The 57,671-nt window shown below is 59.3% G+C and carries 50 protein-coding genes and 1 tRNA gene (1 of these 51 only partly in view); 18 read left to right on the forward strand and 33 right to left on the reverse strand.

Features of this window, described 5'->3' with window-relative positions; all coding sequences use genetic code 11:
* Positions 1-666: 666 nt before the first annotated feature.
* The 7 genes from TSA66_RS15505 to TSA66_RS15535 form a co-directional block, all read right to left on the reverse strand.
* Positions 667-1,788, reverse strand: coding sequence for a ribonucleotide-diphosphate reductase subunit beta (locus TSA66_RS15505; protein ID WP_040040638.1), 1,122 nt, complete (start codon positions 1,786-1,788; stop codon positions 667-669).
* 104 nt (positions 1,789-1,892) lie between these two features.
* Positions 1,893-4,811, reverse strand: coding sequence for a ribonucleoside-diphosphate reductase subunit alpha (locus TSA66_RS15510; RefSeq protein ID WP_040040639.1), 2,919 nt, complete (start codon positions 4,809-4,811; stop codon positions 1,893-1,895).
* Between the two features lie 354 nt (positions 4,812-5,165).
* Entirely contained in the window at positions 5,166-5,768 is a 603-nt protein-coding gene (gene ampD / locus TSA66_RS15515; RefSeq protein ID WP_040040640.1) for a 1,6-anhydro-N-acetylmuramyl-L-alanine amidase AmpD, read from the reverse strand.
* Complete coding sequence (locus tag TSA66_RS15520; protein WP_040040641.1) at positions 5,765-7,222, reverse strand: sigma-54-dependent transcriptional regulator; 1,458 nt, start codon at positions 7,220-7,222, stop codon at positions 5,765-5,767. The genes ampD and TSA66_RS15520 overlap by 4 nt, the downstream gene beginning before the upstream one ends.
* A 30-nt stretch (positions 7,223-7,252) precedes the next feature.
* Positions 7,253-8,962, reverse strand: coding sequence for a two-component system sensor histidine kinase NtrB (locus tag TSA66_RS15525; RefSeq protein ID WP_040040642.1), 1,710 nt, complete (start codon positions 8,960-8,962; stop codon positions 7,253-7,255).
* A 39-nt stretch (positions 8,963-9,001) separates the two neighbouring features.
* Positions 9,002-9,229: a PP0621 family protein gene (locus TSA66_RS15530; protein WP_040040643.1), complete on the reverse strand. Its 228-nt coding sequence runs from the start codon at positions 9,227-9,229 to the stop codon at positions 9,002-9,004.
* A complete protein-coding gene (locus TSA66_RS15535; RefSeq protein ID WP_040040644.1) occupies positions 9,226-10,035 on the reverse strand; it encodes a cytochrome C assembly family protein in 810 nt (269 codons plus the stop codon). Before TSA66_RS15535 ends, TSA66_RS15530 begins: the two co-directional genes overlap by 4 nt.
* A gap of 294 nt (positions 10,036-10,329) precedes the next feature.
* Here TSA66_RS15535 and ffh point away from each other — a divergent pair, with 294 nt between their 5' ends.
* Positions 10,330-11,697 carry a signal recognition particle protein gene (gene ffh / locus TSA66_RS15540; RefSeq protein WP_040040645.1) on the forward strand — a complete coding sequence of 456 codons (1,368 nt, stop codon included), beginning with the start codon at positions 10,330-10,332 and terminating at the stop codon, positions 11,695-11,697.
* A 357-nt stretch (positions 11,698-12,054) separates the two neighbouring features.
* A complete protein-coding gene (locus TSA66_RS15545; RefSeq protein WP_040040646.1) occupies positions 12,055-12,552 on the forward strand; it encodes an SWIB/MDM2 domain-containing protein in 498 nt (165 codons plus the stop codon).
* A gap of 70 nt (positions 12,553-12,622) precedes the next feature.
* On the opposite strand, the gene TSA66_RS15550 is transcribed toward TSA66_RS15545, so the two are convergent.
* Together TSA66_RS15550 and TSA66_RS15555 are read right to left on the reverse strand one after the other, a co-directional pair.
* Positions 12,623-13,288 (reverse strand): lytic transglycosylase domain-containing protein, encoded by a 666-nt coding sequence (locus TSA66_RS15550; protein WP_408639486.1) that lies wholly within the window; start codon positions 13,286-13,288, stop codon positions 12,623-12,625.
* Between the two features lie 10 nt (positions 13,289-13,298).
* Positions 13,299-15,023, reverse strand: a complete 1,725-nt coding sequence (locus TSA66_RS15555; protein ID WP_040040648.1) for a proline--tRNA ligase — start codon at positions 15,021-15,023, stop codon at positions 13,299-13,301.
* Between the two features lie 199 nt (positions 15,024-15,222).
* Between TSA66_RS15555 and TSA66_RS15560 the strand changes: the two genes are divergently transcribed.
* Complete coding sequence (locus tag TSA66_RS15560; protein WP_040040649.1) at positions 15,223-15,810, forward strand: RNA pyrophosphohydrolase; 588 nt, start codon at positions 15,223-15,225, stop codon at positions 15,808-15,810.
* 8 nt (positions 15,811-15,818) lie between these two features.
* Positions 15,819-16,364 (forward strand): CNP1-like family protein, encoded by a 546-nt coding sequence (locus TSA66_RS15565; protein WP_040040650.1) that lies wholly within the window; start codon positions 15,819-15,821, stop codon positions 16,362-16,364.
* Positions 16,365-16,391: 27 nt separating this feature from the next.
* Here TSA66_RS15565 and proB read toward each other — a convergent pair whose 3' ends face one another.
* The 4 genes from proB to rplU all read right to left on the reverse strand — a co-directional run bounded on the left by proB (position 16,392) and on the right by rplU (position 19,397).
* Positions 16,392-17,510 carry a glutamate 5-kinase gene (gene proB, locus TSA66_RS15570; protein WP_040040651.1) on the reverse strand — a complete coding sequence of 373 codons (1,119 nt, stop codon included), beginning with the start codon at positions 17,508-17,510 and terminating at the stop codon, positions 16,392-16,394.
* A 78-nt stretch (positions 17,511-17,588) separates the two neighbouring features.
* Positions 17,589-18,698, reverse strand: a complete 1,110-nt coding sequence (cgtA, locus tag TSA66_RS15575; RefSeq protein ID WP_040040652.1) for an Obg family GTPase CgtA — start codon at positions 18,696-18,698, stop codon at positions 17,589-17,591.
* A gap of 92 nt (positions 18,699-18,790) precedes the next feature.
* On the reverse strand, positions 18,791-19,048 hold the full coding sequence (gene rpmA, locus TSA66_RS15580) for a 50S ribosomal protein L27 (protein ID WP_040040653.1): 258 nt from the start codon (positions 19,046-19,048) through the stop codon (positions 18,791-18,793).
* A 37-nt stretch (positions 19,049-19,085) separates the two neighbouring features.
* The gene (gene rplU, locus TSA66_RS15585; protein ID WP_040040654.1) at positions 19,086-19,397 is read right to left on the reverse strand and encodes a 50S ribosomal protein L21; all 312 of its coding nucleotides are present in this window, start codon (positions 19,395-19,397) and stop codon (positions 19,086-19,088) included.
* 233 nt (positions 19,398-19,630) lie between these two features.
* On the opposite strand from rplU, the gene ispB reads away from it, so the two are divergent.
* The 9 genes from ispB to yacG all read left to right on the forward strand — a co-directional run bounded on the left by ispB (position 19,631) and on the right by yacG (position 27,969).
* Complete coding sequence (gene ispB / locus TSA66_RS15590) at positions 19,631-20,620, forward strand: octaprenyl diphosphate synthase (protein ID WP_040040655.1); 990 nt, start codon at positions 19,631-19,633, stop codon at positions 20,618-20,620.
* Between the two features lie 18 nt (positions 20,621-20,638).
* Positions 20,639-20,715 (forward strand) — tRNA-Pro (locus tag TSA66_RS15595).
* A gap of 109 nt (positions 20,716-20,824) precedes the next feature.
* Entirely contained in the window at positions 20,825-22,126 is a 1,302-nt protein-coding gene (locus TSA66_RS15600) for an HlyC/CorC family transporter (RefSeq protein WP_040040656.1), read from the forward strand.
* A gap of 322 nt (positions 22,127-22,448) precedes the next feature.
* Positions 22,449-24,137, forward strand: a complete 1,689-nt coding sequence (gene pilB, locus TSA66_RS15605; RefSeq protein ID WP_269748389.1) for a type IV-A pilus assembly ATPase PilB — start codon at positions 22,449-22,451, stop codon at positions 24,135-24,137.
* Positions 24,138-24,150: 13 nt separating this feature from the next.
* A complete protein-coding gene (locus TSA66_RS15610) occupies positions 24,151-25,383 on the forward strand; it encodes a type II secretion system F family protein (RefSeq protein ID WP_040040658.1) in 1,233 nt (410 codons plus the stop codon).
* Complete coding sequence (locus tag TSA66_RS15615; RefSeq protein WP_040040659.1) at positions 25,383-26,249, forward strand: prepilin peptidase; 867 nt, start codon at positions 25,383-25,385, stop codon at positions 26,247-26,249. Before TSA66_RS15610 ends, TSA66_RS15615 begins: the two co-directional genes overlap by 1 nt.
* 1 nt (position 26,250) lies before the next feature.
* On the forward strand, positions 26,251-26,898 hold the full coding sequence (coaE, locus tag TSA66_RS15620; RefSeq protein WP_040040660.1) for a dephospho-CoA kinase: 648 nt from the start codon (positions 26,251-26,253) through the stop codon (positions 26,896-26,898).
* Between the two features lie 120 nt (positions 26,899-27,018).
* Positions 27,019-27,774: a cell division protein ZapD gene (gene zapD, locus TSA66_RS15625; protein WP_040040661.1), complete on the forward strand. Its 756-nt coding sequence runs from the start codon at positions 27,019-27,021 to the stop codon at positions 27,772-27,774.
* A 12-nt stretch (positions 27,775-27,786) separates the two neighbouring features.
* Positions 27,787-27,969 (forward strand): DNA gyrase inhibitor YacG, encoded by a 183-nt coding sequence (gene yacG / locus TSA66_RS26300; protein ID WP_084199650.1) that lies wholly within the window; start codon positions 27,787-27,789, stop codon positions 27,967-27,969.
* A 5-nt stretch (positions 27,970-27,974) separates the two neighbouring features.
* Here yacG and TSA66_RS15630 read toward each other — a convergent pair whose 3' ends face one another.
* The 7 genes from TSA66_RS15630 to TSA66_RS15660 all read right to left on the reverse strand — a co-directional run bounded on the left by TSA66_RS15630 (position 27,975) and on the right by TSA66_RS15660 (position 37,892).
* The gene (locus TSA66_RS15630) at positions 27,975-29,528 is read right to left on the reverse strand and encodes a sigma-54-dependent transcriptional regulator (protein WP_040040662.1); all 1,554 of its coding nucleotides are present in this window, start codon (positions 29,526-29,528) and stop codon (positions 27,975-27,977) included.
* Positions 29,529-29,668: 140 nt separating this feature from the next.
* A complete protein-coding gene (locus TSA66_RS15635; RefSeq protein WP_040042656.1) occupies positions 29,669-30,964 on the reverse strand; it encodes a D-amino acid dehydrogenase in 1,296 nt (431 codons plus the stop codon).
* A 247-nt stretch (positions 30,965-31,211) separates the two neighbouring features.
* The gene (locus TSA66_RS15640) at positions 31,212-31,622 is read right to left on the reverse strand and encodes an NUDIX domain-containing protein (RefSeq protein ID WP_040040663.1); all 411 of its coding nucleotides are present in this window, start codon (positions 31,620-31,622) and stop codon (positions 31,212-31,214) included.
* A 20-nt stretch (positions 31,623-31,642) separates the two neighbouring features.
* Positions 31,643-32,518 carry an ATP-binding protein gene (locus TSA66_RS15645; protein WP_040040664.1) on the reverse strand — a complete coding sequence of 292 codons (876 nt, stop codon included), beginning with the start codon at positions 32,516-32,518 and terminating at the stop codon, positions 31,643-31,645.
* A 1-nt stretch (position 32,519) separates the two neighbouring features.
* Positions 32,520-33,758, reverse strand: coding sequence for a bifunctional glutamate N-acetyltransferase/amino-acid acetyltransferase ArgJ (argJ, locus tag TSA66_RS15650; protein ID WP_040040665.1), 1,239 nt, complete (start codon positions 33,756-33,758; stop codon positions 32,520-32,522).
* Positions 33,759-33,891: 133 nt separating this feature from the next.
* A complete protein-coding gene (gene secA, locus TSA66_RS15655; protein WP_040040666.1) occupies positions 33,892-36,654 on the reverse strand; it encodes a preprotein translocase subunit SecA in 2,763 nt (920 codons plus the stop codon).
* A gap of 281 nt (positions 36,655-36,935) precedes the next feature.
* Positions 36,936-37,892, reverse strand: a complete 957-nt coding sequence (locus TSA66_RS15660; protein ID WP_040040667.1) for a M23 family metallopeptidase — start codon at positions 37,890-37,892, stop codon at positions 36,936-36,938.
* A 54-nt stretch (positions 37,893-37,946) separates the two neighbouring features.
* Here TSA66_RS15660 and TSA66_RS15665 point away from each other — a divergent pair, with 54 nt between their 5' ends.
* Complete coding sequence (locus tag TSA66_RS15665) at positions 37,947-38,453, forward strand: DciA family protein (protein ID WP_040040668.1); 507 nt, start codon at positions 37,947-37,949, stop codon at positions 38,451-38,453.
* Positions 38,454-38,495: 42 nt separating this feature from the next.
* Here the strand turns inward: TSA66_RS15665 and lpxC are convergent, their stop codons facing one another.
* The 3 genes from lpxC to glpD all read right to left on the reverse strand — a co-directional run bounded on the left by lpxC (position 38,496) and on the right by glpD (position 42,829).
* The gene (gene lpxC / locus TSA66_RS15670; RefSeq protein WP_040040669.1) at positions 38,496-39,431 is read right to left on the reverse strand and encodes a UDP-3-O-acyl-N-acetylglucosamine deacetylase; all 936 of its coding nucleotides are present in this window, start codon (positions 39,429-39,431) and stop codon (positions 38,496-38,498) included.
* Positions 39,432-39,540: 109 nt separating this feature from the next.
* On the reverse strand, positions 39,541-41,037 hold the full coding sequence (glpK, locus tag TSA66_RS15675) for a glycerol kinase GlpK (RefSeq protein ID WP_040042657.1): 1,497 nt from the start codon (positions 41,035-41,037) through the stop codon (positions 39,541-39,543).
* Positions 41,038-41,251: 214 nt separating this feature from the next.
* Positions 41,252-42,829, reverse strand: a complete 1,578-nt coding sequence (glpD, locus tag TSA66_RS15680; RefSeq protein WP_052452369.1) for a glycerol-3-phosphate dehydrogenase — start codon at positions 42,827-42,829, stop codon at positions 41,252-41,254.
* Between the two features lie 156 nt (positions 42,830-42,985).
* Between glpD and TSA66_RS15685 the strand changes: the two genes are divergently transcribed.
* Positions 42,986-43,747, forward strand: coding sequence for a DeoR/GlpR family DNA-binding transcription regulator (locus tag TSA66_RS15685; RefSeq protein WP_040040670.1), 762 nt, complete (start codon positions 42,986-42,988; stop codon positions 43,745-43,747).
* A gap of 69 nt (positions 43,748-43,816) precedes the next feature.
* On the opposite strand, the gene TSA66_RS15690 is transcribed toward TSA66_RS15685, so the two are convergent.
* Positions 43,817-44,323 (reverse strand): peroxiredoxin, encoded by a 507-nt coding sequence (locus TSA66_RS15690; protein WP_040042659.1) that lies wholly within the window; start codon positions 44,321-44,323, stop codon positions 43,817-43,819.
* Between the two features lie 542 nt (positions 44,324-44,865).
* Between TSA66_RS15690 and nirK the strand changes: the two genes are divergently transcribed.
* The 3 genes from nirK to TSA66_RS15705 are packed head-to-tail and all read left to right on the forward strand — an operon-like array spanning position 44,866 to position 47,782.
* A complete protein-coding gene (nirK, locus tag TSA66_RS15695) occupies positions 44,866-46,320 on the forward strand; it encodes a copper-containing nitrite reductase (protein ID WP_094299067.1) in 1,455 nt (484 codons plus the stop codon).
* 32 nt (positions 46,321-46,352) lie between these two features.
* Positions 46,353-47,156, forward strand: coding sequence for a formylglycine-generating enzyme family protein (locus TSA66_RS15700; protein WP_052452370.1), 804 nt, complete (start codon positions 46,353-46,355; stop codon positions 47,154-47,156).
* Positions 47,153-47,782, forward strand: a complete 630-nt coding sequence (locus tag TSA66_RS15705; RefSeq protein WP_040040672.1) for an SCO family protein — start codon at positions 47,153-47,155, stop codon at positions 47,780-47,782. The genes TSA66_RS15700 and TSA66_RS15705 overlap by 4 nt, the downstream gene beginning before the upstream one ends.
* 167 nt (positions 47,783-47,949) lie before the next feature.
* On the opposite strand, the gene ftsZ is transcribed toward TSA66_RS15705, so the two are convergent.
* From ftsZ to mraY, 9 genes are all read right to left on the reverse strand, one after another.
* The gene (ftsZ, locus tag TSA66_RS15710; protein ID WP_040040673.1) at positions 47,950-49,134 is read right to left on the reverse strand and encodes a cell division protein FtsZ; all 1,185 of its coding nucleotides are present in this window, start codon (positions 49,132-49,134) and stop codon (positions 47,950-47,952) included.
* A 98-nt stretch (positions 49,135-49,232) separates the two neighbouring features.
* A complete protein-coding gene (ftsA, locus tag TSA66_RS15715; RefSeq protein WP_040040674.1) occupies positions 49,233-50,465 on the reverse strand; it encodes a cell division protein FtsA in 1,233 nt (410 codons plus the stop codon).
* A gap of 3 nt (positions 50,466-50,468) precedes the next feature.
* Positions 50,469-51,242, reverse strand: a complete 774-nt coding sequence (locus TSA66_RS15720; protein WP_040040675.1) for a cell division protein FtsQ/DivIB — start codon at positions 51,240-51,242, stop codon at positions 50,469-50,471.
* 7 nt (positions 51,243-51,249) lie between these two features.
* Positions 51,250-52,236: a D-alanine--D-alanine ligase gene (locus tag TSA66_RS15725; protein WP_040040676.1), complete on the reverse strand. Its 987-nt coding sequence runs from the start codon at positions 52,234-52,236 to the stop codon at positions 51,250-51,252.
* Positions 52,237-52,239: 3 nt separating this feature from the next.
* A complete protein-coding gene (gene murC, locus TSA66_RS15730) occupies positions 52,240-53,646 on the reverse strand; it encodes a UDP-N-acetylmuramate--L-alanine ligase (RefSeq protein WP_040040677.1) in 1,407 nt (468 codons plus the stop codon).
* Positions 53,643-54,719, reverse strand: coding sequence for an undecaprenyldiphospho-muramoylpentapeptide beta-N-acetylglucosaminyltransferase (gene murG, locus TSA66_RS15735; protein WP_040040678.1), 1,077 nt, complete (start codon positions 54,717-54,719; stop codon positions 53,643-53,645). Before murG ends, murC begins: the two co-directional genes overlap by 4 nt.
* A complete protein-coding gene (ftsW, locus tag TSA66_RS15740; protein WP_094299068.1) occupies positions 54,716-55,849 on the reverse strand; it encodes a putative lipid II flippase FtsW in 1,134 nt (377 codons plus the stop codon). The genes murG and ftsW overlap by 4 nt, the downstream gene beginning before the upstream one ends.
* 71 nt (positions 55,850-55,920) lie before the next feature.
* Positions 55,921-57,414 (reverse strand): UDP-N-acetylmuramoyl-L-alanine--D-glutamate ligase, encoded by a 1,494-nt coding sequence (murD, locus tag TSA66_RS15745; RefSeq protein WP_040040680.1) that lies wholly within the window; start codon positions 57,412-57,414, stop codon positions 55,921-55,923.
* Positions 57,414-57,671, reverse strand: the 3' end of a protein-coding gene (mraY, locus tag TSA66_RS15750; protein WP_040040681.1) for a phospho-N-acetylmuramoyl-pentapeptide-transferase. Its footprint extends 912 nt past the window's final position; only the last 258 of its 1,170 coding nucleotides appear in the window; the start codon falls outside the window, past its right edge; the stop codon is at positions 57,414-57,416. The genes murD and mraY overlap by 1 nt, the downstream gene beginning before the upstream one ends.

A 57,671-nucleotide genomic window follows, 5' to 3' on the forward strand; every position in this document is an offset into this window, starting at 1 on the left:
TGCCTTCTTCGGAGCGGCTTCCTTCTTGGCTGCTGCCGGCTTCTTCGCCGGGGCTGCTTTCTTAGCAGCCGGTTTCTTTGCTGTTGCCATTTGTTTCTCCTTCACGTGATGGAAAAATTCAAACTACGAGGTTGGAAATCCTCCCGAACCATCGCGATGATCCAGGCGGATTATTCATCGGCGCAAGCAAGCTTCTGTTTGCGCTAATGAATTCGGCACCAGCTGAACTGCTGCATCACCTCACCCATGCAGCACTTCAGCCTCATCTGACTACGCCTCTCTTCTTGCAGGGATCACCGCCGCGCGTCGGCAGTGATGGAGGTCCAAGCCGCGCGCTCAGGAGGCGCTGCGACAGCCGTAGCCAAAAAAAACGCCGGCAGCAATGCCGGCGTGGGAATACTCTTTCTCAAAGACCAACAGGTTTTTCAGAAAAAAAGCCGCCTTGCCCGACTGGTTCGGGGTCAGCGGCGATAACAGAGAAGATCGCAGATTGATTCGGTACGTTCGTCTACTGTCCATTAAATCGGTTGTAGCCCTTCAGGTTTGGCAGTCTCTTTTCGATTCGCCGATCATCCATACTGACCGGCCGCTTTGTCGACTACTGTCTCTCCAATCACCTCGCGCCATCCGGCACGAGAGCCTGGAACACCTGGCTGTCACTTCTTCTTAATCCCAGCTCAGTGCGCCACCGGTTTGGTATTCGATCACACGAGTCTCAAAGAAGTTGCGTTCTTTTTTCAGATCGATCATCTCGCTCATCCACGGGAAGGGATTCTCTTCCTGGGGGAACATCGGATCGAGACCGATCTGCTGCGCGCGACGATTTGCGATGAATCGCAAGTACCCTTTGAACATCGGCGCATTCAAACCAAGCACTCCACGCGGCATTGTATCCTCAGCGTAGCGATATTCCAACTCCACCGCGCGCAAAAACAACGATTTGATCTCCTCGCGAAATTCAGCAGTCCACAGATGCGGGTTCTCCAGCTTGATCGTGTTGATCAGATCGATCCCGAAATTGCAGTGCATCGATTCGTCGCGCAGGATGTACTGATACTGCTCTGCTGCGCCCATCATCTTGTTCTGCCGGCCCAACGCAAGGATCTGTGTGAAGCCAACGTAGAAGAACAATCCTTCCATCAGGCATGCGAACACGATCAGCGAACGCAGCAGCGTCTGGTCCGCTTCGAGCGTGCCGGTCTTGAACTCGGGGTTGGTCAGCACGTCGATGAACGGGATCAGGAATTCGTCCTTGTCGCGGATCGATGCGATCTCGTGATAGGCGTTGAAGATCTCCGACTCGTCCAGGCCGAGCGACTCGACGATGTACTGGTAGGCATGCGTGTGGATCGCTTCCTCGAACGCCTGGCGCAGCAGGTACTGGCGGCACTCCGGCGCCGTGATGTGGCGGTAGGTGCCGAGCACGATATTGTTGGCGGCCAGCGAGTCGGCGGTGACGAAGAAGCCGAGGTTGCGCTTGATGATGCGGCGCTCGTCTTCGGTCAGGCCGCTCGGATTTTTCCACAGCTCGATGTCGCGCTGCATGTTGATTTCCTGCGGCATCCAGTGGTTGGCGCAGCCGGCCAGGTACTTGTCCCAGGCCCACTTGTATTTGAAGGGGACGAGCTGATTGACGTCGGTCTGGCCGTTGATGATGCGCTTGTCGGCGGCGTTGACGCGCCGCGCCTCGCCGCCGGCGATGACTTCTTCCCGCGCGGCGGCGAGCGCCGGCTGCGGGGCAGGTGTGGATTTGGCTGCAGGGTTGATTTCGTCGTCCCAACTGAGCATGGTCTTCTTCCTTACTGGGTATTGTAGTTGCAGTTGCGCGATGCGCAAGGCATTGGGCAAGGTCCGACGCGGCATCCTGCGCCGCGTCGGTTCATCGCGTCAGATCACTGGCAGGCTTCGCACTCTTCGAAGCCGGGATCGCCCGGTCGCAGCATGCAGGCCGGACCGGCGACGTCGTCGGCAGAGGCGGCGACTGCAACCGGTGCGGCGGCAGCGACGTCGACGCCCATGCCACCGGCGGACACGGCGTTGAGCGCGCCAGCCTTGGTGGTCGACTTCTCCGCATGGGTCGCGCCGATGGTGCGCAGGTAGTAGGTCGTCTTCAAGCCGCGCACCCATGCCAGCTTGTAGGTTTCGTCGAGCTTCTTGCCGGAGGCACCGGCCATGTAGATGTTCAACGATTGCGCCTGATCAATCCATTTCTGGCGACGCGAAGCCGCTTCCACCAGCCACTTCGGATCGACCTCGAACGCCGTGGCGTAGATGTCGCGCAGGTCTTGCGGGATGCGATCGATCTTCGCCAGGCTGCCGTCAAAATACTTCAGGTCGGCGACCATCACTTCATCCCACAGGCCGCGCGCCTTCAGGTCGCGCACCAGGTGTTCGTTGATCTCGGTAAATTCGCCGGACAGGTTCGACTTCACATATAGGTTCTGGTACGTCGGCTCGATGCAGGCGGACACGTCGATGATGTTGGAAATCGTCGCCGTCGGCGCGATCGCCACGCAGTTCGAGTTGCGCATGCCGTATTCCTTGATGCGGGCGCGCAGCGCGGTCCAGTCCATGCTCTCGGAGGTGTCGACTTCCAGGTAGCCGCCGCGTTCTTCGGCCAGCAACCTGAGGGAATCCTGCGGCAGGATGCCGCGATCCCACAGCGAACCGCGATAAGAGCTGTAGCGGCCGCGCTCTTGTGCCAGTTCGGTCGATGCCCAGTAGGCGTAGTAGCAGACCGCTTCCATCGAGCGGTCGGCGAACTCGACCGCATCCATCGATGCGTACGGAATGCGCATCATGTGCAGGCAATCCTGAAAGCCCATGATGCCCATGCCGACCGGACGGTGGCGCAGGTTGGAGTCGCGCGCCTTCTTCACCGCGTAGTAGTTGATGTCGATCACGTTATCCAGCATGCGCATCGCAGTGCGGATGGTTTTCTGCAGCTTGGCGTGGTCGAGCTTGCCGTCTTTCATGTGGGCCGGCAGGTTCACCGAACCGAGGTTGCAGACGGCGATCTCGGAGTCGTTGGTATTGAGTGTAATCTCGGTGCACAGGTTGGAGCTGTGGACCACGCCGACGTGCTGCTGCGGGGAACGGATATTGCACGGATCCTTGAACGTGATCCATGGATGGCCGGTCTCGAACAGCATCGACAGCATCTTGCGCCACAGGTCCATGGCCTGCACCTTCTTATATAGCTTGAGCTCGCCGCGGGCAGCCTTCGCTTCATAGCCGGTATACGCTTCCTCGAACGCACGGCCGAACTTGTCGTGCAGGTCCGGCACGTCAGAAGGCGAGAACAGGGTCCACTCGCCCTTTTCCATCACGCGCTTCATGAACAGGTCCGGAATCCAGTTCGCGGTATTCATGTCGTGGGTGCGGCGGCGGTCGTCGCCGGTGTTCTTGCGCAGGTCGAGGAATTCCTCGATATCCATGTGCCAGGTTTCCAAATAGGCACAGACCGCGCCCTTGCGCTTGCCGCCCTGATTCACTGCCACCGCGGTGTCGTTCACCACTTTCAGGAACGGCACCACGCCCTGCGACTTGCCGTTGGTACCCTTGATATGGGCGCCGAGCGCGCGCACCGGGGTCCAGTCGTTGCCGAGGCCGCCGGCGAACTTGGCCAGCAAGGCGTTTTCCTTGATCGCTTCGTAGATGCCGTCGAGGTCGTCCGACACCGTCGTCAGGTAGCAGGACGACAGCTGCGAGCGCTGCGTGCCGGAATTGAACAGGGTCGGGGTCGAGCTCATGAAGTCGAACGAGGACAGCAGATTGTAGAACTCGATGGTGCGCGCTTCGCGGTCGATTTCGTTCAAGGCCAAACCCATCGCGACACGCATGTAGAACGCTTGCGGCATTTCGATGCGGGTGCCGTCGATATGCAGGAAGTAGCGGTCGTACAGCGTCTGCAGGCCGAGGTAGCCGAACTGCAGGTCGCGTTCCGGCTTCAATGCCTCGGCCAGCCGCGCCAGGTCATACTGCGCCAGCTTGGCATCGAGCAGGCCGGCATCGATACCTTTCTTGATGTATTTCGGGAAGTAATCAATATAGTGTTGCTGCGCATCGGCTTGCGCGACTTCCTGGCCGAATACTTCCTTGCGGATGGTGTGCATCAACAGGCGCGCGGTGACCTTGCTGTAGGCCGGGTCCTTTTCCATCAGCGCGCGCGCCGCCAGGATGGCGGACTTGTGCAGTTCCTCGACCGGCACGCCGTCATACAAATTCTTGACGGTCTCGGCCAGGATCGCTTCGGCGTCGACGTGCTTTTCCAGGCCGACGCAAGCGGCGGTGATCAGGTCGCGCACCTGGTTCAGGTCGAGCAGTCGGCGCTCGCCGTTTTCAGTCACGTGCAGCTGCGGGGCATCGGCAGTCTTGGTGGATTGCTGCTGCGCACGCTCTTCCATGCGCTTGGCGCGATACAGCACATAGGCGCGGGCGACATCATGCTCGCCGGAGCGCATCAGCGCCAGCTCGACCTGGTCCTGCACGTCTTCGATATGGACGGTGCCGCCGGCCGGTTGACGGCGCACCAGCGCGGCAACCACGTTGGCAGTCAACTGCTCGACCAGTTCGCGCACGCGGGCGGACGCCGCGCCCTGCCCGCCGTTCACGGCAAGGAATGCCTTGGTGACCGCGATCGAAATCTTGGAAGGCTCAAAGCCGACGACGGCGCCGTTGCGCCGGATGACCTTGTAATCGCCTAAGCCAACGGACAGGTTCGCCGTTGCAGCGGACGTGCCGCCGCCATGCGCAGGCACCATGCCGAAATCGCCGGGGGATTTGAGAGAAGCTTCCTGAGTAGAGTGCATCTAGCCTCCTAACTGTGTCGCGGCAGCGTTTATGCTGCTCATGTTTATTAATTAGAACGCCCGGTCCAACCGGGGTTCACGGATTCAACGACAGCGCCGCGCCACCTGCCGCATAAACAGCACATGGCCTGACGTCCATCTGAAAGGGAGAGCCGTTCACTGCCCGCCCAACATGACACTTGTCTTTATATTGAGAACCGCCTGAACAGCCCACGTAGTGGGGCAATCGCAGTGACACTAGATGTAGTGGTTCACAGCGCGATTGACACTAATTCTAGTGCCAGCACTTCAAGGATGCAATATCTTTTTTACTTGATCTGCAACAAATTTTCCTGTTGCAAAGTACTTGACTTTTTAGTCGACGAAAGGAAAGCGCAGTGAGGATGTCTCGCGAGCGTTACATGACTCTTTTTGAATCAAGGACTTGCGGTAGCGAGCCCAGTCGAAGAAGGGACCCGGGTCGGTCTTGCGGCCCGGCGCGATGTACTCGTGTCCGGAGACGTCGGTAATCGGGTAACGCTGGCGCAGCGCCTCGGTCAGCGCCGCCAGCGCATCGTATTGAGGTGGCTCGAACGGGTCGAAGTCGGTGCCTTCCAGCTCGATCCCGATAGAGAAATCGTTGCACCGCTCGCGCCCGCAAAATGAAGATGCGCCGGCATGCCAGGCACGATCGTTGGCGGACACGAACTGGATCACGGATCCGTCGCGCCGGATCAGAAAATGCGCGGAGACCTTCATTCCGCGCAAGCGGTCGAAATAGGGATGCGCGTCGCAGTCGAGCCGGTTGCCGAACAGGTCGGCGATATACGGGCCGCCAAACTCCCCGGGTGGAAGGCTGATGTTATGGATCACCAGCAGATCGATCGCGGCGCCCTCGGCGCGCTGGTCGAAGTTCGGCGACGGCATGCGCTCTGCGCCGCTGGCCCAGCCATCGGCATCTATCTCAAATCGGATCATGAATCGGGCTCGTGAATCGACAGGCGCTGCATGCGGTAACGCAGCTGGCGGAAGCTGATTCCCAGGAGCTCGGCTGCCTGGGTACGGTTGAAATGGGTTTTCTCGAGCGCGCGCCGGATGATGTCGCGCTCCACGTTATCCAGGTGTTCCGGCAGCGAGCGCGGCAATTCCCCGTCGTCACCGGCGGTACGTGCCGGCGGCACAGCCGGTGCCGCCTGCTCTGGGGCCATCTCGTCCTGCACCTTGTCCTTCGGCGTCTGCGGCGGCTGCGTTGTCAGTGCGTGCGCGGCCGGTGCGACGGCTTTCAGCGCAAGGTCGGCTACCTCGATCACGCCGTCATTGGCGAAAGCCAGCGCGCGCTCGAGAATGTTTTCCAGTTCGCGCACGTTGCCCGGAAAGGAATAGGAACGCAGCGCCGCCAGCGCCTGCGGCGTGAGGATGACCTTGCTGTCCGGCGGCACAAGCCGTTCGAGAATGGTATCGGCCAGCAGGCCGATGTCGTCGAGCCGTTCGCGCAGCGGCGGCAGGCGCAGTTCGATCACGTTCAGGCGGTAGAACAAGTCTTGCCGGAACTGTCCCTTTTCGACGCATTCGGCCAGGTTCTGATGGGTTGCGCTGACGAGCCGCACGTCGACCGGCTCCTCCACCGTCGCGCCCACCTTGCGCACGCGGCGCTCCTGGATTGCGCGCAACAGCTTGACCTGCATCGGCAGCGGCAGGTCGGCGACTTCGTCGAGCATTAGCGTGCCGCCGTTTGCCGCCTGGAAAAAGCCGTCGCGATCGTCGTTCGCCCCGGTAAACGCGCCCTTGCGGTAGCCGAAGAACTCGGCTTCCATCAACGCTTCCGGAATCGCTCCGCAATTGACAGCGATAAATGGCTTGTCGGCGCGCGCGCTGTGCGCGTGAATGTCACGCGCGGCGAGTTCCTTGCCGCTGCCGGATTCGCCGGTAATCGCCACCGGCGCCATGCTGCGCGCCAAGCGCGCGATCTGCGCGCGCAAGTCCTGCATTGCAGCCGACTGTCCGATCAGGCGCGATGCGCACGCCGCGGGCTGCGCGCCAACATCATGGCTGCCGCCGTCGGTTCTGTGCATGCGCAGCGCCGACTGTACCATCAGGCGCAACTGGTCGAGCCCGACCGGCTTGGACAGGTAGTCGAACGCGCCAGCCTTCAATGCCGCCACCGCGTTTTCGGCACTGCCGAACGCCGTGATCACGGCAATCGGCGTGCTCTTGCAGGTCGCGCTCACCTCCCGCACCAGCTCGATGCCCAACCCGTCGGGCAGGCGCATGTCGGTCAGCACCAGCGCGTAGTCGTTGCGCGCCAGGTGCTCGCGTGCCGCAAACAGACAATCCGCGCAATCGACGTCGAGCCCCATCCGCACGAGCGTAATTTCCAGCAACTCGCGCAGGTCGGATTCGTCATCGACGACGAGGATTCGGGGTGCAGTCATGGCAGCAGCCTTGTTATTTGCTCAAAAAACTCAGTACGGCTCTTGCGCCGCAAACGTGATCACGAACCGTCCGCTCGGCTCGTCCGTGCCGTCGCTCGACATATCCATCCGATATTCGTAATCGAGCATCGCATCGTTATTCAAGCACAATTCGCGCGCCACGTAGAGCCCCAACCCGGTTCCCTTGCTGGAAGTGGTGTAAAAAGGCTCGAACAGATGCGCGCGCACTTCCGGCGTAATTGCGGGCCCGTCATCCTGGACATGCAGCTCGAGTCGGTTCGTGTCCGGTAGCAGCGCCTGGATGCGGATGCTGCCGGGGCTGCCGCTGGCATACCGCAGTGCGTTCGCCAGCAGGTTTCCGAGTACTTCGCGCAAATGCAGGGGATCGAAACGCACCTGGTAAGCCGCCACGTCGCCGAGCTCGATCATGCCCGGTGCAATCGCATGGGTTTCCTGGAATTCGTCGAGCAGTTCCGCGAGAAACGGTGCCAGCTTCAACGGGCCGGTATGCGATTGCGCCTTGCGCGACAACTTGAGAATATCCTCGATCATCCGGTTCAGCCGGATCACGTTGTCACCTACGATCTTCAACAGGCGCATTTGTGCCGGATCGGTAATGTCTTCCTTGAGCAGGGATGCGGCATGGGAAATAGCCGACAGCGGATTGCGCACCTCATGTGCAATGCTAGCCGTCAGGCGCCCCATCGAGGCCAGCTTCAGCTGCTGTGCCTGGTTCTCGATTTCTGTCACGTCCTGCAAGAAAATGACGGCCCGTTGTTCCGTCAGCCCCGCAATTTCCACTGGAACAAACCGCAGCTTCAAGTGCGTCACCGGCTCGCGACGCACATGGCGCGGCAAGGTGCGTCCCTGCAGTGATGCGATGTCTTCTCCGGACTTGACCATGACAAAGACCGACGACGCGGCATTGCCGGCCCCATGCGCACGGATCTGATCGAGCCAGGCCGAATAGGCGTCGGCAACCGGCGCCAATGACGGCAGATCGCTCAATCTGAACTGCGGCTGGCCGTGCGCCACCGGCAAGCCGAGCATGCGCTCCACCGACGGATTGCCGGCGAAAACCTGGGTATCGGGTCCAACGACCAAAATGCCGTCGCCCATGTCTGCAATGACGAGGCGGTTGATCGCTTCCTGCAGCTGCAGCTCGCGCCCGCGCTGTACAGCCAGCCGCTCCTGCTTGATCAGCTTGGCAGCGAGGCGATTGATCAGATAGATTGCAGCAAAGAATGCTGCACCGTACAAACCGGCACGGGATGGCGAAGCATCGGGAATCGAATTCAACAGCTCGTAGCCGCTCTCCGTCAGCAAGACCAGGGTAACAATGGAAACGAAGAATAGCGCCGGCACTATCGGCATGAGGATCGCGCAGCCGGCCAGAGGGAACAGGTAAAGAATGGCTAGCCCGCTTTTCACACCGCCGGCGACGACATAGAGCAGCGAAATCGCGCCGATGTCGACCACCAGCTGCGCCACCAGTTGCAGCGTAAAGCGCGCGCGCGTATAGACCGACAGCAGGGAAAAACCGGTCGCCAGCACCAGATAGGCGAAGCAGATCTTCCAATCGAGCAGTGCATTCCTGCTGGCGGCATTGCTGACCGCATCAAAGCCCAAATAGGCCAGCAGGACGAGCGCGATGACGATGCGCGTGATGCAGAAGGTTTGCAGGGTGCGCCAGAAGGTTTCGCGCGACCGTTGGGACGGTACCTGAGCGTCGCGCATCATGCCCGTGTCGCCCGCAAAGCCCGCCCCGGCATGGTGCAGCTAGGATGCATTCCGCAGACGATGTTCTTCACTACAATACACAGAGCCGGATGATGTCACGATCGATTCCGAAGCGGGCAGATAAACACCGCATTGCGCGCACTGGATCATTGTCTCCATACCCTTATCCGGCGCGGAGCCGGCTGCGGCCGGGCTACCCGCACTCTTCTTACCGCGCAGCAGCCAGAGTATGGCCAATACGACCAGCGCCCAGAGGAGCAGCTTCATGTCAGGCTCCGATGCAGCACCACTTCCAGCACAAAGCGGCTACCGACGTAAGCCAGCAACAAGGTCGCGAACCCGGTCAGCGTAAACCGCAGCGCCGTCTTGCCGCGCCAGCCGCGCCAGAAGCGCCCAGCCAGCAGCAGCCCGAACAATGCCCAGGACAGCATGGTGAAAATGGTTTTGTGGTCCCATTTGAACGCCATGCCGAACAGTTGCTCCGAAAACACCACGCCCGACAGCACTGTCAGGGTCAGCAGGCCGAAGCCGAATGCAATCAGGCGAAACAGCAGCCGCTCCATCGTCAGCAAGGCCGGCAACCGCTCGATGGCCACATCCAGCCAGCCGCCTTTCGATGCTTCCGAAGGCGTATGCAGCCGCGACTCCTGAACCGCCATCAGCATGGCGTGAAACGCGGCGATAGTGAGTGTGCTGTAGGCCAGGATCGCAATCGCGATATGCCAGGGAAACAAGGACGATTTTCCTTCCAGCGGCACGACGCTGCCTGGGAACAGGACGGGCAAGACGACCGCGACGGCGGCCGTCGGCAACACCAGCACGCGCAAACCGTCCAGCGAAAAATTACGGTTTTCCAGCCAGAAGGCGGCCACCGACACCCACAATGTCGCCGACAGCACGATCGCAAAGCCTATGCGCAAGGTGCCCGGCGCGATCATATCCGCCCACAGGGCGCCGCCATGCAGCAGCCAGGCGAGCGCGGTGCCGGCCGAAAGCACGATGCGTTGCCGCGATGGCAAAAATCCGCAGGCGACATAAAGCAGCGCCGCCAGAACAAAGAAGTATGTGTACATCGCACAAAGAAATGATGAGCAGACTTCGAGTTTACACCATGTAAGGCTGCGACCGACGGCGCCTGCCGCCAAAGCGCGAGGACTTTCTCCGCCCGGATCGCGGCATTTGACGGCATGTATTCAACGCACCGGTCGTTCGCTGCCAGAGGCGCCATTCGCGCCCTCGCCGGGCGGTTCCGGATTTTCATTGATGCATCCTGCCAGGGCCGGCAAGCAGGCCTCATCGGTTAAAATGACTTGTTCTCGATGCCGCTTCCGCGCGGCGCCCACCCATTTCTTGCTCGTTCGACACCCATGCTAGATAACCTGACTCAACGACTGGCCAAAGTCGTCAAAACAATGCGCGGGGAAGCGCGCCTGACCGAATCCAATACCGCCGAAATGCTGCGCGAAGTGCGCCTGGCCCTGCTGGAGGCCGACGTCGCCCTGCCCGCGGTGCGCGAATTCATCGCGCGCGTCAAGGAAAAGGCCCTCGGCGAAGAAGTGATCGGCTCGCTCACGCCCGGCCAGGCGCTGGTAGGCGTGGTGCAGCGCGAACTGGCTGCGCTCATGGGCGCCGATCTGGGGCCGGAAGCCGCGCAGCTGAACTTCGCCACCCAGCCGCCCGCTGTCATCCTGATGGCCGGCCTGCAGGGCGCCGGCAAGACGACCACCGTCGGCAAACTCGCCAAGTACCTGCGCGAACAGAAAAAGAAAAAGGTGCTGACGGTCTCGGCCGACGTCTATCGTCCCGCCGCGATCGGACAATTGCAAACTGTTACCAGCCAGGTCGGCGCCGACTTCTTTCCCTCCTCGGCGACCGACAAGCCGGTCGCAATCGCGCAGGCTGCCCTCGATTACGCGAAAAAGCATTACCACGACGTGCTGATCGTCGATACCGCCGGCCGGCTGGGCATCGACGAAGCGATGATGCAGGAAATCGCCGCCCTGCACGCCGCGCTGCAACCGATTGAAACGCTGTTCGTGGTCGACGCCATGCTTGGCCAGGATGCAATCAATACCGCCAAGGCGTTCAACGATGCCCTGCCGCTGACCGGCGTGGTGCTGACCAAGCTCGACGGCGACGCCCGCGGCGGCGCCGCGCTGTCGGTGCGGCATATCACTGGCAAGCCGATCAAGTTCGCCGGCGTGGCCGAAAAGCTGGATGGCCTGGAAGCGTTCGATCCGCAGCGCATGGCCAACCGCATTCTCGGCATGGGCGACATCCTGGCGCTGGTCGAGGAAGCAAAAAAAGGCGTCGACATCGCCGCCGCCAAGGACTTGGCAGAAAAGGTCAAGGCCGGCGGCAAATTCGACCTGAACGATTTCAAGGCCCAGATCAGCCAAATGAAGAAGATGGGCGGACTGTCCGGCCTGATGGACAAACTGCCGGCGCAGTTCCAGCAAGCCGCCGGCAACGCCGACATGTCGCAAGCCGAAAAGCAGGTGCGCCGCATGGAAGGCATCATCAATGCGATGACGCCAGCCGAACGCGCCAAGCCAGACCTGATCAAGGCATCGCGCAAGCGCCGCATCGCCGCCGGCGCCGGCGTGCAGGTACAGGAAGTCAACCGCATGCTGTCGCAGTTCGAGCAGATGCAGTCGATGATGAAAAAACTCAAGGGCGGCGGCATGATGAAGATGATGCGCAGCATGAAGGGCATGTTGCCCGGCATGCGCTAACCGCCCCTCTTTACCGCCCCCGCAAAGCCGGCGGACCAGCCCTGGTCAACGCCGGCATTCCCTCCCAGGCCCTCGCCTCCGCCTTCGGGTACTAATACTGAATTAATACCGACGTACCTTCTTGCCGCACCTGCCACGGGTGCGCAGTAGCCCGACGCTCAACTATCTCCGCGCCAGCACGCCCGCCGTTTCACCGTATCGTTTGCGCGCCGCCCCAATGAAGATCCCGTAGCGGCCTTGACACAAAATCATGCAAAAACGATCAAAAAATACTTGCATCCCTAGGAAAAGCGCACCACTATTAGCGTTGCGTAATAGACGCAATTTCCCAACACACTTTGTGAAGGAGGCTTGAAGATGGCAACAGCCAAAAAACCAGCGGCCAAGACAGCCGCCAAGAAGCCCGCTGCGAAGAAAGCCGCAGCAAAACCAGCAGCAAAGAAGGCAGCTCCTGCCAAGAAGGCCGCCCCGGCCAAAAAGGCCGCAGCCAAGCCCGTAGCAAAGAAAGCAGCAGCCAAGCCGGCAGCGAAGAAAGCGGCCCCGGCCAAGAAGGCAGCAGCCAAGCCCGTAGCAAAGAAAGCAGCAGCCAAACCGAAAGTCGCGCGCAAGCCGAACGCCGCATTCATGAAGCCGCTGACGCCTTCGGAAACGCTGGGCGCAGTTATCGGCGCCAGCCCGCTGCCGCGCACCGAAGTCACCAAGAAAGTCTGGGACTACATCAAGAAGAACAAGCTGCAAGACGAGGCAAACAAGCGCATGATCAATGCGGATGACAAGCTCAAAGCCGTGTTTGGCGGAAAGAAGCAAGTGTCGATGTTCGAAATGACCAAGCTCATTTCCAGTCACTTGCAATAATGTTCCTTCCAGTGGCCAAACAAAAACGCCCGCATCGCGCGGGCGTTTTTGTTGGTGCCGACGCATGCGCTTATCGCACCGTGGCCGCCTTCTGATCGGGCCTGTACTCGACCGTCGTCGCATCCGGCTTGATTTCCCACTTCTTCCACGCCGCCAAGACCGCATTCGGATATTCCGGACGTCCGCGACTGCCGTTGTAACGGCCGAGCGCGAGATACAGGTTGCCACGCTCCATGTCGAGATACATGCGCAATATCGCGCAGCCATAGCGCAGGTTGGTCTGCATATGAAACAGCTTCCTGCGGTCGCCGTCGCCGATGACACGCGTCCAGAACGGCATCACCTGCATGAAGCCATGTGCCCCTACCGGCGACACCGCATATTTGCGAAAGGCGGACTCGACCTGGATCAGTCCCAGCACCAGCGCCGGATCCAGCCCTGCGCGCTTTGCCTCATACCACGCTGTTTCGAGGAATTCCTTCCGCAATTGCCAGTCCGGCAGCTGCTTTTTCAGCCGTTCGGACATCTCGCCCAGCCAGCGCAGGTACTTGATGCGCTCGCCGATATCGGAAAACTGCGGGCGTGGCGGACGCGCATCGGCTACCGCCTTGGACAGCGCGATGCGCACCGAATCGGCCAGCGCTTCTTCCTTCTGATTTCCGGCCGTCGCGGCGCCACATAAAAGCAGCGCCGCGGCCCCGACAGCCAGCCGGCGCGACAAATACCTCACAACCAAGCCGCCGCCCTCATGCCGCGATCCTGGCTTTCACGAAGTCGGCCATGTCCGCGACCGCTACAGCAGTGGCAGCGGGATCGCGCCGCCCCTGGTATTCCAGCTTGCCTTCTTTTAAGCCGCGCTCGCCGATCACCACGCGGTGCGGCACGCCGATCAGCTCCCAGTCGGCGAACATCACGCCCGGGCGCTCGCCACGATCGTCCAGGATGACATCGACGCCGGAGGCCTGCAGCGCGGCATACAGCTTGTCCGTTTCCGCCTTGACCGCTTCGCTGCGGTCGTAGCCCATCGGGCACAGCACCACCTCGAATGGGGCGATTGCGGTCGGCCAGATGATGCCCTTGTCGTCGAAATTCTGCTCGATTGCGGCGCCGAGAATGCGGGTCACGCCGATGCCGTAGCAGCCCATCTGCATCAGTTGCGGCTTGCCGCTCTCGTCAAGATACGTCGCTTTCATGTCTTCGGAATAGCGGGTGCCGAGCTGGAACACATGGCCGACCTCGATGCCGCGCTGGATCGCCAGCACGCCCTTGCCGTCCGGCGAGGCGTCGCCGGCGACGACGTTGCGCAGGTCGGCCACCACAGGTTCGGGGAGATCGCGCCCCCAGTTGGCGCCGATATAGTGGAAATCCTCCTCGTTGGCGCCGCACACGAAGTCGCTCATGGCCGCGACGGTGCGGTCGGCGACGACCTTGACCGGCTTTTTGGTCCCGATCGGGCCAAGATAGCCAGGCCTGGTGCCGAAGTGCTCGACGATTTCTGCCTCGGTCGCGAAGCGGTACGCGCCCAGGCCAGGGATCTTGCTGGCCTTGACCTCGTTGAGGTCATGGTCGCCGCGCAGCATCAGCAACCAGACTTCCGCGTCCGCGTCTTCCCGGTCCACCGCCAGCACGATCGACTTGACGGTCTGCGACAGCGGCAGTCCAAGCAGCTTGGCGACATCCTCGCACTTGGCCTTGCCCGGCGTCGGCGTCTTGGTCAACGCCTGAGCCGCCGCTGCGCGCGGCGCAGATGGCGCAACCGCCTCGGCCGCTTCGATGTTGGCCGCGTAATCGGAATCCGGGCAGTACACCAGCGCGTCCTCGCCGGTGTCGGCGATCACATGGAATTCATGCGAACCGGAGCCGCCGATCGCGCCGTTGTCAGCCGCAACCGCGCGGAACTGGAGGCCGAAGCGGTCGAAAATGCGTACATAGGCGTCGTACATGATCTGGTAGGACTGCTGCATGCCAGCCGCGTCGCGGTCGAATGAATACGCGTCCTTCATGGTGAATTCGCGACCGCGCATCAGGCCGAAGCGCGGACGGCGCTCGTCGCGGAACTTGGTCTGGATGTGGTAAAAGTTGATCGGCAGCTGGCGGTACGATTTGACCTCGGTGCGCACCACGTCGGTGATCACTTCCTCGGACGTCGGCTGGATCGCATAGTCGCGGCCGTGACGGTCTTTCACCCGCATCAATTCCGGCCCCATCTTGTCCCAGCGCCCGGTTTCCTGCCACAGTTCGGCCGGCTGCACCACCGGCATCAGCAGCTCGACGGCGCCGGCGCGGTTCATCTCTTCGCGAATGATGTTTTCCACCTTGCGGATGATGCGCAAGCCCATCGGCATATAGGTATAAATGCCAGAGCCGAGGCGTTTGATCATCCCGGCGCGCATCATCAGTTTATGGCTGATGATCTCGGCGTCGGACGGTGCTTCTTTTAACGTAGAAATAAAAAATCGAGATGCGCGCATGGCGGTGAATTCTTTTTAAAAAGAGAGGGTTATAATCGACTCAATTTTAAAGGATTAGCTGGCTGATGCATCCATTCTTCCTACATTTGATTCGCGCCCGGACCGATAACGCAGCCCGGGGCTGCACCAGCGCGAAATCGCGCATGCAAAATTGGTAACGAAGAGAGGCATCTAGCCGCAGAAAGTTTTGAGGTGCAATATGCTGGATCGTGAAGGCTTCCGCCCGAACGTCGGCATTATCCTGCTTAACACCCGTAACGAGGTGTGGTGGGGGAAGCGGGTGCGCGAGCATTCGTGGCAATTTCCGCAGGGCGGCATCAAGTTCGGGGAAACGCCAGAGCAGGCCATGTATCGCGAACTGGAAGAGGAAGTCGGCCTGAAGGCAGAACACGTCAAGATCATTGGGCGTACCCGTGACTGGCTGCGTTACGAAGTGCCGGACCGTTTCATCAAACGCGAAATCCGCGGCCATTACCGGGGACAGAAACAGATCTGGTTCCTGCTGCGCATGGTCGGACGCGACTGCGATATCAATTTGCGCTGTACCGACCATCCGGAATTCGATGCATGGCGTTGGCACGACTACTGGGTGCCGCTGGATGTCGTCATCGAATTCAAGCGTGAAGTCTATCAAAAGGCACTGCAGGAATTGTCGCGCTTTCTGTCGCGCCCGTCTTCGCATGGCTCGCACCGACACGGGGCGCGCTATCTGCGCCAGAGCCATGCCGGCGGGCGCAGCACGGCGGAGGAACAACCGTCCGCCGCAAAACCAAAAATCGAGGAATAGCTGGTTTTATGTTGATGAAATCCCGATCGACTGCCCAATATTTCAGGGCATCGGCATTGCTGTTACTGCTGACCGGCGCCGCCGCTGTCCACGCCCAACCGAAGTTCGAAGAAGATTTCGACGATCAGGAAAAGCCGTGGCAAGAGATTGCGGTGCAGCTTCCGGCTGCGCCAACTCAACAGAATCTCCTGCCATTCTTTGTCAGCGCGACCGCCACCCAGTCATTCGCCATCGATGCCAAATCAGTTGCGGTCGGCCCCGACGGGGTCATCCGGTACACCTTGGTCGCCACCAGCCAGGCCGGCGCGAAAAACATCAGTTACGAAGGCATCCGTTGCGCGACCTACGAGCGCAAGTTGTATGCATTCGGGCAGCCCGACGGCAGCTGGTCGCGCTCACGGCGAGATCAATGGGAGCGCATCAATACCAATGCCGCCAATCGCCACCATGCAGCCTTGTTCAAGGATTATTTCTGCAACGAGAAGAGCGTCGCCGGCGACGCGGACGACATCGTACGCAGGATCAGGTACGGCAAGACGTTAACGCCGCAGTAAGAAAAACGGCGACGACAGCCACCGCGATTAGAGCAGCACCATGTTATCGCGGTGAATCAGCTCCGGCTCTTCCACGAATCCCAGGATCGAGAGAATTTCCGTCGACGGCCGGCGCATGATGCGACGCGCCTCTGAACTGGCGTAATTACTCATGCCGCGGGCAATCGGACGACCCGCCTCGTCAGTGCAAGTGATGACATCGCCGCGGCCAAATTCGCCGCTCACTTCAATCACGCCGATCGGCAGCAAGGACTTGCCTTCGGCGGACAGTTTTTGCACCGCCCCGGCATCGAGCATTACTCGCCCCGCAGTCTGCAAATGATCGGCCATCCACTGCTTGCGCGCAGTCAGATGGGCAGTCTGCGCCACCAGTTGCGTGCCGATTGCCTCGCCGCCGGCCAAGCGCGTGAGCACTTGGTCTTCCCGCCCCCAGGCAATGACGGTGTGCGCACCGGAAGTCGCCGCACGCCTGGCAGCCAGAATCTTGGTCAGCATACCGCCGCGCCCGATGCCGGTACCGGCGCCGCCCGCCATCGCTTCCAGCGCCGGATCGCCCGCCTTCGCCTCGTGCACGAATTGCGCATGCGGATCCCTGCGCGGGTCGGCTGTGTACAAGCCCTTCTGGTCGGTCAGGATGATCAGCGCATCGCCCTCGATCAGGTTAGCCACCAGCGCGCCCAGCGTGTCATTGTCGCCGAATTTGATCTCGTCGGTGACCACGGTATCGTTCTCGTTAATGATCGGTACTACGCCCAGGCGCAAGAGCGTAAATAATGTCGACCGCGCATTCAGATAGCGCTCGCGGTCGGCCAGGTCAGCATGCGTTAGCAGCACTTGTGCGGTGCGAATTCCGTGATGCCGGAAACTGGTTTCGTAAATCTGCGCCAACCCCATCTGCCCAACCGCTGCGCACGCCTGCAGTTCATGCACGCCGGTCGGCCGCTTGTCGAAACCCAGCCGCTGCATCCCCTCCGCAATCGCCCCGGAACTGACCAGCACGACTTCCTTGCCGCGCGCGCGCAATTGCGCGATCTGTTCCGCCCATTTGGCAATCGCGCTGCTGTCGAGCCCCTTGCCATCGTTGGTAACGAGAGAGGATCCGACCTTGATGATGAGACGTTTAGCTTTTTGGATGACCGAGTTCATGTTTATCCCGGCACGGCGGCCACGTCACTCATGACCGTGACCTCCGCGTTTGCCGCGGCAGGCAGTTTTTGAAAATATTTATTCTATGACTTTAAATCGCGGATCGTCCGGATCGATCGAGACAATGCCGCGCGCCTCTTCCGCCATCTGGGTTTCCTCAGCGCGGAACTCCTGCTGGCGCTGCGCGGCCAGATACTCATAGATCGCGATAACCAGTTCTTCGCAACCCTCGCGCGTCAACGCGGAAATCTCGAACACCGGCCCTTTCCAGCCGAAGCGCTTGACGAAGTCCTTCACGTGCTTCTTGCGTTCGTCTTCGGGCAGCATGTCGAGCTTGTTCAGCACCAGCCAGCGCGGTTTCTCAAACAGCGACTCGTCATATTTCTTGAGTTCCTTGACAATCGCCTTCGCTTCCTTGACCGGATCGACCGCATCGTCAAATGGCGCAAGATCGACGATGTGCAGCAACACACGAGTGCGCTGCAAATGCCGCAGGAACTGGTGTCCGAGCCCGGCGCCTTCCGCTGCGCCCTCGATCAGTCCGGGAATATCAGCGATGACGAAGCTCTTCTCGTGACTGACGCGTACCACGCCGAGGTTGGGATGCAACGTGGTAAACGGGTAATCGGCAATTTTTGGGCGGGCGTTCGAGACGGCCGTAATGAACGTCGACTTTCCTGCATTGGGCATACCAAGCAGGCCGACATCGGCCAGCACTTTCAGCTCCAGCTTCAGTTCGCGGTGTTCGCCCGGCTTGCCGTCGGTTTTCTGACGCGGCGCGCGGTTGGTGGAAGATTTGAAGTGGATATTGCCCCAACCGCCCTCGCCCCCCTTGGCAAGCAACACGACCTGGCCATGCTCGGTCATGTCGGCGATGATCTCGCCGGTGTTGTAGTCCGAAACCAGCGTTCCGACCGGCATGCGCAGCGTCACATCATCCGCACCCTTGCCATAGCAATCGGAGCCGCGGCCGTTTTCGCCATCCTTTGCCCGGTGCAGCTTGGAGTAGCGGTAATCCACCAAGGTATTGATATTGCGGTCGGCTACCGCCCAGATGCTGCCGCCCTTGCCGCCGTCGCCGCCATCCGGGCCGCCAAACGGCCGGAATTTCTCACGGCAAAACGACGCGACGCCGTTACCGCCGTCACCAGCAATGACTTCAATTTTTGCTTCGTCGATAAACTTCATGTTTTGCCGCTAAGTGTGATGCTAGAAACTAAAAAGGCCCTACCGTCGGCAGAGCCTTTTTGAAGGAAGGCTTGCGCCTTGACTGCTACCGATCAGGCCGGGACGATTGTCACGGTATGGCGCTGCAAGGCGCCCTTGGTGACGAACTTCACCGTGCCGTCGACCAGCGCGAACAGGGTGTGGTCCTTGCCCATGCCGACGTTTTCACCTGCATGCATCTTGGTGCCGCGTTGACGAACAATGATGCCGCCGGCGTTGATGCTTTGGCCGCCGTAAACTTTGACGCCCAGTCGTTTCGACTCGGAATCACGGCCGTTGCGCGTAGTGCCGCCGCCTTTTTTATGTGCCATTTAAAGACTCCTTGGTATCCGGTTAGCTCGACAACGCTTAGGCGTTGATCGAGACGATTTGCAATTCGGTGTAATTCTGACGATGGCCTTGACGCTTCTGGTAGTGCTTGCGGCGGCGCATCTTGAAAATCCGAACCTTATCATGGCGACCGTGCGCCACTACCGTAGCCTGGACCTTGGCACCTTCGACCAGCGGCGCACCGAATTTAATGGTGTCACCAGCGCCCACTGCGAGCACTTGATCAAGGGTGATTTCGGAACCAATGTCAGCCGGTATCTGTTCTACTTTGAGTTTTTCGCCAGCAGCAACTTTATATTGTTTGCCGCCGGTTTTTATGACCGCGTACATGTGAAACCTCATCGAATGTTATTAATCAACTTTTCTTCCCAACTCGAAAATCAGCCGGAATCGGGAAAACCTCTAATTATACATAGACTTAGATACTCAGTCAAAGCGTGAGTACCTCACATCAAGAAACATCAATTTTGCATCACGCTCCAGTCAGCCCCACGCCGAAGACGCTGCTTGATTCGGTTGTCATCGTATAATGCACGCCATTCACGATTTTTGCGGGTCTCATCTTGTCTGCCGCCGTTCAATCAACCGTCCAAAATAATATTACGCAGTCGATTTCTGCCGATATGGATGCCGTCAACGCGGTAATTCGCCGGCAGCTGTATTCCGACGTGCCTCTAGTTAACCAGATTGCCGAGTACATCATCAGCGCGGGTGGCAAGCGGATTCGCCCCGTACTGGTCTTACTGCTCGCAAACGCCTATGGCTATCATGGCAAGCACCACCACGAACTAGCGGCAGTCATTGAATTCATCCATACCGCTACGCTGCTGCACGACGACGTGGTCGACGAATCATCACTGCGGCGTGGACGCCAAACCGCCAACGCACTCTTCGGCAATGCCGCCTCGGTACTTGTTGGCGACTTTGTTTACTCCCGTGCATTCCAGATGATGGTTTCCGTCGAGAACATGCGCGTCATGCAAATCCTGGCAGATGCCACCAACGTAATCGCAGAAGGCGAAGTTCTCCAACTACTGAACATGCACGACCCCGACGTCACCGAAGAACGCTACCTGCAGGTGATTCGCTCCAAGACCGCGAAGCTATTCGAGGCTGCGGCGCAAATCGGCGCCCTGATCGCCGGCGCGTCCGACGACGAGATCGAAGCAGCTGCCGAATATGGCCGCTCGCTGGGCACCGCATTCCAACTAATCGACGATGTACTGGACTATTCAGGTAACGCCACCGACATTGGCAAGAACGTCGGCGACGACTTACGGGAAGGCAAACCGACTTTGCCGCTGATTTACCTGATGCAGCACGGCACCGCCGAACAACGCCAACTGGTACGCAGCTGCATCGAAACCGGCGACGAACAGCATTTCGACGAAATTCTAAGGGCAATCACGAGCTCCGGCGCCCTCGCCTACACCAAAGGGGAAGCGGAAAAGGCTGTCCGGCGCGCGACAAATTCGATTAGTTCGCTACCAGATAGCCAATTCAAGGATTCTTTGGTACAATTATGCGCTTTCGCGGTTGAACGCAATCATTGAGATAGCGTCCACAGCATTCGGGGTGTAGCTTAGCCTGGTAGAGCGCTACGTTCGGGACGTAGAGGCCGGAGGTTCGAATCCTCTCACCCCGACCAAATTTGCTTGAAATCGTCTGGCAACGCAGCAAGCGATTCAAGGTCGGGTTGCATAATTCAGATACTCGACACAGACGATTTCGTATGCAATCTTCTTTACGGTGACCTAGTGGATACCGTACCTTTTTGGGTGCAGCTTCTCGCACTCTTTCTGCTCATATTTTTATCCGCATTCTTTGCCATGGCCGAAACGGCCTTGATGGCCGCAAACCGTCATCGGCTACGCCACTTGGCCAAGCGCGGCAATAAAGGAGCTGCAACCACTATTTGGTTGCTCAAGCGCACTGACAAGCTGCTGTCGCTTATCCTGATCATCAACACCCTGATCAACGCCCTCGCCACTGCGCTGGTGACCGCAATCGCGATCTCGATGTTTGGCAATGAAGAGAGCGTGATCACCATCGCAACTGCAGTCGTAGCTTTCCTGCTGATTGTCTTTGCCGAAATTTCGCCGAAAGTTATCGGCGCGACATACCCGGAACGCATTGCCCTGCCCATTAGTTTTATCCTGAAGCCACTGATGGCCCTTGCCAAACCGGTGATCTGGTTCGTCAACCTGTTCGTTTCTGGATTCCTGAGCATCCTGCATATCAAAACCGGCGGCAGCACACATGAGCAACGCTTGTCGCGCGAAGAACTACGTTCGATCGTGCTTGAGGGTAGCAGTTTTATCCCGCAAAAACATCAGAGCATCCTCCTGAACCTGTTTGATCTGGAAAAAATCTCGGTTGAAGACGTGATGACGCCGCGCTCCCAGATAGAAGCACTCAATTTGTCCGTCCCGGCAGAAGAAATCACGCACCAGCTAACGACGTGCTATCACAACAAACTTCCGGTTTATGAAGGGGAAATCAATCGCATCGTCGGCATTCTTCACGTACGCAAAGCGATGGCCCTCATCAATCGAGAAGAAGAATTAACGGCCGCCCATTTTCGCGAATTACTGACCGCGCCCTACTTCATTCCCGAAGACACAGATGTCTTCACGCAATTGCAGTATTTCCAAGAAAACCATGAGCGCCTAGGCATCGTCGTGGATGAATATGGGGAAGTGCAAGGTTTGGTAACGCTGGACGACATCATTGAAGAAATGGTTGGCGAATTCACAACTTCGATGCCGGGCACCGTCCGTGCCAATGCATTCCACTGGGATGAGCGAGGCGAGTGCTTATTGGAGGGATCAACCAGCTTGCGCGACATCAACAAGTACTTGGGGCTCACTCTTCCACTAGATGGCCCCAAAACTTTGAACGGTCTGTTACTAGAAGTTCTCCGTGACATACCCGAGGCCCATATTGGGTTAAAAATCGCCAACTGTATCGTGGAAATCGTGCAGGTACAGAATCAGGCAATCAAGGTAGTCAAGCTTATCAAGCCCAAAGTCTCGAGCACGAATAACAACGACGAATAGAAATGTTTCGTTACGGTGAGCCAAAGAAGTAACAGTCCGTCACAATATCTTTACAAATCAGATGCCTATAGGCATCATCTAATGCGATTTAGTGCGTTTGTTGCTTTAAGTAAATAGATTTTTAAAGAAAAGCACGATGTCGCTATACATTGCCCGGTATTCCAACGTGAAAATTGCGCTACGGTAGCGCGCTTCGCCATGAACCGTCGGCATTGCATGTGCGGCAGACTTTTCCTTAAAACGAATTAACGCATTCGGCAACAGGTAATTTTCACCTTATTTTATGGCGGCAATCCTCCCGAACCAGGCGGCAAATTCTACGATGTCCGGCCTTGCACGCGCGTTGGTGCAGGCGGGACTGCTGTCTGCGCAACAGGCGGAAACGCTGCGTAAGAAGGCCCATGCGGAAAAGGGGGCCTTCATTGATGCCCTGATCGACAGCGGCACGATTGATGCGCGTTCTTTGGCCAGTTTCTGTTCGGAGACCTTCGGTTATCCAATGCTCGATTTTTCGGCATTCAATTTGAACTTCCTGCCCGAAAAGCTCATCGATCCGAAGCTGATGCAAAAGGCGCGCGTCATTGCATTGGGCAAGCGCGGCAACAAGGTTTCGGTCGCCATTTCCGACCCCACCAACACCCATGCGCTGGACCAGATCAAGTTTCAGACGGAATTGACCGTCGAGCCGATCATCGTCGAACACAGCGCCCTGCTGAAACTAGTCGAGAAGCTCGGACAAAGCGCTGAAGAAAGCCTTGACGAACTGGTTGGCGACGACCTGGACATTGATCTCTCCGAAGAGGACATGACCGCCTCGCAGAGCGAGGCGGCCACTGCCGACATTGACGATGCGCCGGTTGTCAAATTCCTGCAAAAAATCCTGATCGACGCCATCAACATGGGCGCATCGGATTTGCATTTCGAACCATTCGAGAAGTTCTACCGCATCCGTTTCCGCATCGACGGCGTGTTGCGCGAGATTGCACAGCCGCCGATCGCCATCAAGGAAAAGCTGGCGTCGCGCATCAAGGTGATTTCCAAGCTCGACATTTCTGAAAAGCGGGTGCCGCAGGACGGCCGCATGAAGCTGGTCGTATCGAAAAACCGGTCGATCGATTTTCGTGTGAGCACCCTGCCGACGCTGTTCGGCGAAAAAATCGTGATGCGTATCCTGGATGCGACGCAGGCGCAGATGGGCGTCGACGCATTAGGCTACGATCCGGACCAGAAGGAAATACTGCTTGCAGCGATTCACCGGCCCTACGGCATGGTGCTGGTGACGGGCCCGACCGGCTCGGGCAAGACGGTGTCTTTGTACACCTGTCTGAATATTCTGAATAAGCCTGGCATCAATATTTCGACCGCGGAAGATCCGGCAGAAATCAACCTGCCCGGCGTAAACCAGGTCAACGTAAACGACCGGGCCGGGCTGACCTTCGCCGTCGCGCTGAAGGCATTCCTACGCCAGGATCCCGACATTATCATGGTGGGTGAGATCCGCGATCTGGAGACGGCGGACATTGCCATCAAGGCTGCGCAGACCGGCCACATGGTGTTTTCGACACTGCACACCAACGATGCGCCCTCGACGCTGACACGCCTGATGAACATGGGGGTGGCGCCGTTCAACATTGCGTCATCGGTCATCCTGATTACCGCACAGCGCTTGGCGCGCCGCCTTTGCACCTGCAAGCAAACCACCGTCATCCCCGATGAAGCCCTGATCGAAGCCGGGTTCAAGGAAGAAGAACTGGACGGCAGCTGGCTACCGTACAAGGCGGTCGGCTGCGAGCGCTGCAGCGGCAGCGGTTACAAGGGGCGTGTCGGCATTTACCAGATCATGCCCATTACGGAAGAAATTGAGCGCATCATCCTGGCGCATGGAACGGCGCTCGAAATCGAAGAGCAAGCCAGGCGCGACGGGGTAAAGACGCTGCGCGAGGCCGGCCTGGTCAAGGTCAAGCAGGGATTGACGAGCCTGGATGAGGTGCTTGGCTGCACCAATGAATAATTAAGGGGATGACATGGCAACTGCTGCTGGCAAATCCGCAAGCACGAGTCCAGTAAAGGAAGTGATCTTTGCCTGGGAAGGCAAGGACAGGACCGGCAAAACGATCAAGGGAGAACTGCGCGCAGGTAGCGAAACCATCGTCAACGTGACCCTGCGCCGGCAAGGCATTCTTGTCACGAAAGTGAAAAAGAAAAGCTTTAGCACCGGCAGAAAAATCACGGACAAGGACATTACCCTATTTACGCGCCAGCTGGCGACCATGATGAAAGCGGGCGTCCCCCTGCTGCAATCATTCGACATCGTGGCAAAAGGCCATTCCAATCCGGCTGTATCGAAGCTGATTCAGGATATTCGAGCGGATGTCGAAACTGGCAGCAGCTTGAATCAGGCGTTTCGCAAATTTCCTCTGTACTTCGACCACTTGTTTTGCAACTTGGTGGCGGCCGGCGAACAGGCAGGTATTTTAGAAGACTTGCTGACCCGACTGGCGGTATACAAGGAAAAAACGCAAGCCATCAAGGGCAAGATCAAGTCCGCCATGTTCTATCCGATCTCTGTATTGGTGGTCGCTTTTATTGTGACATCGGTGATCATGATCTGGGTCGTGCCGGCATTTAAGGAAGTATTCAAGAGCTTCGGTGCTGACCTACCCACGCCTACGCTGTTCGTCATGGCGATTTCCGATTACTTTGTTAAATACTGGTATCTGATTTTCGGTTCAATCGGTGCCAGCCTTTACTTGTTTTTCCAATCTTGGAGACGCTCATTGGAAGTGCAGCGTGTGATGGACCGCGTCCTGTTGCAGCTTCCTATTTTCGGCGAGGTGATCCGCAAGGCGACAATCGCTCGCTGGACGCGCACGTTAGCGACTATGTTCGCTGCGGGCGTGCCGCTTGTGGAATCGCTTGATTCGGTCGGCGGCGCGTCCGGCAATTCAGTCTACGCGGATGCGACGAAGAAAATCCAGACGGAAGTCAGTACCGGCACCAGTCTCACGGTCTCCATGCAGAATGCTGCCGTATTCCCAGCAATGGTTACTCAAATGGTTGCCATTGGCGAAGAGTCAGGCGCACTCGATCAAATGCTGAGCAAGGTCGCAGATTTCTACGAGGCAGAAGTCGACGATGCAGTTGAATCGCTGTCAAGCCTGATGGAACCGCTCATCATGGCAGTTCTGGGCGTACTGATTGGCGGCATGGTCATCGCGATGTACTTGCCGATTTTCAAACTCGGATCTGTTGTCTGATGCTCGATTTGCTTCTCTCTGCTCCGTCAGGAGCTACGTTGCCAACAGTAGTTGCCGGAATTTTCGGCCTGCTGATTGGCAGCTTTCTCAACGTCGTGATTCATCGCCTACCCAAGATGATGCAGCGCGAATCCGATAATTATGTCGCGCAAGAAAGTGGTCAACCCTTGCCGCACACCGACAAGTACAACATCATGGTGCCGCGTTCTGCCTGCCCGCAGTGCGGCCACCAAATTACGGCACTCGAAAACATTCCAGTACTCAGCTATCTTTTCCTGCGCGGCAAATGTATCGAATGCAAGGCGGTAATTTCAGCCCGCTATCCGATCGTCGAACTTATGACAGGCGCATTGTCCGCCTTTCTGGTATGGCGCTTCGGCAGCGGCTTGGCGGGATTGTCGACACTGGTATTTGCATATCTGCTGATCGCGATGACGTTCATCGATCTGGACACGCAGCTTCTGCCGGACGACCTGACCCTGCCGCTGCTATGGTGCGGCCTTCTGGTCAACCTGAACGGCGCGTTCGTCCCACTCGGTGACGCTGTCATTGGCGCTGTCGCCGGTTATCTCAGCCTATGGAGCGTGTACTGGCTTTTCAAGCTCACTACCGGCAAGGAAGGCATGGGATATGGCGACTTCAAGTTGCTCGCGGCGATGGGTGCTTGGCTTGGCTGGAAGATGCTGCCAGTGATTATCCTGCTTTCGTCGCTGGTCGGCGCACTGGTAGGCATCTCGCTGATCCTTTTCGCCCGGCATGGACGGGACACCCCCATTCCGTTCGGCCCGTATCTGGCGGCAGCCGGCGTGATCGCCTTGTTGTATGGCCGATCGATCGTGGAAGCTTATCTCGGTTTTGCGATCTAATATGTCACCGGCCAGTTCATCGACATCCTGGTTTTCAGTGGGATTAACGGGAGGTATTGGTAGCGGCAAGACGACTGTCGCCGATATGTTCGCCGCACGTGGCGCTGCGGTAATCGATACCGACCAGATCGCGCACCAGCTTACCGCGCCACATGGCGTTGCGATTGCAGAAATCCGTACGCAATTTGGAGAAACCTTCCTGGCGGAAAGCGGTGCGCTGGATCGTGCCAAGATGCGCGAGTACGTTTTCTCCGAGCCGACAGCCAAGGCCCGGCTGGAAGCCATCCTGCACCCATTGATTCGCATCGAAGTGGAACGCGCGGCGCAACAGGCTCAGGGCGAATACCTGATCTTCGTCGTTCCTCTGCTGGTGGAGTCGAAATCATGGAAGCAAAGGGTATCGCGCGTGCTGGTGGTCGATTGCCTGGAAGAGACACAAGTGCGGCGAGTAATGACCCGCAACGGTCTACCGGAAGAACAGGTGCGGGCGATCATGGCGGCACAGGCTTCACGCCTAGAACGTCTGGCGGCAGCCGACGATGTGATCGACAATAATGGCGACGCCATTGCTCTGGTGTCTCAGGTGGACCGGCTGCATAGGATGTATGCGGCATTGGCCCGCGCCGGTACCACCCAACATGGAAATTGAGAGCGGGATGCAGTGCAGCATCGTGAAAAGCTTAACTCTCAGTATTTGTAATTTTTCATGGCTTCGTTCAGAATCACGTAATTCATTTCCAGTCCAATCTTTAAAGCAAGGGACGCCATTTTGATCACATACGAATACCCTTTCAACGAGCGTATTCGCACTTTGCTGCGGCTGGAAGATCTTTACGAAAAATTTACGTTTTTCCTGCACCAGCAGCATCCGCTGCAGCATCACGTTGCCCTGTCGACCATCTTCGAAATGCTCGAAGTAGCCGGCCGCGCCGACTTGAAATCGGATCTCTTGCAGGAACTGGAGCGGCAAAAACAAACCCTGCTCGGCTTTCGCTCCAATCCGAACGTTTTGCCCGAACGGCTGGATGCGATACTGTCCGAACTAGACCGCAGCAGCAGCGCATTGATGGCGGCACAAGGCAAGACCGGACAGAATGTCCGGGACAATGAATGGCTGATGAGCATACGTGGACGCACCATCATTCCCGGCGGAGCTTGCGAATTCGACCTGCCGTCCTACTATGCATGGCAGCAGCGCTCGCCTCAACAGCGCTTCAATGATATTTCCAGCTGGTTTGCACCACTGGCGCCATTGTTTGATGCGATCAATATCGTGTTGCGCCTGCTACGGGAATCAGGTCGATCCACAAAGACGATTGCACAGAGCGGCAGCTATCAACAAATGTTGCAAGGCAAGGTCTATCAAATGCTGCGCCTGACCATCGATGAATCGCTCGGTGCGATTCCCGAGATGTCGGCCAATAAATATATGCTGTGGGTTCGTTTCACTTCGCAGGACGGCGACATGAAGCCGAAGTCATACGAAAACGACGTTTCTTTCGAGCTGACTCTCTGTAATTTTTAAGGTAGTTTCATCATGGCGACCATCGTAGATTGCCCGACATGCGGCAAGAAGGTCGAATGGACCGAGAAGAACAAGTATCGTCCGTTTTGTTCTGAGCGCTGCAAACAGATCGATCTTGGTGCCTGGGCCGAAGAAAAATACGCCATCCCGGCCGTTAATCCTCCTAAGGACCCGGACGACGACAGCGGTTCCTGATCGCGTCACCACCCGTTGCCGGGAATGCCATACTTGCGCAGTTTGTTGGCAATCATTGAATGGGACGTCTTCAGCCGGGCCGCCAATTTGCGGCTGGATGGATACTGCGGATAGAGCCGTTCCAGCAAGGCGCGCTCGAAGGCCGCAACCGACCGATCCCAGTCATCGGACTCATGCATCTGCCCCCCCTCTTCGGCCAGCATGCTGCCCTCGGCCAGATCAAGGTCGGTAGCGTCCAGGATGCGCTTGTCCGTCATCGTAATGGCGCGAAATACCACGTTCTGCAGTTGCCGCACATTGCCAGGCCAGCTATTGGCAACCAAGGCTGCGCAAGCATCCGCACCAAGGCGGCAAATTGGTTTTTGCGCCTGGGCGCAGGCGCGCTCGATAAAGTGACGGGCCAGTAACAGGATGTCGTTAGGGCGCTCGCGCAGCGACGGCACTTCCAGGTGCAGCACATTCAGGCGATAGAACAAGTCTTCGCGGAACGTGCCTTCGGCAACCATCTTGCGCAAGTTGCGATGAGTGGCGCTGATAATGCGCACATTTACCTTGATTTCGCGGTCGCTTCCGACGCGGCGGAACTTGCCGTCATTCAGAAAGCGCAGCAGCTTGGCTTGCAGGTACTGCGACATCTCGCCGATTTCGTCGAGGAACACCGTGCCGCCTTCCGCCATCTCGATCAAGCCGGGCTTGCCGCCACGCTGGGCACCGGTAAAGGCGCCAGACGCATAGCCGAACAACTCGCTTTCGGCCAGGCTTTCCGGCAACGCGGCGCAATTCAGCGCCAGGAAGGGGGCATCGCTTCGAGAGCTCGTCGTATGGCATGCCTGCGCTACCAGTTCCTTGCCGGTGCCGGTTTCGCCCACAATCAGCAGCGGGGCGTCGACGACGGCCACGCGTGCTGCGCGCGCCTTGAGCGCGCGTATCGGCTCGGACTCGCCGATCATGCAGTCGAATCCGCCTGCGGCATGCTGCAGGGCGTGAATCCGGCCACCCAGCCGGCGCGGCGTATGCAGCGTGATCACGCCGCCGACGGCCTGCCCCAGACGCTTGTCGAGGGGCTCCGATACTGGCGCAACCTCCATCAGGAACGGCTGCCCGTGCAGGCGCACTTCCCTGTCGGGCGCATGAAACCCGCTCTGCAGCAGCTCCGCCTGCACGGCAGGCTCGCCCAACAGCTCCTGCAGCGTCTTGCCTTGCAATTCGCTCTCGCTCATGTCGGCCACGCTCGCCGCTGCCGCATTGGCGATGACGATTCTGCCGGCGGCATCCACCGCCATCACAGGATCGGCCATGGCCGCCAGCAGCGCATCGAGATGCAGCCGGCGGCGCGCCCCCGGCAGCACATCAACGATCACCACATCCTGCACGCCCTTGACCTGCATGAAGTCCGCGCGCAGCGTTGGCAGCATGCCTTCATCCAGCTCCGGGATGTCGATGAAAACGTCGGACGAGTCAACTTCGACGGCCACCACGTTGATGTTGCGGCGTGCCAATACGGCCAAAATTTCATGGGCGATGCCGACGCGATCGGCGAACTGAACATCTATCCGCATAGGGGGGCGCTATTGATAATGCTACGCTTGCTGAATGGATGCCGGTCAGGCACCCGCTATTGCGACTTTACCTGCGGCGTGCCTGCGCGACAATAGCGCTGCGCTCCCACGAGGCGGACCAGCGCGTGGAAAGCCCGGGTTTATGCCCGCGCCGCCTGCGGAACGCCAACCGGCCGCTTGGTTTGGCCATAGCGGTCCATGAACAAGCCTTCCGTATCTATTTCAGTGCGCTTGCCACTCATGAGATCCGCAAGCAGCCGGCCCGAACCGCACGACATGGTCCAGCCCAGTGTTCCATGGCCGGTATTCAAGAACAGATTGCCATACGGGGTCGGCCCGACAACCGGTGTGCCGTCGGGCGTCATCGGCCGCAATCCGGTCCAGAATTCCGCCTTTGCCACGTCTCCGCCACGCGGGAACAGATCCGTCACCGAATGTTCCAGTGTCGCGCGACGTGCGCTGCGCAGCGTGAGGTCATAGCCGGCAATCTCGGCCGTGCCACCCACGCGGATCCGGTCACCGAGGCGCGTGATGGCAACCTTGTATGTTTCATCCATCACGGTCGATTCCGGTGCGCCGCTCGTGTCGGCGATCGGGACGGTGATGGAATAGCCCTTGACTGGATACACCGGGATGCGCATGCCAAGTTCGCGCAATAACAATGGCGAATAGCTGCCGAGCGCCAGCACGAAAGCATCGGCTTTCAATTCCCCATGGTCGGTCTGCACGGCGCGGATCTTTTTGCCAACGGTAACCAGACGCTGGATCGCGGTACCGTATCTGAACTTGACGCCCGCCTGTTCGGCCTTTACCGCAAGCTGCTGGGTGAACTTGAAGCAATCGCCGGTCTCGTCGCCCGGCAAGCGCAATGCCCCGACAAACTTTCCACGCACGTGGGCCAGTGCCGGCTCCACGCGGATGCATCCCTCGGGATCAAGCAGTTCGTATGGAACGTTATATTGCTGGAGCACGGCGATATCATTGGCGGCACTATCGAGCTGCTTTTGAGTACGGAACAACTGCAAAGTACCCTGTGTCCGCTCGTCATAGCTGATCCCGGTGGCCGCACGCAACGCCCTCAGGCAGTCGCGACTGTACTCGGCCAGGCGCACCATGCGCCCCTTGTTCACTTCGTAGCGCGCCACAGTGCAGTTCGACAGCATCTGGAACAGCCAGCGCCACATTTCAGGATCGATACTGGGCCGAATGACTAGCGGGCTGTGGCGCATCATCATCCACTTGATGGCCTTTAAGGGAATGCCCGGTGCTGCCCATGGCGCGGAATATCCGGGAGATACCTCGCCAGCATTGGCATAGCTTGTTTCCAGACCGGTGCCTGGCTGACGATCCAGTACCGTCACGTCGTGCCCTGCCTGGGCCAGGTAATATGCCGACGTGGTTCCGATCACACCACCGCCCAACACGATAATTTTCATGGCCATTCCCCAACTGTGATTTATTGATCCAATTCAGCAACATGTATGCCAAAAAAGACAATTCAATTAATTCAGTGGGTTAGAGAAAAATCGCGGATCGACGCATTCAATCCGCCTGTACAGAAAAATATACAGAGGGATTGAATTTTATGCGATAGAGGTAAAAATCTCTTATAAAACCGTTACTTACCCATCCGTATTAAATTCAATACACTGTATTGAATTTAATACACTCTCTTGAACTGACTCAGCCTAGGTAGCGCAACCTGTCAAGCCACTCGATGAGAGGGATCGTCGCCGGCAGGAGCGGTTCGACGCCGACACTGCCCTGCCAGGCAAACGCTTGCCCCTCAAGGCTTTGCGGCTCACCCAGCCACTCCCGGCTGATATAGAAATGAAGACGCACATGGGCGTGCGGGTACACGTATTCAACACCGCACCATGGTTCCGCGGCGAGGACCGTCATTCCCAATTCCTCCACGAACTCGCGCTTGAGCGCATCGAGGATTGATTCATCGGGTTCGACTTTCCCGCCGGGAAATTCCCAGTAACCAGCATAAGGCTTGCCGTGTGGGCGCTGCGCGAGCAGCACATCGCCATTGGGCTTCATCAGGATGCCAACAGCGACATCGATCGGAGAACGAGCAGGAAGTGACATGCGAAATTTGACGAGGACGATTATTGCTGGATTTTGCCCGCGTAATCCCGCGCGAACTGCCAGGCAACGCGCCCCGAGCGCGAGCCGCGCTGCAGCGCCCAGCGCAGCGCGTCGGGCCGCGCCGCGTCAACCTGCTGATCGTTGCATCCGAAGTGGCGCAGCCAGTGCGCAACGATATCGAGGTAATCGTCCTGCTTGAATGGATAAAACGATACCCAAAGGCCGAATCGCTCGGACAGCGAAATCTTTTCCTCCACCGTTTCGCCGGGATGCAAGTCGCCATCCTCCGTATGCACATAGGTGGCATTATCGGACAGCCGCTCCGGCATCAGATGGCGGCGATTGGACGTCGCATAAATCAGCACATTGTCCGACTGCGCCGAGATGCTGCCGTCCAGCGCCACCTTGAGCGCCTTGTAGCCGCCCTCCCCCTCTTCGAACGACAGGTCGTCGCAAAAAATGACGAAGCGCTCCGGGCGCCGTGCCACGAGATCGACGATATCCGGCAAGTCGCTCAGATCATCCTTGTCGACTTCAATCAGGCGCAGGCCCTGATCCGCAAACTGGTTCAGGCACGCCTTGATCAGCGACGATTTGCCGGTGCCGCGCGCGCCGGTCAGCAAGACGTTGTTGGCCGGCCGCCCCAAAACGAACTGGCGGGTGTTTTGCTCGATCTGCTGTTTTTGGGGCTCGATATTGTGCAGGTCGGACAGCGCAATGCGGGCGACATGCGCAACCGGTTGCAAGTAGCCACGGCGATCTTTTCCGCCCTGCTTGCGCCAGCGAAATGCCGTGCTGACGTTCCAGTCAAGCGCCGGACTTGGGTGGGGCAGCACCGACTCCAGGCGCGCCAGCAGCATTTCAGCACGCTCGAGAAACTGTTCGAGTTGAGACATGTCAGGAACGGTAGTCGGCGTTGATGCTCACGTATTCGTGCGAGAAATCGCAGGTCCAGACGGTCGCCGCCGCAGTGCCGCGCCCCAACTTGACGCGGATCGTGATTTCGCTTTGCTTCATCACGCGCTGGCCGTCTTCTTCCTTGTAGTCCGGATTGCGACCGCCGTTCCTGGCGACCCAGACATCGTCCAGGTACAAGTTCAGCTTATTGACGTCCAGGTCATTCACACCGGCATAGCCGATTGCGGCGAGAATGCGGCCGAGATTCGGATCGGATGCATAGAATGCCGTCTTGACCAGCGGCGAATGGCCGATCGCGTACGCGATCTTGCGGCACTCTTCCACGCTTGTGCCGTCTTCCACTGCAATGGTGATGAACTTGGTCGCGCCTTCGCCATCACGCACGATCATTTGCGCCAACTCCTGCGACAACGCCGCGACTGCCGCAAAGAGGGCTGCGTATTCGGGCGAATCGATATTGCCGACTTCAAGCGGCGCGGCGCCAGTGGCGATCAGCATGAAGGAATCGTTGGTCGACGTGTCGCCGTCGATGGTGATGCAATTAAACGACTTGTCAGCCACCGCCTTCACCATGTGCTCTAGGACCGGTTGTGCGACCTTGGCGTCGGTGGCGACGAAGCCGAGCATGGTGGCCATGTTCGGCTTGATCATGCCCGCCCCCTTGCTGATGCCGGTCAGGGTCACGGTAACGCCGTTGATGACCACGGTGCGCGACGCTGCCTTGGGCTGCGTGTCGGTCGTCATGATGGATTCAGCGGCGTTGTACCAGTTGTCCGTCTTCAGGTTCGCAATCGCTTGCGGCAGGCCGGCCTTGATGCGATCGACCGGCAGCGGCTCCAGGATCACGCCGGTGGAAAAAGGAAGAATCTGCGAAGGCTCGCATGCGAGCAGATCGGCCAGCGCCACGCAGGTCGCATTGGCATTGGCCAGCCCAGCCTCGCCCGTTCCCGCATTGGCATTGCCGGTATTGATCACGAGGGCGCGAATCGGCGCACCCGCCATGCGCAATCCTTCCAGGTGTGCCTTGCACACTTGCACCGGCGCCGCACAAAAACGGTTGGTGGTAAATACGCCAGCCACGGTTGCCGTCGGCGCCAGCTTCATGATCAGCAAATCCTTGCGATTGGCTTTGCGCACGCCGGCTTCGGCATGACCAAGTTCGATACCGGCGACAGGTTTCAGGTCAGCGGCGACAGGAAGAGGAAGATTGACGGCCATAAGCGTATGTTGCCCGGATAAAGAAAAGGAAGACCGATATTCTAAACCTATCGCGCAATGGAAACGCGCAAATAAAAAGGGCGGATTGCTCCGCCCTTTTGCTGTCGCTCGCCTTGCCAGCGAATAACCGGTGTTATGCCAATTTTCCGTGGCACTGCTTGTACTTCTTCCCGCTTCCGCACGGGCACGGATCGTTGCGACCGACCTTCGGCACCTGATTCACCAGTGGTTGGTTGCCATCCTCGGCTTGCGACGTCGGCGCGAGCAATTCTTCGGGCGCAGCATTTGGATTGAAGTCGGCGTGCTCGTAGTGCACGTTTTCGACGTGCGCATGCGCCAGCTGCTCCTCGGCCGCATCGATCTCTTCGCGCGACTGGATACGCACTGTCATCACGATACGCACTACCTCGTTCTTGATCAGCTCCAGCATCTGGCCGAACAGCTCGAATGCTTCGCGCTTGTACTCCTGCTTCGGATTTTTCTGCGCATAACCGCGCAAGTGAATGCCCTGGCGCAGGTGATCCAGCGCCGCCAAGTGCTCACGCCAGTGCGTATCGATACTTTGCAGCATCACGCTGCGCTCGAAGCCGGCAAACGCCGTCTTGCCGATGATTTCAACCTTGGCGTTGTATGCATCGTCCGCAGCCTTGAGCACTCGCTCAAGCAGATCTTCCGCCGTGAGGTTCGGCTCAGCTTCCAGCTGCTTCGACAGCGGCACTTCCAGCTGCCACTCATTCGCCAGCGCCGTTTCAAGTCCCTTGATGTCCCACTGCTCTTCCACCGACTCCTCTGGCACGTGCGCATGGAACAAGTCGGCGAACACACCCTGGCGCAGTGATGCAACCAGCTCCGAAATATCCACTGATTCGAGCAGTTCATTGCGCTGCTGGTAGATGACCTTGCGCTGGTCATTGGCCACGTCATCATACTCGAGCAACTGCTTACGAATATCGAAATTGCGCCCTTCCACCTTGCGCTGAGCGGACTCAATCGAACGCGAGACGATGCCCGCCTCGATCGGCTCGCCTTCCGGCATCTTCAGCCGATCCATGATCGCGCGCACGCGGTCACCGGCAAAAATACGCAGCAACGGATCATCCAGCGACAGATAGAAGCGCGACGAACCCGGGTCACCTTGGCGGCCGGAACGGCCGCGCAACTGATTGTCGACCCGGCGCGATTCGTGGCGTTCGGTACCGATGATATGCAGGCCGCCGGCCGACACCACATGGTCGTGCAACGACTGCCATTCGTCACGCAGCTTCTTTGCCTGTGCCTGCTTCTCTTCGTCGGAGAGATTGGGATCGGCTTCGATGAACTGAATCTGCTTTTCTACATTGCCACCCAAAACGATGTCGGTGCCGCGGCCCGCCATGTTGGTTGCAATCGTAATCATTTTCGGCCGGCCGGCCTGCGCGACGATTTCCGCTTCGCGCGCGTGCTGCTTGGCGTTCAGCACGTTATGCGGCAGGTTATTCTTGGCCAAAATCTGCGATAGCAGTTCCGAATTCTCGATCGACGTTGTACCGACCAGCACCGGCTGTCCACGCTCGTAGCAATCCTTGATATCGGCAAGCATCGCGTTGTACTTCTCTTGCGCAGTCTTGTACACCTGGTCTTGGCGGTCCTTGCGCTGGCTCGGCCGGTTCGGCGGAATCACCACGGTTTCGAGACCATAGATTTCCTGGAATTCGTAGGCCTCGGTATCGGCCGTCCCCGTCATGCCGGCGAGCTTGCCATACATGCGGAAGTAATTCTGGAACGTGATGGACGCCAGCGTCTGGTTCTCGTTCTGGATCTTCACGCCTTCCTTGGCTTCGACAGCCTGATGGAGGCCATCGGACCAGCGGCGACCGGTCATCAGGCGGCCGGTGAATTCATCGACGATGACGACTTCACCGTTTTGCACGACGTAATGCTGATCCTTGTGGTACAGCGTGTGTGCGCGCAATGCGGCATACAGATGGTGGATCAGGGTAATGTTGGCAGCGTCGTACAGCGAGGCGCCTTCCGGCAGCAAGCCCATGCGGGTCAGGATTTGCTCGGCCTTTTCATGGCCGGCTTCGGTCAGCAGCACCTGATGCGATTTCTCATCCTTGGTGTAATCGCCCGGCACCTCGATCTTGCCCTTGCCATCTGGTGTCTCTTCGCCGATCTGCTGGGTCAGCAGTGGCGGCAGCTGGTTTATTTTGATGTACAGGTCGGTATGATCTTCCGCCTGTCCGGAAATGATCAGCGGCGTACGCGCCTCGTCGATCAGGATCGAGTCGACTTCATCGACCACCGCGAAATTGAGACTGCGCTGCACGCGGTCGCCGGCATCGTAGACCATGTTGTCGCGCAGGTAGTCAAAACCGAATTCATTATTGGTGCCGTAGGTGATGTCGGCAGCGTATGCTTGCTGCTTGGCATCGTGATCCATCTGCGACAGGTTAATCCCGGTGGTTAGCCCCAGCCAGCCGTACAACCGCCCCATCCATTCTGCGTCGCGCTGCGCGAGGTAATCGTTGACTGTCACGACGTGCACGCCTTTGCCCGACAAGGCATTCAGGTATGCCGCCAAGGTGGCCATCAGCGTCTTGCCTTCGCCGGTCGCCATTTCAGCGATTTTGCCGTAATGGAGAACCATGGCGCCAATAAGCTGCACATCAAAATGGCGCATCTTCAGTACGCGCTTGCTTGCCTCGCGGCATACGGCAAAGGCTTCCGCCAGGATATCGTCCAGCGGCGTTCCTTTGGCAATGCGGTCCTTGAACTCGGGCGTCTTGGCCTGCAATTCGGCGTCGGATAGCTTTTCCATTGCCGGTTCAAGCGCATTAATTTCACGCACCGTTTTTTGATATTGCTTGATCAGTCGCTGATTGCGACTGCCGAAAATCTGGGTCAGTAATGACATGCTTGAATTCTAAAAAATGGCGCCGCAAGCTTCCGAAGGTACTTTACTTGTAACCGTCTTTGCAGGGACCGGACCTAGGCTAAATTGCGAATTTTATCATGTGCCTCGACGCAGACTGCCGCCTGCGGCAATGGAACCATGATCTTGAAACGCATGCGACATTCACCAGTCCGAGAAATTCTCGGCCAGTAAACATTCAATTGTGCTTGAAGATGGGGGTTAACAGCGTGGAAACAATGGTTTCTCGATGAAGATTTTTGAGGAGTATTGAGAAACAGCAATCACTTGACCGTAAGCGCCGCCATTTTTGCCTGATTGGCGCCGGCCGAGAGAAACTTGTGCGGATCTTGGTGCATGCCTTTAACCAGCACCTCGAAATGCAGATGCGGGCCGGTAGAGCGGCCGGTGGATCCGATATCGGCAATGTGCTGGCCGCGCTTGACGATGTCGCCCACCTTCATCAATAGGCGCGAAGCATGGGCATAACGCGTCACGATATCGTTGCCATGATCGATTTCGATCATGTTGCCATATTGATGATGATACTCAGCAGCAATGACTACGCCGCCAGCGGCGGCGGCGATGGGGGTACCGACTCCCGACGCAAAATCAATTCCTTCATGAAAAGCGCTACGACCAGTAAACGGATCGACACGCCAACCGAATCCAGATGCGTTATAGGCGACGTTGACGGGTTGAATTGTTGGTAATAACTTGTTTCTGATCTTATTACCCATTAATGCGGTTTCCACCACATTCATGTAATCGGCGCGGTGCTCCACGTCCCTTGCCATGGCATCCAGTGCTTGCTGAAATTCACTCATGTTCAAGGACATTTCCTTGCCGTTGGACGGCTCGGCGCCACCCCGACCGGGCAATTCCTTGAAATTGAATTCCTGAGGCTTAACGCCGGCCAATCCCTGGACCCGCTCGCCCAGCGCATCGAGGCGCATCAACTGGGCTTGCATTTCCCCCAACTTCATCGCCATGGCGGCGAGATTTTCCTTGATATACCTATCTTTTTTACCGGTGTCATCGAGTTCATGCGTGGCTGACGCGACCATGTTACGCATCAAGGGAATATTCAGGTCCGCGGCATGGCGGAAGGTCAGGTAATACAGCAGGGATGCCGCCATGATGACGGAAAACATGAACCCCAGCGCAGCCAGTATCAGGTGCCAATGCGTGAGCGTCACCGTCTTGGCGCTGAAGCGCGGGTGTAGCAGAATAATTTGCATTTCCTCTCCTCCGATTCGTCCATCGGCGATGAGCTGTGATAAGGTGCGAGCATCATGCGTCCGCCCTCATTTCTGTTGTCTCAATCTGGCGCCAAAACCATGCGCAAGTCCGCACCAACACAAGGAATAACAGACTTTTTGCGTGCCAACGAGAAGCTGGCTTCTCTGCTGCCGGCGGCCAGGCGCATCATGACGTTGCAAACAGAGTGCGTCCAGGTTCTTCCCGCGATGTTCGAAGTCTGTACGGTGATGCAATTCGAGGCAGGCCAGTTGGTGCTTGCTACTCCGAACGCCGCTGTTGCGACAAAATTGAAGCAGCAACTGCCGAAACTGCAAGACAATTTGCTGAAGCGAGGCTGGCAGGTTAACGCAATACGAATTAAAGTGCAACCAAGAAAGGTTGCCGAGAAGCAATACATACCTGTCAAGCAACTGGCGCTGCCAAGACAAGCGGTCTCGGCGCTGGCGGAGTTAAAAAATTCGCTAGAAAGCGCGAAAGGCAACGAAGCGCTGACCGAAGCGCTCGGCCGACTACTGAACCGTCACCGCCAGGAACGCTGACTTTCGCCCGCTCGCGACGCAGGCGCGGTCACGATACTCAGGTTAGTTAAATGCCCACTCCTGCCCGGTTTGGCGCAGATAGGCGCGCGGCGCATATTCCTCGGTGGCGAATGTGACAATCTCGTAGGCCTCGGGCTGCGCCAACAATGCCCGCAGCAATTGATTGTTTAATGAATGACCGGATTTGTGGGCGGTATAGCTGGCTAGCAGCGGATGGCCGACCAGATAAAGGTCGCCGATGGCGTCGAGAATTTTGTGCCGGACAAACTCATTGTCATAACGCAGGCCATCTGGATTGAGAATACGGTATTCGTCCATCACGATCGCGTTTTCCAGCGAGCCACCGCGCGCCAGTCCCATGCCGCGCAAGGTTTCGACATCCTGCATGAAGCCGAAGGTACGGGCGCGCGAAATCTCTTTGACATAGGATTCGCTGTCAAAATCAACTTCTGCGACCTGTCCGGTGCCATCGACAGCCGGATGCTTGAATTCGATGAAAAACTTGAGCCTAAAACCATTGTACGGATCGAGGCGAGCCCATTTCTCGTTATCGCCCTGCCCCTCGCGTATTTCCACTGGCTTGAGCACTCGAATGAATTTCTTAGGGGCTGCCTGTTCCTGCAACCCTGCTTGCTGCAGCAGGAATACGAACGACGAAGCCGAGCCATCCATGATCGGAATTTCTTCGGCAGTAACATCGACATACAGATTATCGATACCCAAGCCGGCGCACGCCGACATCAAATGTTCGACGGTCGATACCTTGACGCCATTGTTGTCGAGTGTGGATGCCATGCGCGTGTCGCCGACGCCCGTGGCGCTGGAGGGCAGATCGACGGGAGGATCGATATCCACGCGGCGGAACACGATGCCGGTGTCCGGCGCTGCCGGACGCAGGGTCAATTCAACCTTGGTACCGGAGTGAAGTCCGACACCGACAGTCTTGACGAGTTGTTTGACGGTACGTTGCTTGAGCATCGTTGGATTATAACAACTTACCGATGGGTCAGTTGTTTTGAGATGCTAGGCTGTTGGTCCAACACCACGCACAACCTGCCAATCCGCCAAGTCTGCAAACGCTCCCAGCCTATTCCGCCCACTGGCGCGCGCGATCCACTGCACGCCGCCAGGTCGCAAGCCTTTGCACCCTTTCTTCGGCCGGCATGGCAGGTTCAAAACGCCGCTGGGCCTGCCATTGTGCCGCAATCTCTTGTTGCGATTGCCAGTAACCGACGGCAAGGCCAGCCAGATAGGCGGCGCCCAATGCCGTCGTTTCCGTCACCACCGGCCGCACCACCGGCACACCGAGCACATCGGCCTGGAACTGCATCAGCAAATCGTTGCGCGCCGCCCCGCCATCGACCCTCAGCTCCTTCAACTCGATCGCCGCATCCTTTTGCATCGCTTCCAGCACATCCGCGCTTTGATACGCGATGCTGGCCAGCGTCGCCCTGGCGATATGTGCTTTGGTCGTACCTCGCGTCATACCGACAATCGTGCCGCGCGCATAAGCATCCCAGTACGGCGCGCCAAGGCCGGCAAAGGCAGGCACGACGAACACGCCGCCGGTATCCGGCACGATCGAGGCAAGCGCTTCGACTTCCGCCGAGCTTTGAATGATGCCCAGCCCATCGCGTAGCCACTGCACCGCCGCACCGGCATTGAATACGCTGCCTTCCAGCATATAGTCGGATTGTCCCGGCAGCTTTTCACCGAGGGTCCAGCCAATGGTGGTCAGTAAATGGTTTTGCGAAGCGATCGCCTGCTTGCCGGTATTCATCAGCATGAAACAGCCTGTGCCATAGGTATTCTTTGCCATGCCGGGCCGATGACAAGCTTGGCCGAAGGTTGCAGCTTGCTGGTCGCCGGCGATACCGGCAATCGGAATGGCGCCGCCGAACAGGTCAGGATGTGTCTTGCCGACGACGCCACTGCTGGGCACCACCTGCGGCAACAGGCTAGGCGGAATATCAAGCAGCGCCAACAGTTCTTCATCCCACTGCAGGGTGTGAATATTGAACAGCATGGTGCGCGACGCATTGCTGCTGTCGGTGACATGGGCGCCGCATAGTTTGTAAATCAGCCAGGAATCGATGGTACCGAAGGCGAGCTCGCCGCGCTCGGCCCTGGCGCGCGCGCCCGCCACGTTATCGAGCAGCCATTTCACCTTGGTGCCGGAAAAGTACGCATCGACCACCAATCCCGTTTTTTTCTGGATCAGCTTTTCCTTGCCTTGCGCACGCAGCGCGTCGCACAGTTCCGCGGTGCGCCGGTCCTGCCAGACGATGGCGTCGGCGATCGGCTCGCCCGTCGCCCGATCCCACAAGACGGTGGTTTCGCGCTGATTGGTAATGCCGATGGCGGCAATTTCGGATGCCGGCACATCGCTCTGCTTGAGCACCTGCTGCGCCACGGCCAGCTGGCTGCGCCAGATTTCATAAGCATCGTGCGCCACCCAGCCGGGTTGCGGGAAGATTTGCCGGAACTCTTGCTGCGCGATGCCATGAATCCGCCCGCCATGATCGAACAGGATGGCGCGTGAACTGGTCGTACCTTGGTCGAAGGCGAGGATATATTTGGTCATCGGTGACTCGCTGTCAAAATGCATTGAAACCGTAAAAAAGCGCGGCTTGCGCCGCGCCTGAACCTTCCTGCATGCAAAGGGAGTAACGCAGGCGATATTCCTTCCAGGCTTGCAGCAGTTTGGCATCCTTGATGATGGCGCGCCATCGCAGTGTTCTGCCAGCGCATTGCCTCACTTTTCGTGTCTCCCGCCAGCCCTTTTTGTAACGGCCATACTAATGGCTTGCGACGCTTTTTGGGGGTTCGAAGTCGGCCTGCTTATCCCGAGACGTGCGGTTGGTCCGTATCCAGTGGTCGAGCATCGCTTCGGCGTCCGCTGCCATATGCAGGCCGAGCTTGGATCGTCTCCACAGTATGTCCTGCGCGGTAAGCGCCCATTCGAGTTGCATCAAATAGTCTACTTCCGCCGCATACAATCCGGGTAAAACCTCTTCTCCCATATCCTCGAGGCCGCGGCGCCCGGCCAGCAGCATATCGGTGCGTGTACCGTAGGCGCGCGCATAGCGCGCGGTCAACGCGCCCGGAAGCCAGGGATATTTCTGCTGCAGCTGTTGCACGTACCGCTCAAATTCAAGTACTGAGCGGTTGGACGGGTGGGCACCGAACAGGTCGCCACCGGGCAGGCAGGCCTTCCCGGTCCAGGCGCCACCGTTGACCGGCAAGGAAGGCGCCAGCATGTCGACTGCCTCTTCCGCGAGCTTGCGGAAGGTAGTGATCTTGCCTCCGAAAACGGACAGCAGCGGCGCTCCCCGCTTGTCGAACTCCAGGCGATAGTCCCGCGTGACGGCCGACGCGGAAGCTGCCTCGTCTTCGACCAGCGGACGCACGCCGGAATAGGTCCACACCACATCGGCCGGCACGATCGAGCGCCGGAAGTAGCGGCTCGACAGCTCGCACAGGTACATGATCTCGTCGCGGTCGATCGCCACCGAATTGACGTCCCCCTTGTAATCGAGATCGGTGGTGCCGATCAGCGTGAAGTCTTGCTCGTAAGGTATGGCAAAAACGATACGGCCGTCCGGATGCTGGAAGATATAGGCGTATGGATGGTCGAACAGGCGCTTGACGACGATATGGCTGCCCTTGATCAGGCGCAGCGATTTCGTGGATGGCTGCTGGACGGCGGTTTGCAGGAAATGTGCAGTCCAGGGTCCGGCGGCGTTGACCAGGGCGCGCGCCCTGACAGTCAAGGCAGCGCCTTCGCCGCGCAATACCGCGACCCATCGGTCGCCCTCGCGGCGCGCCGATTCGCAGCTGGTGCGGGTAAATACCCGCGCGCCGCGCTCGGCTGCGTCCACCGCGTTGAGTACGACCAGACGCGCGTCGTCGACCCAGCCGTCGGAATACACGAAGCCGCGCGAAAACTCCGGCTTGAGCGGCTTGCCGGTAGGGTGATCGCGCAAGTCGAGGCCGTGAGATCCGGGCAGCAATTCGCGCCGCGCCAGGCTGTCATAGATGAACAGGCCGGCGCGCAACATCCACGCCGGACGCTGCCCTTTATCGACCGGCATGACGAAGCGCAGCGGCTTGATGATATGCGGCGCCGAACGCAGCAGCACTTCGCGCTCGATCAGCGCCTTGCGCACCAACCCGAACTCGTAGTATTCGAGATAGCGCAGGCCGCCATGGATCAGCTTGGATGAAGCGGAAGAGGTGTGCGAGGCAAGGTCGTCTTTTTCGCACAGCACGACCGACAGGCCGCGCCCTGCAGCATCGCGCGCGATGCCGGCGCCGTTAATGCCGCCGCCGACGATCAACAGATCGCAATCGATGTTGTCCTGGCCCTGTTCCATCTCTCTCGCACCGAAAAGTGAATTTATGTAAGATGACTGCACGTAAGATACGACAAAAGTCGAAATTAAATCAACAAGATTATTGACTATATTTGTTCGTTTTTGTTCGTTTTTAATAGTTTATTCTTCTTTTCAATTATTTCCCGGAGAAAAGGTATGGCTCTTAATCCACGTCAAAGGCAGCTTCTGGAAGTCGTCCGGCAACGCGTGACGATGTCGGTGGAAGAGCTGGCACAGGTGCTGGAGGTGACGCCGCAGACGGTGCGCAGGGATGTCAAGCAGATGGAGGAGGCCAAGCTGCTGGCGCGCTATCACGGCGGCGTGGGCCTGCCCTCCTCGGTTGAAAATATCGACTACAGTCAGCGCCAGGTGATGAATATCGAGGCCAAGCGCCGTATCGCAAAGGCGGTAGCCAAGCAGGTGCCGCCGGGCTGCTCGCTGTTGATCAATATCGGGACCACGACGGAGGAAGTGGCGCGCGCGCTGGCGCACCATCCGGGTTTGCATGTGGTAACCAACAACCTGAACGTCGCCGCGATCCTTGCCGACAACCCGCAATGCGAAGTGATCTTGGCCGGCGGCGTGGTGCGCGCGCGCGACCGCGGCATCGTCGGCGAAGCAACCATCGATTTTATCCGCCAGTTCAAGGTCGACATCGGCATCATCGGCATTTCCAGCATCGAACCGGACGGCACCCTGCGCGACTTCGATCCGCGCGAGGTGAAGGTGGCGCAGGCGATCATCGAGCAATCGCGCGAAGTGTGGCTGGTGGCGGACCATGACAAGTTCGGCCGCCAGGCGCTGGTGCGCATGGCGCATATGTCGCAGGTCGACATCCTGTTTACCGACGCCAGGCCGCCGGAAGCGCTGAACAAGATGTTAAAGGAGGCGCAGGTCAAGATGGTGATTGCATCCTGACCGACATACGTGCTTACAGCCCCAAAAAAAACGGTGCCTGAGCGCCGTTTTTTTGCGCGTCGCGCGGCATTAGCCGAGTTGCGCCAGCAGCGTTTCCGCGTTCGAGACTTCGAACTTGCCGGGCTGCTCGATGTTCAGCTGCTTCACGACGCCGTCGTCGACCAGCATCGAATAGCGCTGCGAACGGATACCCATTCCTCTCGCCGTAAGATCGAACTCCAGGCCGAGCGCCTTGGTAAAACTTGCGCTGCCATCGGCCATCATGCGTACCACGCCCGTCGCCTTCTGGTCACGCCCCCAGGCGCCCATTACGAAGGCGTCATTAACCGAGATACACCAGATTTCATCGACACCCTTGGACTTGAATTTGTCTGCCAGCGCGACATAGCCAGGTACATGCTGGGCCGAGCACGTCGGGGTGAAGGCACCCGGCAGGCCGAAGATCGCGATCTTCTTGCCCTTCGTGAGGTCGCTGACCTTGAAGGTATTGGGGCCAAGGGAACAGCCTTCGGATGCGACTTCGATGAATTCCGACAGTGAGCCTTCGGGCAGGCGCTCGCCAATGTTAATCGTCATGATGCAGTCCTCTTCTCTTTTTTGATACGGCAAAGAAAAACGCCGCACCAAGGTGCGGCGTGCAAGCTGCAGTATGCCTTGTTCCGGCCAACCTTGCAGAAAGGCCAAGCGGAAAAGCTTAGTCCGCCTGCTTGCGCTGGAAAGCCGGAATATCGCAGGTTTCCACGCCATTCTTTTCCAGCGCGCGTCGATCAATTCATCCGGTGAAAGCGTCGGCGCCTTCTGTTTCGTCTTCTTGGCCGCGCTCATCGCTACGGGACAGACTCAACCAGTGTCGGAGCGCCGTTCTTGTCATCGGCCTCGCCACCCAGATAGCTCCACATCCTTATACCGAGTTTCGCGCCCGATGTCCATACGGCAAAGGAATGAGCGCATATCCTCCCCTTTGCGTGTCTTTGGAGAAATTTGATGTAAGTCAATCACAATAGATGTATCCAACAGGTATCTTCCGGTCCAAGCACCTCATTCTTTACTCAATGCCTCAAAGGCCCATCATGAAAGCTTCGATCAAGACGATATCCGCCCTGCTTGCTGCAGTTGGTATGGCAGTCAGCCTGTCGCTCCCCGGCGTCAACGCATTCGCCGCCAAACCGGCTCCGGCCAAATCGGCGGGCGATTTCGGCCCGCCGCAAGGACCGGCCATTCACGCCACGCTGACCAGCCCGCCGTTTGTTCCGCCTCCGATTAAGCGTAAGTATCCGGCCAAGGTTATCGTCGATCTCGAAGTCGTCGAAAAGGAAATGCAAATTTCCGAAGGCGTCAGCTACACCTTCTGGACGTTCGGCGGCACGGTTCCTGGCAGCTTCATCCGCGTGCGCCAGGGCGACACCGTCGAGTTTCACCTGAAGAATCATCCGAGCAGCAAGATGCCGCATAACATCGACCTGCACGGCGTGACCGGCCCGGGCGGCGGCGCAGCGTCAAGCTTCACCGCTCCGGGACATGAATCGCAATTCACCTTCAAGGCGCTCAACGAAGGCTTATATGTGTACCACTGCGCGACCGCGCCGGTGGGCATGCACATCGCCAACGGCATGTACGGCCTGATCCTGGTCGAACCGCCGGAAGGCCTGCCGCCGGTTGACCGCGAATACTATGTGATGCAAGGCGATTTCTACACTACCGGCAAGTATCGCGAAAAAGGCATGCAGCCATTCGACATGGAAAAGGCGATCGATGAAAGGCCGACCTATGTCGTGTTCAACGGAGCCGAGGGCGCGCTCACCGGTGACAAGGCATTGAAGGCGAAAACCAATGAAAAAGTACGCCTGTTCGTCGGTAACGGCGGCCCGAACCTGGTGTCGAGCTTCCATGTGATTGGTGCGATTTTCGACAGGGTGCGCTTCGAAGGCGGCACCCGCACCCAGGAAAACGTGCAGACCACGATGATTCCCGCCGGCGGCGCCGCAGTTGTCGAATACACCACCCATGTCCCGGGCAGCTATCCGCTGGTTGACCACTCGATCTTCCGTGCCTTCAACAAAGGCGCGCTGGCGATCATGAAGGTCGACGGTCCGGAAAACAAGGCAATCTACTCCGGCAAGGAACTCGATTCGGTCTACCTCGGCGACCGCGCACAACCGAACATGGCTGCGGTGACTGCCGCGACCAAGGCTGCCGCCAGCGGCAAGCTGACCGCCGAAGACCAGATCAAGGCCGGCAGCCAGCTGTTCGCCGGTACCTGCTCGGTCTGCCACCAGAGCAACGGCGCAGGCCTGCCCGGTGTGTTCCCGCCGCTGGCGAAATCGGACTTCCTGAACGCGGACCACAAGCGCGCCATCGACATCGTGCTGCGCGGCCTGAACGGCAAGGTCAACGTCAACGGCAAGGAGTACGACTCGGTAATGCCGCCGATGAACCAGCTCAACGATGACGAGATCGCCAACATCCTGACCTATGTGCTCAACAGCTGGGAAAACAAGGGTGGCCGCATCACCGTGGAAGAAGTCAAGGCAGCCCGCGCGAAGGCCGCACCGGCCGTGAACGCCGGTCACTAAGACTAAACGGCAACCAAGCAGGAAGGCATGCGATGAGTAAGACCCGTCAATTCCGTTGCGCAGCAGTTGCAAATGGACTGCTGCTGGCGACAGGAATCGCATGCGCGGCGCCGGCCGGCGTGAACTATGCGCCGATCCAGGCCGGCGCCTTCGGCAGCGTGCTTTCCGGCGACGCCGATAAGGAACCGGTCAAGGTGGCGCCGTTCGCGCTGCGCTCCACGCCGGTTACCAATGGCGAATTCCGCGACTTCGTACTGCGCCATCCGCAATGGCAGCGGGGGAAAATTCCCGCAACCTTTGCGGATGGCAGTTATCTGCACGACTGGCAAAGCCCGGTCGACCCCGGCGCCGACAAGGCCAACCAGCCTGTGACCAGCGTCAGCTGGTTTGCCGCGCAAGCTTTCTGCGAAAGCGAGGGCGCGCGGCTTCCCACGTGGTACGAATGGGAATACGTGGCCGCCGCCGATGAAACCCATGCGGACGCGCGCCGCGATCCGTCCTGGCGCGCACGCATCCTGGCCTGGTACGGGCAATCGTCCAGCACACCGCCAGCAGCGGTGGGCGGCTCCGCCAATTTTTACGGCGTGCGCGACATGCACGGGCTGGTCTGGGAATGGGTCGATGACTTCAATGCCCTGCTGGTCAGCGCCGACAGCCGCAATCAGGGCGATCCGGACAAGCTGCAGTTTTGCGGCGCCGGCGCGATCAGCCTGCAGGACCGCGAGAATTACGCGGTGCTGATGCGCATCGCGCTGCTGTCGTCGCTGGGTGGCGCGGACACCACCAACAATCTCGGGTTCCGCTGTGCCCGAGGCAATGCAATGGAAGCGAAATGAAACAATATCTTCGAAAGAATGGCGCGCTGCTGCTGGCGAACCTGATGCTCGCCTGCGCCGCGCTGTACGAGGGCAGTACGGTGGCAAAGGCGGCGGAAGCGCCGGCCGCGAGCGTAGCGCCATTGCCGAGCGACTCGGTGTACCAGCTGCAGGTGCCACTGGTTAACCAGAACGGGCAAGCATTCGACCTGGCTTCGCGCCGAGGCAAGCCGTCCATCGTCAGCATGTTTTACACGTCCTGCCAGTTTGTCTGCCCGATGCTGATCGAGACGATCCAGGCCAACGAGGCGAAATTAACGCCGGATGAACGTGCACAGATTTCGACGCTATTGGTCAGCTTCGACCCGGCGCACGACGACGTGCGCGCATTGAAATCGGTGGCCGACAAACGCAAGCTCGATGCCAGCCGCTGGTCGCTGGCCCGCACCGATGCAGGAGCCGCGCGCAAGCTTGCGGCTGCGCTCGGCATCCAGTACCGCCAGCTGGCTAATGGCGATTTCAATCACAGCACCGTGCTGATTTTGCTCGATGCGCAGGGCCGCATCGTCGGCCGCACCAACAAGCTAGGCGTCGCCGATCCGGAATTCCTGGAGCAGGTGCACAATACGCTGCACGCGTCAAAATGACTTTCCTGCCCGCGACAGCCATTCTGTCGCGGGGCGTCATGAATCGTCATGGCGCAGCCCTCTTCTCTTTTTAATACGACAATGAAAAACGCCGCACCAAGGTGCGGCGTGCCATCTGCAGTCTGCCTTGTTCCGGCCAACCTTGCAGGAAGGTCAAGCAGAAAAGCTTAGTCCGCCTGCTTGCGCAGGAAAGCCGGAATGTCGTAGGTTTCCATGCCATTCTTTTCCAGCGCGCGCACCGTTTCCGATGCGGACTCGCGGCGCCATACTGCCGGGGCCTTCAGGCCGTCGAACGACGGTGCCGGCTGGGCAGCCGGCTGCTGCATGGCGGCATGCGCCATGATCGGCTCGTTGTGGGTGCCGGTACGCAGCACCGGGGTCTGCACCAGCTGCACGTTCTTGCGCGCACGACCCAGGCCGGTCGCCACCACCGTCACGCGAATGTCGTCACCCATCGAATCGTCGTAGGCGATGCCTTGCGCAATCGACGCGTCGGCAGCGGCGAAGGCACGGACGGTCGCCATGACTTCCTTGATTTCCTTGCCCTTGAGGTTGCGGCTGGCGGTGACGTTGACGAGCACGCCGCGCGCGCCGGACAGGTCGATACCGTCGAGCAGCGGCGAAGCGACCGCCTGCTCGGCAGCGATACGCGCACGGTCCACGCCGGAGGCGGTCGCCGTACCCATCATCGCCTTGCCCTGCTCGCCCATGATGGTCTTGACGTCGTTGAAGTCGACGTTGATGTGGCCCGGCACATTGATGATTTCAGCAATGCCGGCAACAGCGTTGTTGAGCACGTCGTCGGCATGCTGCAGCCATTCGATCATGCTGTCGTCTTCGTAGATATCTTCCAGCTTTTCGTTGAGGATCACGATCAGGGAATCGACGTGCTGCGACAGCGCTTCCAGGCCCGCGTCGGCGATTTCCATGCACTTCGCGCCTTCATAGGAGAACGGCTTGGAGACCACGGCCACGGTCAGCGCGCCCAACTGCTTGGCGACTTCAGCCACGATCGGTGCCGCGCCGGTGCCGGTGCCGCCGCCCATGCCGGCCGCGATGAACACCATGTGCGCGCCGCGCAGTGCGTCTTCGATGCGCGCGCGCGATTCTTCTGCCAGCTGGCGGCCGACATCCGGCTTCATGCCTGCGCCCAGGCCGGTGTCGCCGATCTGGATGATGTTGTGCGCCTTGGACTGCGCCAGTGCCTGCGCGTCAGTATTGGCGGCGATGAATTCCACGCCGGACACGCCCTTGTTGATCATGTGTTGTACCGCGTTACCGCCTGCGCCACCGACGCCGACGACCTTGATCACGGTGCCAAGTGTTGCGTTATCGATCATGTCGATTTCCATGTTGCTCCCCTTATCAAGATTGCAGTTGCCAGTCGATAATCACCACGCGATGTGGCGCCTAGCGACTGCTAACTGCCCGTTTCTAAAAAATGAATCGATTAAAAATTCCCCAAAAACCACTCTTTCATGCGTTGCCAGACTGCCTTCAATGACCCGTCCTGTCTGGTCACGATATGGCCGCGCAAATACTGCTTCTTTGCTTCCAACAACAAACCCAACACCGTCGAATAGCGCGGGCTGCGCACCACATCGGCCAGCTGCCCGCTATATTCCGGCACGCCCAGGCGGGTCGGCTTGAGGAAGATGTCTTCCGCCAGCTCGATCATGCCCGGCATCATGCCCGTGCCGCCTGTCAGGACAATCCCCGACGACAGCACTTCTTCATAGCCCGACTCGCGCACCACCTGGTGCACCAATGCGAACAATTCCTCCACGCGCGGCTCGATCACCGCCGCCAGCGCCTGACGTGACAGCGTGCGCGAACCGCGGTCGCCCAGCCCCGGCACTTCCAGTGTTTCTCCCGGATCGGCCAGTACTTGCTTGGCCACGCCATAGCGCAGCTTGATTTCTTCCGCTTCCGCCGTCGGCGTACGCAACGCCATCGCGATGTCGTTCGTGATCTGGTCGCCGGCGATCGGAATCACGGCGGTGTGGCGGATTGCGCCCTCGGTGAAGATCGCCACATCGGTGGTGCCGCCGCCGATATCGATCAGCACTACGCCCAGTTCCTTTTCATCCGGCGTCAATACCGCATCGGCCGATGCCATCGGTTGCAGGATCAGGTCCGACACTTCCAGCCCGCAGCGGCGCACGCACTTGACGATGTTTTGCACCGCCGATACCGCGCCGGTCACGATATGCACCTTCACTTCCAGGCGGATGCCGCTCATGCCGATCGGCTCGCGCACGTCTTCCTGGCTGTCCACGATGAATTCCTGCGGCACCGTGTGCAGCAGCTGCTGGTCGGTCGGGATGTTGACCGCCTTGGCTGTTTCGATGACGCGCGCCACGTCAGTCGGCGTGACTTCCTTGTCCTTGATGGCGACCATGCCGCTCGAATTGAAGCTGCGGATATGGCTGCCGGCAATGCCCGTATAGACATTCTTGATCTTGCAGTCGGCCATCAGCTCGGCTTCTTCGAGCGCGCGCTGGATCGATTCGACGGTCGCCTCGATGTTGACCACCACGCCCTTCTTCAGCCCCTTCGATTCGTGCTGGCCGAGGCCGATGACTTCATGTCTCCCGTTCGGCATGACTTCCGCCACCACGGCCACCACCTTCGAGGTGCCGATGTCGAGTCCGACGATCAGATTTTTTGCGTCTTTTGTCATGTTTTATAACTTACGTTTTTTTCCGTCCAACCCGAGGGCCAATCCCTGTGCTTTCAAAGCCAATCCATTCGGATAACGCATATCCACGCTCTCGATGCCGCCCTGCAGGCGTTCGGCCAGCTGCGGATAAATCCCGATCAGCCGATCGACCCTGTCCTTCAGCGTGGCCTTGCTCTGCTCCCTACCCAACTCCACCGTCATCCCATTGTTCAGCCTGACGCTCCAGGCGTACCGGCTCGACAGCCGCACCGCTTCGGGCGCGAGGTTGATCGGCTTGAACCAGTCGAGCAATTCGCGATAACGCACCACCACTTCCTTCTCGCTGCCGTCCGGCCCATCGAACTCGGCCAGTTGGCCGTCTTCCTCGGCCTCCGCCAGATTGGCGGTAAACACGTCGCCGCGCACCGACAGCAGCTTGCCGTCTTCCCCCCAGGTGCCGAGCGCTTCATGCTCTTCCACCTGCACGATCAGACGGTTGGGCCATTCGCGCCGTACCGTCGCCTTGCACACCCAGGGCACCGCTTCGAACGCCTGCCGTACCGCGTCGAGGTCGGCGGTAAAGAAGTTGCCCCTGATGCGCGGCACCGCGGTGCTGCGCACGGTCGACGGATTAACGTGCCTCAACTGCATTTCGCCGACAGCCTCGACACGGATCGCCTTCAGCGTAAACATCGGCCGCTGCGCGGCCCACCAGATTCCCGACGCGAACAAACTCAGCACCAGCGCCCCGAGCAAGGCGTTGGTGGTGGCGTTGAGCATTCTGATGTCATGCCACATGCTTTAATCAGTTCGCTGACCAATCCTGGCGCGGCTTCAGATCCAAGTCTGCCGAACGCAAGATATCCACACACAAATCCTCGTAGCTGACGCCCGCAGCCTTGGCCGCCATCGGCACCAGCGAATGCCCGGTCATGCCGGGCGAGGTATTAATCTCCAGCAGGAACGGCTCGTTGTCGCTGGCGCGCAGCATGAAGTCGACACGCGCCCAGCCCGAACAGCCGAGCGCGTTGTACGCATTCACAGCAATTGCCTGGATACGGCTCGTCAGCGCCTCGTCCAGCGGGGCCGGGCACAGATACTTCGTGTCGTCGCTGAAATACTTGTTCTGATAGTCGTAATTTCCTTGCGGCGCGCGGATCTCGACGATTGGCAGGGCGCGGGCGTTACGCCCTGTGCCGAGTACCGGCACCGTCAGCTCGCGGCCGGAAATGAACTCCTCGGCCAGCACCGCCTCGTCGTATTTCGCGCAATGCGCAAAACCGCTCTGCATCTCCGATGCGCTCGTCACCTTGCTGATGCCGATGGTCGAGCCTTCATGCGGCGCCTTCAGCATGAGCGGCAAGCCCAGCTGCTCCGGCACCTTGTCCAGCTCGTCGCCGCAGGTTCCCTGCGAATCAAGCACCAGGAAACGCGGCGTCGGCAAACCGTGGTTCAGCCAGACCCGCTTGGTCATCACCTTGTCCATGCCGATGGCGGACGCCATCACGCCGGAGCCGGTGTAGGGAATGCCCAGCTGTTCCAGCACGCCCTGCAGCGTGCCGTCTTCGCCGTAACGACCGTGCAGCGCGATGAACACACGGTCAAATTTCTCCGCAGCCAGCTCAGCGATGCTGCGCGCAGCCGGGTCGAAGCCATGCGCGTCGACGCCCTTGCTTTGCAGCGCCTTGAGCACGCCGGCACCGGACATCAGCGATACTTCGCGCTCGGCGGAACGGCCGCCGTACAACACGCCGACTTTTCCGAATTCTTTAGCTAAATCTTTAGTACTCATTTCTCATTCCTGACTTGCCTGGGAAATTTTCCCCGGCACGCCGCTAATCGAACCGGCACCCATCGTGATCACCACATCGCCATCCCTGGCCATGTTCATGATCGTCGCAGGCATCTCGGCGATGTCTTCCACAAATATCGGCTCCACCCTGCCAAGCACTCGCAGCGCGTGCGCCAGTGCGCGGCCGTCGGCAGCCACGATCGGCTGTTCGCCGGCGGAATAGACTTCCGCCAGCACCAGTGCATCCGCCGTCGACAGCACCTTCACGAAATCCTCGAACAGGTCGCGTGTACGGGTATAGCGATGAGGCTGGAATGCCAGCACCAGGCGCCGCCCCGGGTAGGCGCCGCGCGCCGCGGCCATGGTGGCCGCCATCTCGACCGGATGGTGGCCGTAGTCGTCCACCAGCGTGAACGCGCCGCGGGGTTCACCGTCAACTGCGGGCAGCTTGATGTCGCCGTAGCGCGTGAAGCGCCGGCCGACACCATTGAATTCGCTCAATGCCCTCTGCGTTGCGCTGTCGGCCACGCCGATTTCGCGCGCGATGGCAATCGCCGCGCAGGCGTTCTGCACGTTGTGCATACCCGGCTGGTTCAGGCTTACTTTCATCGGCGCATAACCGTCCTGCAGCACGGTGAATTCCATCTTGCCGTCGACCGCCTTCGCATCGATGGCGCGCACCTGCGCGTCTTCATGAAAGCCGTAGGTGGTGATCGGCTTGGAGATGAACGGCATGATCTCGCGCACGTTCGGATCGTCCAGGCACAGCATTGCGACGCCGTAGAACGGCAGGCGCTGCGTGAATTCGACGAAGGCCTGCTTCAACTTTGCGAAACTGTGGTCGTAGGTCTCCATGTGATCTGCGTCGATGTTGGTGATCACCTCGATCACCGGCGACAGATTCAGGAAAGACGCATCCGATTCGTCGGCTTCGGCCACGATGAAGTCGCCTGCACCCAGTTTGGCGTTGGCGCCCGCACTGTTCAGTCGTCCGCCGATCACGAAGGTCGGGTCGAGTCCGCCTTGCGCCAGCACGCTCGCGACAAGGCTGGTGGTCGTGGTCTTGCCGTGCGTGCCCGCGATTGCGATGCCCTGCTTTAAGCGCATCAGTTCGGCCAGCATCATCGCGCGCGGCACGATCGGAATACGCTTGGCGCGCGCCGCCATCACTTCGGGATTGTCGGCCTTGACCGCGGTCGACGTCACGATCGCGTCGGCGCCTTCGATGTTTTGCGCCGCATGGCCCTGCGTGACCTTGGCACCCAGCTCCGCCAGGCGCAACGTCGCCGCATTGCTGCCGAGGTCGGAACCCGACACGGTGTAGCCGAGGTTGAGCAATACCTCGGCGATGCCGCTCATGCCCGAGCCGCCGATGCCAACGAAGTGAATATTTTTGACTTTATGTTTCATGCTTGTTTGGCCAGTTCTTCCAGTACGTTCGCGATCTGTTCATTGGCATCGCGCTTGCCGATCGCGTGGGCGGCTTGAGCCATCTTCAGGCAATCAGCGCGGGTCAGCGATTGCAGCAGGATCGCCATGCGCTCTGCGCTCATCTCGCTTTGCGGCAGATGAATCGCTGCCTGTTGCTTTGCCATCCACTGCGCGTTGTCGCGCTGGTGCGAAGTGGTCGACGCCACCAGCGGCACCAGCACGCTGGCTACGCCTGCTGCTGTCAGCTCGGACACGGTAATGGCCCCGGCACGGCAGATCACGAGGTCGGCCTGCGCGTAGCGGCGCGGCATGTCGTCGATGAAGTCCACCACTTCAGCCTGCACCTGCGCATCGGCATAGGCCTTGCGCAGCACGTCGATGTGCTGTTTGCCGGACTGATGCGTGACGGTCGGCCGCGCCTCTGCCGGAATACGCGCCAGTGCCGCCGGCAGGCATTCATTCAATGCCTTCGCACCGAGGCTGCCGCCTACCACCAGAAGGCGCAACGGACCGGTACGTTCGGCATAGCGTTTTGCCGGCAGCGGCACTTCCATGATTTCCTTGCGCACCGGATTGCCGGTCACCAGCGCCTTGCCGGCTGCATTGCCAAAATCGGCCGGAAAGCCGAACAGCACGCGACTAGCCATTGGCGCCAGCGACTTGTTCGACAACAGCAGCGCCGCATCCGCGTTGACCAGCGCCAGCGGCACGCCGCGCACCTTGGCCATCATCCCGCCCGGGACAGTGACGTAACCGCCCATGCCCAGCACCACGTCCGGCTTGCGGCGACCGATGATGCTGAAGCAGGATGCGAAGCCCGCCGCCATCTTGAACACGCCGCGTACGGTGTGCATCAGACCCTTGCCGCGCAAACCGGCGAAGTCGATCGAATCCATCTCGATCTTGTGCTTCGGCACGATGTCGCGTTCCATGCCGTGCTGCGTGCCGAGCCATGACACCTGCCAGCCGCGCGCCTGCATCGTCTGCGCGATGGCAAGGCCGGGGAAGATGTGACCGCCGGTGCCGGCCGCCATGATCAGGAGACGCTTCATATGCGGCCTCCGCGCATCAACACCCTGTTCTCGTAATCAATCCGTAACAAAATTGCCAGTCCTACACAGTTAATCAATACACCCGAGCCGCCATAACTCATCAGCGGCAAGGTCAGTCCTTTCGTCGGCAGCAAGCCAAGGTTCACGCCCATGTTGATGAAGGCTTGAACGCCAATCCAGATGCCGATGCCCTTCGCCGTCAAGCCGGCAAAGGTGAGGTCCATGGCGATCGCCTGGCGCCCGATCTCGAAGGAGCGCTTGACGATCCAGTAAAACATCGCGACTACCACCAGCACGCCGGCAAAGCCGAGCTCCTCGCCGATCACGGCGAGCAGAAAGTCGGTGTGCGCCTCCGGTAGGTAGTGCAGCTTTTCGACGCTGCCGCCCAGTCCGACGCCGAACAGCTCGCCACGCCCGAATGCGATCAGCGAGTGCGACAGCTGGTACGCCTTGCCCAGCGCGTTGCCCTCTTCCCACGGGTTGAGGTAAGCGAAGATGCGCTCACGCCGCCACGGCGACAGGACGATCACCAGGCTGAAAATCCCCACCAGTACGGCACCGATTCCGCCGAACCAGACGCCGTTGATCCCGCCCAAAAACAGGATGCCCATCGCGATACAGACAATCACGCCGAACGCGCCGAGGTCCGGCTCCAGCAGCAGCAGCAAGCCGACCACGCCAACGGCTGCCGCCATCGGCATGAAGCCCTTGGTCAGCTTGTGCATGAACTGCTGCTTGCGCACCGTGTAATCGGCCGCGTACAGCACCGCGAACAGCTTCATCAGCTCCGAAGGTTGCAGGTTGAACACCTTGAACGACAACCAGCGCTTGGCGCCATTGACGCCCTTGCCAATGCCCGGTACCAGAACCATCATCAGCAGCACCAGCGTTGCCACGAACAGATATGGCGCATAGCGCTGCCAGGTTTCCACACGCACCCGAAACGCGAGCAACCCGGCGAACATCGACACGGCGATGAAGCCGGCCTGGCGAACCAGGAAGTGATAGCTCTTGTAGTTCGCGTACTTGGGCGAATCCGGCAGCGCGATCGATGCCGAATACACCATCACCATCCCGAACAGCATCAGCAGCACGACCACCCATACCAGCGGCTGGTCGTATTCCATCATTTTCGAGCGCTGGTCGGCGCCCCGCACCGACGCGCTGGCCGATGGCGTTGAAAAGGATGGGAGCGCGAATTTCACGACATCACCTCGCCGCGCGACAAGGCGATTTCACGCACGGCGTCGACGAACACCTGAGCGCGATGCGCATAGTTCTTGAACATGTCGAGGCTGGCGCAAGCCGGCGACAACAGGACCGCGTCGCCGGCTTGCGCCAGTGCGGTCGCGCGCTGCACCGCCGCTTCCAGCGTATCGCAGTCGTCCAGATTTACGCCGGTCTGCAGCAGCGCTTCACGGATTGCCGGCGCATCCTTGCCGATCAAAACCACGGCGCGCACGAATCTGGCAACCGGTTCTGCCAGCGGCGCGAAATCCTGTCCCTTGCCGTCGCCGCCGGCGATCAGCACCAGGCGGCTCGCGCCGCCCTGCATCAATCCCAGCCCCTTGAGCGCGGCGACAGTCGCGCCGACATTGGTGCCCTTGCTGTCGTCGTAGTAATCGATGCCGCCGACATTGGCGACCAGTTCCACCCGGTGCGGCTCGCCACGATATTCGCGCAGGCCGTGCAGCAGCGGCGCCAGCGGCAGGCCGATGGCGCGGCACAAGGCGAGCGCGGCCAGCGCGTTTGCCGCGTTGTGCCGGCCGCGGATTTGCAGAGCGTCCGCCGGCATCAGGCGATTGACCATGACTGGCGGCTCGACGCTGTCCTTCTTGCGGCGACGCTTCTCACCCTCTTCGGCCGCGACGGCGACCGACAGCCATTGCATGCCGTTGTCCTCGACCAGGCCGAAGCAATCCGCATGCGCCGGCGCATCGGTGCCGAAGCTGACGACGCTCGCCATCGGCGCCTTCATCTGCATGACGTATGGGTCGTCCCGGTTGAGCAGGCGGATCGTCGTGGCGCCGAAGATGCGCGCCTTGTCGGCCGCGTAGGCATCCATGTCGCCGTGCCAGTCCAGGTGATCCTGGGTGACGTTCAGGACCGTCGCGACGTCCGCATTCAGGCTGAGGGTGTAATGCAGCTGGAAGCTGGACAGTTCGAGTACCCAGGCCTGCGGCAAGTCGTCGGCATCCATGGCGGCGCGCAGCACGTCGAGCGCGGCGGGGCTGATGTTGCCGGCGATTTGGGTCTTCAGTCCGGCACGGCGGCACAACAGGCCAGTCAGGCTAGTGACTGTGGTCTTGCCGTTGGTGCCGGTGATGGCAATCACCTTCGGCTCATAGGCGCGTTGTTCCTTCAGTGCCGCCATCGCCTGCGCGAACAGCTCGATCTCTCCCCACAGCGGGATATTCCTTTCCTGTGCGGAGGGGATGATTTCCGCCAGTTCGCGTCCCGGCATCAGTCCCGGGCTGACGGCGACGAAGTCGATCCCGTCCAGCAGAGCGGCCGTCAACGAACCGCCAACGAATTCTGCGCCAGGCACCGCTTCACGCAGCACCGGCAGGCGGTCCGGCTCAGCGCGCGTGTCGGCCACGCGCACGGCTGCGCCGCAGCGCGCCAGCCACAATGTCATCGCCAGGCCGGATTCTCCGAGCCCGAGGACGAGAACATGTTTGCCTTGGTAGTCCATCAGCGCAGTTTCAGGGTTGACAGTCCGAACAACACGCACATCATGGTGACGATCCAGAAGCGCACCACGACTTGCGTCTCTTTCCAGCCTTTCTGCTCAAAGTGATGGTGCAGCGGTGCCATCAGCAGAATGCGGCGGCCGACACCAAACCTCTTCTTGGTGTACTTGAAGTAGCCGACCTGCAGCATCACCGACAGCGTCTCGACCACGAAGATGCCGCCCATGAGGAACAGCACGATCTCCTGGCGCACGATGAC

The organism is Noviherbaspirillum autotrophicum (assembly GCF_000818395.1).
Taxonomy (GTDB): domain Bacteria; phylum Pseudomonadota; class Gammaproteobacteria; order Burkholderiales; family Burkholderiaceae_D; genus Noviherbaspirillum; species Noviherbaspirillum autotrophicum.

Bases quoted from the DNA above. Each gene is read 5' to 3' on its own strand.
- ftsA (WP_040040674.1), bottom strand. From the start codon at position 50,465: ATGACAAAAGACGCAAAAAATCTGATCGTCGGACTCGACATCGGCACC.
- rplU (WP_040040654.1), bottom strand. From the start codon at position 19,397: ATGTACGCGGTCATAAAAACCGGCGGCAAACAATATAAAGTTGCTGCT.
- TSA66_RS15660 (WP_040040667.1), bottom strand. From the start codon at position 37,892: ATGCAAATTATTCTGCTACACCCGCGCTTCAGCGCCAAGACGGTGACG.
- TSA66_RS15525 (WP_040040642.1), bottom strand. From the start codon at position 8,962: ATGATGCGCGACGCTCAGGTACCGTCCCAACGGTCGCGCGAAACCTTC.
- glpK (WP_040042657.1), bottom strand. From the start codon at position 41,037: ATGACCAAATATATCCTCGCCTTCGACCAAGGTACGACCAGTTCACGC.
- TSA66_RS15700 (WP_052452370.1), top strand. From the start codon at position 46,353: ATGAGTAAGACCCGTCAATTCCGTTGCGCAGCAGTTGCAAATGGACTG.
- coaE (WP_040040660.1), top strand. From the start codon at position 26,251: ATGTCACCGGCCAGTTCATCGACATCCTGGTTTTCAGTGGGATTAACG.
- TSA66_RS15520 (WP_040040641.1), bottom strand. From the start codon at position 7,222: ATGACTGCACCCCGAATCCTCGTCGTCGATGACGAATCCGACCTGCGC.
- TSA66_RS15565 (WP_040040650.1), top strand. From the start codon at position 15,819: ATGTTGATGAAATCCCGATCGACTGCCCAATATTTCAGGGCATCGGCA.
- TSA66_RS15610 (WP_040040658.1), top strand. From the start codon at position 24,151: ATGGCAACTGCTGCTGGCAAATCCGCAAGCACGAGTCCAGTAAAGGAA.
- TSA66_RS15690 (WP_040042659.1), bottom strand. From the start codon at position 44,323: ATGACGATTAACATTGGCGAGCGCCTGCCCGAAGGCTCACTGTCGGAA.
- TSA66_RS15615 (WP_040040659.1), top strand. From the start codon at position 25,383: ATGCTCGATTTGCTTCTCTCTGCTCCGTCAGGAGCTACGTTGCCAACA.
- TSA66_RS15665 (WP_040040668.1), top strand. From the start codon at position 37,947: ATGCGTCCGCCCTCATTTCTGTTGTCTCAATCTGGCGCCAAAACCATG.
- TSA66_RS15545 (WP_040040646.1), top strand. From the start codon at position 12,055: ATGGCAACAGCCAAAAAACCAGCGGCCAAGACAGCCGCCAAGAAGCCC.
- TSA66_RS15530 (WP_040040643.1), bottom strand. From the start codon at position 9,229: ATGAAGCTGCTCCTCTGGGCGCTGGTCGTATTGGCCATACTCTGGCTG.
- TSA66_RS15535 (WP_040040644.1), bottom strand. From the start codon at position 10,035: ATGTACACATACTTCTTTGTTCTGGCGGCGCTGCTTTATGTCGCCTGC.
- pilB (WP_269748389.1), top strand. From the start codon at position 22,449: ATGTCCGGCCTTGCACGCGCGTTGGTGCAGGCGGGACTGCTGTCTGCG.
- nirK (WP_094299067.1), top strand. From the start codon at position 44,866: ATGGCAGTCAGCCTGTCGCTCCCCGGCGTCAACGCATTCGCCGCCAAA.
- rpmA (WP_040040653.1), bottom strand. From the start codon at position 19,048: ATGGCACATAAAAAAGGCGGCGGCACTACGCGCAACGGCCGTGATTCC.
- lpxC (WP_040040669.1), bottom strand. From the start codon at position 39,431: ATGCTCAAGCAACGTACCGTCAAACAACTCGTCAAGACTGTCGGTGTC.
- murC (WP_040040677.1), bottom strand. From the start codon at position 53,646: ATGAAACATAAAGTCAAAAATATTCACTTCGTTGGCATCGGCGGCTCG.
- TSA66_RS15560 (WP_040040649.1), top strand. From the start codon at position 15,223: ATGCTGGATCGTGAAGGCTTCCGCCCGAACGTCGGCATTATCCTGCTT.
- murD (WP_040040680.1), bottom strand. From the start codon at position 57,414: ATGGACTACCAAGGCAAACATGTTCTCGTCCTCGGGCTCGGAGAATCC.
- ampD (WP_040040640.1), bottom strand. From the start codon at position 5,768: ATGATCCGATTTGAGATAGATGCCGATGGCTGGGCCAGCGGCGCAGAG.
- TSA66_RS15630 (WP_040040662.1), bottom strand. From the start codon at position 29,528: ATGCGGATAGATGTTCAGTTCGCCGATCGCGTCGGCATCGCCCATGAA.
- cgtA (WP_040040652.1), bottom strand. From the start codon at position 18,698: ATGAAGTTTATCGACGAAGCAAAAATTGAAGTCATTGCTGGTGACGGC.
- argJ (WP_040040665.1), bottom strand. From the start codon at position 33,758: ATGGCCGTCAATCTTCCTCTTCCTGTCGCCGCTGACCTGAAACCTGTC.
- TSA66_RS15505 (WP_040040638.1), bottom strand. From the start codon at position 1,788: ATGCTCAGTTGGGACGACGAAATCAACCCTGCAGCCAAATCCACACCT.
- TSA66_RS15720 (WP_040040675.1), bottom strand. From the start codon at position 51,242: ATGTGGCATGACATCAGAATGCTCAACGCCACCACCAACGCCTTGCTC.
- yacG (WP_084199650.1), top strand. From the start codon at position 27,787: ATGGCGACCATCGTAGATTGCCCGACATGCGGCAAGAAGGTCGAATGG.
- murG (WP_040040678.1), bottom strand. From the start codon at position 54,719: ATGAAGCGTCTCCTGATCATGGCGGCCGGCACCGGCGGTCACATCTTC.
- TSA66_RS15645 (WP_040040664.1), bottom strand. From the start codon at position 32,518: ATGTCTCAACTCGAACAGTTTCTCGAGCGTGCTGAAATGCTGCTGGCG.
- TSA66_RS15510 (WP_040040639.1), bottom strand. From the start codon at position 4,811: ATGCACTCTACTCAGGAAGCTTCTCTCAAATCCCCCGGCGATTTCGGC.
- TSA66_RS15635 (WP_040042656.1), bottom strand. From the start codon at position 30,964: ATGAAAATTATCGTGTTGGGCGGTGGTGTGATCGGAACCACGTCGGCA.
- secA (WP_040040666.1), bottom strand. From the start codon at position 36,654: ATGTCATTACTGACCCAGATTTTCGGCAGTCGCAATCAGCGACTGATC.
- ffh (WP_040040645.1), top strand. From the start codon at position 10,330: ATGCTAGATAACCTGACTCAACGACTGGCCAAAGTCGTCAAAACAATG.
- TSA66_RS15685 (WP_040040670.1), top strand. From the start codon at position 42,986: ATGGCTCTTAATCCACGTCAAAGGCAGCTTCTGGAAGTCGTCCGGCAA.
- TSA66_RS15705 (WP_040040672.1), top strand. From the start codon at position 47,153: ATGAAACAATATCTTCGAAAGAATGGCGCGCTGCTGCTGGCGAACCTG.
- TSA66_RS15555 (WP_040040648.1), bottom strand. From the start codon at position 15,023: ATGCGCGCATCTCGATTTTTTATTTCTACGTTAAAAGAAGCACCGTCC.
- glpD (WP_052452369.1), bottom strand. From the start codon at position 42,829: ATGGAACAGGGCCAGGACAACATCGATTGCGATCTGTTGATCGTCGGC.
- ftsZ (WP_040040673.1), bottom strand. From the start codon at position 49,134: ATGGAAATCGACATGATCGATAACGCAACACTTGGCACCGTGATCAAG.
- TSA66_RS15725 (WP_040040676.1), bottom strand. From the start codon at position 52,236: ATGAGTACTAAAGATTTAGCTAAAGAATTCGGAAAAGTCGGCGTGTTG.
- proB (WP_040040651.1), bottom strand. From the start codon at position 17,510: ATGAACTCGGTCATCCAAAAAGCTAAACGTCTCATCATCAAGGTCGGA.
- ftsW (WP_094299068.1), bottom strand. From the start codon at position 55,849: ATGATGGAATACGACCAGCCGCTGGTATGGGTGGTCGTGCTGCTGATG.
- TSA66_RS15640 (WP_040040663.1), bottom strand. From the start codon at position 31,622: ATGTCACTTCCTGCTCGTTCTCCGATCGATGTCGCTGTTGGCATCCTG.